Raw genomic sequence first — 57671 nt, forward strand, 5'->3', positions numbered from 1 at the left:
GGCGTATACCTCTTCTAGGTCTTGGCGTGCTTAAGAATCGTTACTTTATGATTGGCACAATTTGCGCATGCTTAACTTTCTTCGCTTTTAGCTCGATTATGGTGCTTATTCCGCTTTATATTCAGTCCGACCGCGGTTTTTCTGCAACGATGAGCGGCCTGATTCTACTTCCAGGCGCTTTTGGAATGGCTATTTCGCAATATTTTGGCGGACGCATGCTGGATCGTTTCGGAGTTAGACCAGTTGCAATGGCAGGCTCTATTATTCTGCTTTTTGGCACTGTAATGATGAGTCTTATTGACATGAATACGTGGATTTGGTGGATTTCTATTTGGCAATTCACTCGCCAAATTGGTATGGGGTTCTTGCTTATGCCAATAACAACCTGGTCGCTTAATTGCTTGCATCCAGAAGAGCTTGGCGATGGTTCTGCAGTAACTAATACTATGCGTCAGCTTTGGGGTGCGATTGGCGCTCCTGTGCTAGTGGTTACTATGACGGTTCTAACAACGTGGCATCATACTATTACTGGCACCGGTCACGCAGCAGATGTTGCTGCCAGCATTTTTGGCGTGCAGTGGACGCTACGTATTAGCGCGATTATTACCGCTGTTATGGCACTACTGGTCATTTTTGGCGTTAAAGGTGAAGGAACAGGATCAGCGCATAATCTTGCGCGCAGGGCAATTAATCGAATGCGCGTTCTGCATATTCCTCACGCAACAGAGCATCACGATGTTATGCACGATCACACGCATCATCAATACTAAATAGCTCGCAAGCGACATAAACTACTCACGACTGAGCAGTTTTGGCCGAATTTTGCCGAAAAAGCGGCATAAACTACTCACCACTGCGCTGTTTAGGTCGACTTTCGTTTTAGACACGTAATTTACTGCACAAATCCAAGATGATGCTGAGTAGCACCAGAGTCTTCGTCGTCAAACTCCCCCGCATCTGCAGCATCAACCAACGCCATAGCAGCATCCGCAAGATCCGGACGCATAGCATCCAACCAGTGAATGCGCGCATCTCGCCCAAACCAACCCATCTGCTTGCGCGCAAGTCGACGAGTCTTCTGCGCAATATCCTCAAAAGCATCGTCCTCGCTCCACACACCATCCAAATAATCCATAATCTGCTGGTATCCGAGCGCACGAGCTGCAGTAACACCCAATCTCCCTCGAATTGTGCGCACTTCGTCCACAAAACCCTGCTCGCGCATCAACTGCGTACGCAAATTCACACGCTTATCCAAATCCTCACGACGCAAATCCAAACCAATTTGCAGGCAATCAACCACATACTTGTACTTTGGAAGCGTTGCAGAATAAGGCTTTCCGGTAAGCTCAATCACTTCAAGCGCGCGAATTGTGCGGCGAGGATTGCGCGCATCCATATTAGCTGCAGCAATGGGATCCTTTTGCTTCAACTCATCAAACAGCGCACCCGCACCCTCTTTTCGCTCGCGCTCCTCCAAAGCCGCACGAATAGTCGCATCCGTACCCGGAAAAGTAATATCATCCACGGCAGCGCGCGCATATAATCCGGAACCGCCAACTAAAATCGGCCGCACTCCGCGCGACTGCAACTCACGAATGCACTTTCTCGCAAGATCTTGAAAACGCGCTACGGTCATAGTCTCCTCTGGATCGATAATATCCAGCAAATGATGCGGCACTTCCGCCTGTTCCTGAGCACTCGCCTTCGCTGTACCAATATCCATATGCCGGTACATTTGATACGCATCTGCATTGATGATTTCCGCGCGCACGCCGCGTTCAGCTAGTTTTTTTGCCAGCGCAATACCAAGACCTGTTTTGCCGGAAGCTGTAGGGCCTACGATTGAGATCACTTTCGGCACGTGATTCTGCTTATTTTCCGCCACGTCACGCTCCTTCAACACGTCACGCTTTCAATGAATATTCATCTAAATATTATAGTTTATATTACAATTTGTTTGCTGTGGCGCGAGTTTATTTTCGATATTCTTGGGTCTCGTCTATGAGTTTTGTAACTGATTTAGTTTTTCGGTTTTGACGAGGCTAGAAAATTTGTGTTTGCGTGCGTCCCGTCCTTCGTCGCCTTAACTGTTAAAGCATTCTATTGTGTTCGCCTATCATTTAACAATGTTGCTTCCTCAGTCCTCTTTTAGCACTGAACACAATTTTTCCAGCCTCTCAACACATTAAACCGCAACACAAAACTCATAAACTCGTTAAGTTTGTTACGCAAAGTGCGTGGTTTACTAAGTGCAACTAAAGTCGCGCAATTAAGCTGCGGGTGGGTGCGACTATCTATTTTTATAGTTTGTTTAGTGCGAAAAATCTCAAATCTCACCACACGAATATCCACACAACTGAATAACACACAATTAAGATGTAATCCCGTGGCTGCTGAAACTATTCTTACGCCCTGCTATTTGGTGCTTCTTCAGCGCGAGGAGCGCCGTTAATATCGCGGTGAATGCCCTGCATCTGCGCCTCAATATTTTGCAAACTGCGTGCGCAATCAAGCAAAGTCTGCGAGTGCTCGGCCAACTTTGCGTCCGGCAAACCGGACTTATATCGCAAAGCATGCTCCAAACTAGCCCAATAATCCATTGCAATTGTGCGGAACTGCACCTCAACCGGCGTATAATGCGCGCCCGACGACAAGAATACAGGCACGGCGTAAATCACGTGCAAACTGCGGTATCCGTTCTGCTTAGGATTTTTAATATAATCCTTGACTCGCAGCACCTGAATATCTGTTTGTTTAGAAAGGTACTGAGCTACGGAGTACACGTCGTCGCAATAATTGCAGATTACGCGAATGCCAGCAACGTCGAAAAGATTGTCGCGTATAGAGCGCGTAGAAATTTCCAGATTACGGCGCTGCAGCTTTTCAAAAATAGAGTGGACCGATTTAAGTCTGCGCTCCATGTGGTGAATTGGGTCATGAGAGAAGCGCACCTGGAATTCGCTGTCGAGAATCTCAAGCTTTGTGCTTATTTCGTACATTGCGCCTTCGTAAACTTGCATCATGTTTACGAATTCGTCGATTTGATCTTCCGGCAGCATTGGGGAGTTGGATTTGCCGCAGTTTGGGCAATTATGCGAAGCGTGCTCGTGTTCGTGTTGCTCGTGCGTATTTGTATTGGTATCTATATAGGTATTGTTTTCTACGCCCTGCTCACTAATTGCTTCGTTGCTGTGAAGGCGGGCGTACAATTCTGCTGCGTTTACGCGATTATGACGATCAAGTATCACGTCTTTCTATAATACTCGAGAAACTGCTAAACTGTAGGTTAATCTATAGTCTATTTGTGCAAACGTACTAAATTACGTTACAATTTTTAGCATTTTTTAAGATGCGTCAGCTAAAATACTATGAGAACGTTGTCTTGACAGCGTTTTATTTCATAGCTGTTAAGGAGAAATAATGACAAACTTTACGCAAGATTATTACGGAACAGGCGCTCCTGAAGTAATCGACACTAATGCTACTTACGCTTTTGAAAAAGCAAAAAGAATTTCTGTAGGTCGCACTTACGGCGAAATGACGATTGGTCTTGCTGTGACTGCACTGGTTGCAATGTTTACGCAAAGCAGTAATTTATTCACGCAATTTATGATCGCAACTCACGGCTGGGGCTGGATTTTGCTAATCGGCGCTCAAATTATCATATCTATTTTTATGGGCACTCGCATCATGAAAATGAGCACTACTACAGCGCGAGTTATGTTTTACGCTTATTCGGCGCTGACTGGTTTTACACTCAGCACGATTTTTATGGTGTTTAGCTTAGGTTCGATTGCGCTCGTATTTGCATTAACAGCAGGATTCTTCCTTTGCTTGACTATGCTCGCGCTGACTACGAAGATGAATCTACTTAAAGCTGGACCAATTCTTATGGTTGCGCTTATTGCGTTAGTTATTACGCAAGTTATTTTGATGTTCGTCGCTCCTGGTGCAGGCGTATTGCGAATTGTTGCAGCTATTGGAGTTCTTATTTTTGCTGGTCTTACTGCTTATGATGCGCAATCAACTCGCGCGCTTCTTGAACAGTACGCAAATCAGCCGGAAATGGTTAAGAAACTGTCGATTTTCTGCGCTTTCCAGCTTTATTTGGACTTCATTAACATGTTCATCTATTTGCTGCAGCTGCTTGGAGATAATAGAGACTAGTAGTTCTGATTTTCTAAACACAAAAACCCTGCTGATTCGTTCGGCAGGGTTTTTATTATGCGCAGTATGCGCTAGCGATATAGGCGCTCGCTTACGAAACTCGCGTTTTTTCGTTACTGACGCAGTCGGCACTCTGCGCGGGTAACAGATAGACTCGCTTTTTCGTTACTGACGCAGTTGACATACTGCGCGAGTAACGCGCTCGCTACTGAGCTCAAGTTGAAAGCACACTGTGCTTTCAACTTGAGCAAGCTCGGCGCTCCGAATTGCCTTCGCGCTGCACGAATGTCTCATGACTGTTACTCCCTCAGTTCGTTGACTGCGTTAGTAACAGTATTTGAGCTGCGGCTTATACCACATAATATTCATCAGCTTAGCTTTACCCACTTTGGGCATATAACCCCAGCATTGTGCGCGCGAATACAACAAAAGACCCCACGAGTTTCCTCGCGGGGTCTTTGTTAAGCCTTAGCTAATACTTTCAGTTAAGAAAATACTAGGCAAGAATCTTGGTCACACGACCGGAACCAACGGTACGGCCACCTTCACGAACTGCGAAGGTCAAGCCCTCTTCCATTGCGATGGCCTGGATCAACTCAACAGTGAATGTTGCGTGATCGCCTGGCTGAACCATCTCAACGCCGTCTGGCAAGGTGATAACGCCGGTGACGTCGGTGGTGCGGAAGTAGAACTGTGGGCGGTAGTTGGAGAAGAACGGCGAGTGACGGCCACCTTCGTCCTTAGTCAAGACGTAAACTTCGCCTTCGAACTTGGTGTGTGGGGTCACAGAACCTGGAGCAGCCACAACCTGGCCACGCTCAACGTCGGTACGGTTGATACCACGGAGAAGAAGACCAGTGTTATCGCCAGCTTCGGCCTCATCCATCTGCTTGTGGAAGGTCTCGATGGAGGTAACGGTGGTGGTCTGGGTTGGACGCAAGCCAACAATCTCCACTGGGGTGTTGATTGGGAGCTTACCACGCTCAACACGACCGGTAACCACGGTACCACGACCGGAGATGGTGAACACATCTTCGATTGGCATCAAGAATGGCTTGTCAAGATCGTGAGTTGGGGTTGGAATGTACTCGTCAACAGCCTTCATGAGTTCCTTGACGGTCTCTACCCACTTGTCGTGATCTGGAGCGTCATCGTGCAAAGCACCGTATGCAGAGGTGCGGATGACTGGGCAGTCGCGATCGAAGCCGTTTTCTTCGAGGAGATCACGAACCTCTTCTTCAACGAGGTCAATAAGCTCTGGGTCATCAACCATATCGCACTTGTTCAAAGCAACGAGGATCTTCGGGACACCGACCTGCTTAGCGAGCAAAACGTGCTCACGGGTCTGAGCCATAGGACCATCGGTAGCAGCAACCACGAGGATTGCGCCATCCATCTGAGCAGCACCGGTGATCATGTTCTTAACGTAATCAGCGTGGCCTGGAGCGTCCACGTGAGCGTAGTGACGCTCAGCGGTCTGGTACTCGATGTGTGCGATGTTGATGGTAATACCGCGTTCCTTCTCTTCTGGAGCGGCATCAATCTGATCGAAGTCATACTGAGGGTTCAAATCAGGATATTCGCTGTGCAGCACCTTGGAGATAGCCGCGGTCAGAGTAGTCTTGCCGTGATCAACGTGACCAATGGTACCAATGTTGACATGCGGCTTAGTACGCTCGTACTTTTCCTTTGCCATGTGTTTGTCCTCCTGGACGTCTCGTAGTTTGCTTCACACGAATGTGTAAAGTCTTTCGCTACATATTTACTGGGTTTCTGGGTTAGGTGCCACTTCGGTGCCAGAACCCAGTCAACGTAGAAATTCTAGCGTTGACCGGGGACAGAAAACACCGAAGTAGCGTGCGCTTTATTCGCCGCGCTGAGCCTTAATAATCTCGTCCGAAACAGCCTTCGGGACCTCTGCGTAAGAGTCCATCTGCATGGTGAACATTGCGCGGCCCTGAGTCTTGGAACGAAGATCGCCGATGTAGCCGAACATTTCGCTCAGCGGCACCTTTGCGTCAATAACCTTAACGCCGGTTGCATCAGTCATAGACTGGATGTTACCGCGGCGAGAGTTCAAATCGCCCATGACATCGCCCATGTACTCTTCTGGAGTACGGACTTCGACTGCCATAATTGGTTCGAGAATTACCGGATTAGCCTTTGGTGCAGCTTCCTTGAAGCACATGGAACCTGCAATCTTGAAGGCCATTTCCGAAGAATCGACATCGTGAGTCTGACCGTCGGTGACGGTTGCTTTTACGCCCACAACTGGGAAGCCAGCCAACACGCCGGATTCCATAGCTTCCTGCACACCTGCGTCGATGGAAGGAATGAATTCCTTGGTGATATGGCCGCCGGTAACTTCGTTGACGAACTGATAAGTTTCGCCAGATTCTGTGTCGAGAGGCTCGAAGTTCATCAAAACCTTTGCGAACTGACCAGAACCACCGGTCTGCTTCTTGTGAGTGTATTCCTGGTTCATAACAGCCTTGCGAATAGTTTCGCGGTAAGCAACCTGTGGCTTACCAACATTCGCTTCGACCTTGAACTCGCGGCGCATACGATCAACGATAATGTCAAGCTGAAGCTCACCCATACCGGAAATCAAAGTCTGACCAGATTCCTCATCGGTCTTAACCTGGAAGGTAGGATCCTCGTCAGAAAGCTTAGCCAAAGCCAAGCTCATCTTTTCCTGATCAGCCTTCGTCTTTGGTTCCACAGCCACCTCGATAACAGGATCTGGGAAGGTCATGGATTCCAAGGAAATTGGGTTCTTCTCGTCGCACAAGGTATCACCAGTGCTGACGTTCTTCAAACCAACGAAGGTGTAGATGTTACCAGCTTCTGCGGAATCTACAGGATTTTCCTTATCAGCATGCATCTGGAAGATCTTGCCAACGCGTTCCTTCTTGGACTTGGTGGAATCGTACACGGAATCGCCTGGCTTAACTTCGCCAGAGTAAACGCGCACGAACACGAGCTTGCCGTAGAACGGATGGGTGGAAATCTTGAATACCAAAGCTGCAAATGGATCGGTGTTCACTGGCTTGCGGTCAATTTCAACGGACTCGTCGCCTGGCTTGAAGCCCTTAATGGATGGAACATCCTCTGGGCTTGGAAGGAAGTCAACAACAGCATCCAGCATTGGCTGAACGCCCTTATCCTTGAATGCAGAACCGCAGGTTACAGGGAAGGCTTTGCGTTCGATTGTAAGCTTACGAATACCAGCGCGCATTTCTTCTTCAGTAAGTTCGCCAGTTTCGAGATACTTCTCAACCAATTCGTCGTCAGCTTCAGCAACCTGATCCATGAGTTCAGCACGATACTCTTCTGCACGATCCTGCAAATCTGCAGGAATGTCAACGGTGTCGTAGTGAGCACCCATATCGTCCTTAACGTCATTCCAGACGTAAGCCTTCATACGAATCAAGTCAACAACGCCAGTGAAGTCGTTTTCAGCACCGATTGGAAGCTGAATAACGAGTGGAGTTGCGCCGAGCTTCTCCTTGATGGTCTTGACGGAGTAGTAGAAGTCTGCGCCAAGCTTATCCATCTTGTTGATGAAGCAAATACGTGGAACGCTGTACTTATCTGCCTGACGCCACACGGTTTCAGACTGAGGCTCCACGCCTTCCTTACCATCGAAGACTGCAACAGCACCGTCGAGAACACGAAGGGAACGTTCCACCTCAGCGGTGAAGTCAACGTGGCCTGGGGTATCGATGATGTTGATCTGATAGCGGTCATCAACGTCGTGAGTCTGACGCTTCCAGAAGCAGGTGGTTGCAGCAGACTGAATAGTAATACCGCGTTCCTGCTCCTGAGCCATGAAGTCCATGGTAGAAGCACCATCATGAGTTTCACCGATCTTGTAATTCTTACCAGTGTAGTAAAGAATACGTTCGGTTGTAGTAGTCTTACCAGCATCGATGTGCGCCATGATGCCGATGTTACGAACCATATTCAGGTCGTTAAGCACATCTTGTGCCATATTCTTATCCTTAGCTCTTTAAGATACCGATTATCTTGTGGATTACCAGCGATAGTGAGCAAAAGCCTTGTTTGCTTCTGCCATCTTGTGGGTATCCTCGCGGCGCTTCACGGAAGCACCCAAGCCATTGGAGGCATCGAGAATTTCGTTGGCCAAACGCTCAGCCATTGTCTTCTCACGACGAACGCGAGAGAAGTCAGTAAGCCAGCGAAGGGACAATGTGTTTGCACGAGCAGGCTTAACTTCGACTGGAACCTGGTAGGTTGCGCCACCAACGCGGCGGGAACGAACCTCGAGGCTTGGACGAATATTATCGAGAGCGCGCTTCAAAACAGAAACTGGCTCCTGCTCGGTCTTAGCCTTCACCTGCTCAAGAGCGGTGTAGACGATGTTTTCTGCGATGGACTTCTTACCATCGAGAAGGATTTTGTTAATCAACTGAGCCACGACGGTCGAGCCGTAGATTGGATCAGGAAGCAACTGATGCTTTTTTGCAGGTCCTTTACGTGACATGTTTTACTTCGCCTTCTTTGCTCCATACAGGGAACGACCCTGCTTGCGGTCCTTGACACCCTGGGTATCGAGCGCGCCACGCACGATGTGGTAACGCACACCTGGGAGATCCTTCACACGGCCACCGCGCACAAGCACAATGGAGTGCTCCTGCAAGTTATGGCCTTCGCCTGGAATATAGGCGGTTACTTCAATACCCGAGCTGAGGCGCACACGAGCAACCTTACGAAGCGCGGAATTTGGCTTCTTAGGAGTGGTGGTGTACACACGGGTGCACACGCCACGACGCAACGGGCTACCTTTCAAGGCCAAAGTCTTTGACTTCTTAGGCTTGGCCTGACGTCCCTTACGGACGAGTTGTTCAATCGTAGGCAACTTAAGTTCTCCGATTCATTGATATGTTCTGTTTGGTGAAACCGCCACACTGCAGCACACCTTAAACCTGAATCGGTTAAAAGAGTAAAAGCCACAGTCCACCGGCCCGATGGCCCTTGCGCCTCCAGCCACGCATTACTGCGCACTATCTTTGGCACTTGGGATATCCCAACCTACACGCCTATCACATAAGGCATGCCGTTGGCACACACGAATTACTATTATACACAAAACCTTGACAATGCTACTAATTAAATCTCAAAAGCAGAATCAAACCAGAATCAAACCAGAATCAAAGCAAAATCTACTTAAGAATTGGTCGTACAGGAGCCGAAACATCAAGCCTATGTTTATCTCCTATTTTGCTTGGATCGTCAATAATTTTAGCAACAATAGCCTTTTTTAATTCAATTTGCGAAGAATTTCCCCAAACAATAGTTCGCTTTACGTCACCAAGTTCCGTTTCAACAGAATCCTGCGTTTTTGCACTAACTTTTGTAACTCTGGCGCGCATTGATTCCGGCAGCGAGCTTACGATTTTTACAGCTTCAAGAACGGCTCTATTGTTTAGACTTCGTTGAATATCCCCTACTTCGATTACTGGAATACCTTTAATAGATGCCTGCGCTACGGCATTTAAAACTCTACCCTTTGCATCCACAGCTGTAAGCTTACTGCTTTCGCGAGTTTTAAGCATTGCTGCAGGACGCTGAGCTCGCACTGTAATTTGTAAACTATGTGGGAAATTTTTAGTGACTTTGGCTTCGGTTACGCCAGGAATATCTTTAAGCTGACCAATTACTTCTTGCGAAGATACCAAAAATAGCGATTTGTCTACTTGAGTAGATGCTATTGATTCTATTTTCTGCTCACTCACCCATTCGTTAGAACCAGAAATAGTAATATCGTTTAGTTGAAGACGAAATGCCGGTGAGAAAAACAGAAGCCATAAAAGCGCAGCAAGAACTGCAATAACAGCCATCACAGTTAAAACACGTTTAAGCGTGAACTTCAAATAAGCGGACTTACGTTCTTTTAAACGCTCTTTGAAATTGATAATTCTAGGACGAGTCATCATTCCAAAAGATCCAGAAGTTTGACTTAACGTTTTCTTTATAAAGTCAAGACCTGGCAAGCGCCTAGCATCAACAAATTTGCCCTGATGCTTTTCTTCGCGATTAGGATTCGTATCTGCTAAATTAAGGCTTTTAACAGTGCGAGGATGCGGCTTATTTTTAGAAGAATCATTTGATTTACTAACAATCACGCGACCCATACCGCTCCTTTCTTCGCAAAGTTTAAGTCTCCTAAAGACTAGCAGATATTTCTTACTACTTCGTAAATTATTTTTACAACGCTTCTAGCATAACAGACGTCATATCAGTAATACTTCCAGCACCAACAGTAAGAAGAACATCTCCGTTTTTTGCGCGCGCAGCCAGTTTCAACGCAGCCTCACGCATATTTTCCACAGCTTCAATTTGTACATTAAGATTCTGTGATTTTGCAGCCTCAACAATAGTTTCTGCGTGAATATTAGGAAAATCTTCCTGCTTTTCGCGAGCTGGAAAAATGCCAGTAACAATCACATCGTCAGCCAAAGCCAAAGCATTAGCAAACTCACTGGCAAAAGCACGAGTCCTAGAGAACAAATGCGGCTGGAACAGAACACGCAATTTCGCTGAAGTATAGCGTCTTCTAGCAGCACGAAGTAAAGCTTCAATTTCCGTTGGATGATGCGCATAATCGTCAACAACAGTAACACCGTTAACGCATCCTCGAATATCGAATCTCCTAGAAGCTCCCCTAAAACTTTGAGCACCACGAGCCGCATCTTCCGGCTTCATTCCAAGCAATACTGCAGCAATAATAGCAGCCGAAGCGTTACGTGCATTGTGCAATCCTGGAATTAACAAACTAACTTCTAAGCTTACTGAATCCTCTATTTTTCCAGCATTTCCGGCAATATTCCCAGCAATATTCCCAGGCAAAACAAGCGTAAATACTTCCCGCCCACTTACAGCCTGCTCGCTTTCATGCTTAATACCAGCAAACTGCGCCAAATTTTGCACGCGAGCGCTAGTTAAAACCCACGAATCGTAAGCACCGTAAGCAATTGTTGCGCGCAAAGTTTCATCCGACATTTTTTCAAGAACTTTTCTAGCACCTTCGTCATCAGCACAAATTATTACGTGATTAATAGCGTGACTTACGTGCTCAACAAAAGCTTCACGGTAACGTTCGCTAGAACCGTAATGATCTAAGTGATCCGCTTCAGCATTTGTTACGATTGCAATACTCGGGCGATATTTTTCAAAGCTTCCGTCTGATTCGTCAGCTTCAGCAACCATAACGCTTCCCTTACCTGCATGACCGCCATCAATAACAGTACCATCTGCAGACTGTATTGATCCGCCAATCGCGTAGCTTGGGTCTGAAAGTTCTCCAGTTCCTGCAACGCTTAGTATGTGAGAAAGAAGCGAGCTTGTGGTTGTTTTACCGTGAGCTCCTGCAACAGTAACACCAGTTTTTGAGGCAAGAAGTAGCGCAAGAATATCGCTTCTATGCACGAGTTTTACACCATTGGCGTAAGCTGCAACAATTTCTGGATTATTCGGCTTAATTGCGCTTGAATACACGAGAACATCTGCACTCTCAACATGAAAAGCGTCTTGCCCAATTTCTACCGAAATACCTAATTCTTCCAGGCGCTTTGTGTGATCGTTTTCTTCGCGATCGCATCCGCTAACACTTACGCCTTCTTCGTGAAGCATTTCCGCAAGAACACTCATTCCTGCTCCACCAATGCCAATAAAATGCACTCTTCCAAGAGTGGATGCGTTTTTAGAATCTTCAAATGCAGCTTTTATGGGATTTAGGGTGATTTTAGAGCATAGCAAATCCTCATTTTCGTGAGCTAAATCCGCATTATTATTAACATTCGACATTATTTTCTGCTTCCTTTTGCGATTTCAAGAATACGCTTTGCCATAACGTCTGCCGCGTTACGAATACCATAATTCCATGATTCTTTTCGCATATTTTGCAAACGCTTACTATCCTCTAATAAAGCTATTCCTTCAAGATTTAACCATTGAGCGCTAAAATCTGAGTCGTTTACCATAACCGCACCGCCAGCTTTTACAACCGGCTCAGCATTAAAACGCTGCTCGCCGTTACCAATAGGAAGCGGCACATAAACTGCAGGCAATCCTAAAGCGGAAATTTCGGCAACAGTTCCAGCTCCAGCCCTGCAAATAACCAAGTCTGCACAAGCAAAAGCCCAGTCAATACGCTCTAAATATTCCGCAATATGATAATCACCTAATCCAGCATGATTTGGATTAATATCGTTTATTTGCGATTCACCTACTTGCTTTGCAACTATGCTTCGCACTTCTTCCGCTTTTGCGCGACCAGTTAAATGTATGACTTGCGCATGCTGCAAAATTTCTTTAGAAGCTTGAGCCACAGCCAGATTGATGCTTTTTGCTCCTAAAGAGCCTCCAGTTACCAAAATAATTGGTCGCTTTGGATCTAATCCAAGCTTGCAAGCTCCTTCGACTGCAGCCGATCCTCTATCTTCTTCTAGTTTTTTGCACAATGTAGAGATAGCAGGGCGAAGCGGCAATCCTACTCTTTTTGCTTCAACACCGTTTTTTGCGCACAAACCAGTGGTATTGTACACAGTTCCTATTTCTTCAGCCCATTTAGCACCTAGTTTATTTGCCATTCCGGCTTTAGCATTCTGCTCGTGAATCACAATAGGAATATGCTTAGAATGAGCTTTAAAATAGACTGGAGCAGAAGCGTAGCCGCCGAATCCAACTACAATATCTGCCTTTCGTTTTAATAAAATATTTTGAACTTTGCACGTTTCTTTAATCCAACGCAAAGGGAATTTTAGTGCGTCAAGATTTGGTTTTCTAGGAAAAGGCACTTTTTCTATAGTGTCAAGTTCGTATCCTGCTTCTGGAACAAGATCTTTTTCCAATCCAACAGCTGTACCAATTACGCTAATATGAGCGTTTGGTTCCATACGTTTTAATGCGTCCGCAACAGAAAGTAGTGGATTAACATGTCCTGCAGTTCCCCCGCCTGCAAGCACAATATGCACTTCTTTCTGATTAGCATTAGTTTGATTCATTATTTCCCCGATTCTTCAATTGTGCTACTATTTTTCCATTTTAAGCTGTGGGTTTGCTCGCATAAGACCATCAGCGACTCCTACTGCGACCAAACACATAACAAGCGAAGATCCGCCTGCAGACACAAACGGCATAGGAACTCCCATAACCGGCAATAGTTGCACTACTACAAGAATATTAACTAAGCCTTGACCTACAATCCACGTTGCTATGCACATTAAAGTTATTGAAATAAACTTAGATTTTGCTTGAAGCGCGGAAGAAAGCATGCACCAGCCGATTATTATGTACAAAATAACTACTGCAGCCGCAACCAAAAATCCCATTTCTTCGCCAATAATTGCAAAAATAAAATCGTTATGAGCGTAAGGTAAATAATTCCATTTTTCGCGCGAGTTACCAATACCAACGCCTAAGAGTCCTCCGGAAGCCATTGCGTATTGTGCGTGAATTGCTTGGAAGCACACGCCTTTAGCTGCTTTAGCGTCGCAACCGTGCAATGTTGCGAGAATTCTTCGCATACGATTTTGACTTGTTAAAACCAAAAGAGCAACCATTATGCAAGCAATAAATATGCTTCCAACAAGCCATTTAGTTGGAAAACCACCTAAATAGAAAGCTATAAGAGCAATAAGAATAATAATTAAAGCAGTACCAAGATCCTTACCGGCAATAACTAGCAGCAAGGATACTCCTAATCCTGACGCAGCAGGAATATAGGCTCGCATTTGAACACGCTTATACGCTTCTTTTGCGGCAAGAAGTGCAATTGGAAGCCAAATACACAAAGATAGTTTTGTGATTTCTGCAGGCTGCAAAGTAATAGGACCAAAAGCAATCCAGCCCGCGTTACCATTAACCTCTCGACGCAAACCCGGAACAAAAGTCAAAAACTGCGCTACAGCCGCAACAGCATAAATAATCGCAACATATTTTCTGTAGTAAGAAACAGGCACGCGAGAAGCAAAAATATAGCCAATCATGCCCAAAATGCAGTAAAGAGTTTGGTTTATACCCTGCCCCCAAGGTGCAACTCCGTAAGTAATCATTGTTACTGAGGAGCTAGAAAACACCATAAATAAGCCAAAAATCGATAAAATAATTACCGATATTCTCATTCCGTATAAGCACCACAGAGGATTTGTTAAACTTTTCCATCCAAGATAATGCTTAAGCACTAAATTTTGCTCCTGCTCTTCACCACTTTTTTTGTGCACTAATGAGCGCAACCACTTAATTGGTTTATTGTTGTTTAATACCATGATTGTGTACCCATCGTTGAGATTCTTCAGCAAAGCGATTTCCACGATCAGCGTACGAAACGAATTGATCCATAGAAGCACATGCAGGAGCAAGAAGTACAACATCACCAGGCTTAGCGTAACGCCCAGCAGCTTCTACAGTTTTTTGCATAACAGCTTCGCCGAATGAAGAATCAGCATTTATAAGCGAATTATGCTCAATTCGCGCGCAAACCGCATCATCAATACCATTATACGATTCAGCACTAGAACCGTCTGGAGCAACAATAGTTACAGGAATATTTGGAGCAGAATTATGAAGAGCTTCAACAATCGGACGCTGGTCTACGCCAATAACAACAACAGCTTTAATCACATGAAGCTGATCAGCTACTAAACTTTCAAAACAACCGCCTTTTGCCAAGCCGCCAGCAATCCAAACTACTGAATTATTAGCAAAACTTGCTAAGGACGCGGCTGCAGCGTGAGCATTAGTTGCTTTAGAATCATCAACGAATCGAATAGAATGCGAAGGATTGCAATCTTGAGCCTGCAAAGTTGCAACAGTTTGAATTCGATGCCCGCCTGGAGCAAACTCACATAAAGCACGAACTGAAGAATCAACGTTTCCAGTTAAGCCAAGAGCTAAAGCCAATGCCGTAAGAGCGTCAGCCAACAAATGCGGGTAAACTGTGCCATCTGGCTCGCATAAATGACGCAAATCACGTAAAGCAACAATACGCTTTAATACTCCAGGATCTCCTCCAGCAACACCGCTGTTATCAACAATCCAACCATCTTTAACACCAAGCTCTCCCAAAGAAGGCTCACTTAAAGTAAATCCAATACGATTGCAGCCCGAAGCTACTTTTGCAGACTGAGCTAATGCTTTAACTCTTTCATCTTGAGCATTGTAAACTAAAGCTTTGCGAACATTATTAAAAACTTTTGACTTGTCGTGAGCATAAGCTTCCATGCCACCATGCCAATCTAAATGATCGGCAGCAATATTTGTAATAGCAGCACAATCAAGAGCTAAAGAATCAGTAAAATGCAACTGGAAAGAGCTTAATTCAACGCATAAAGCGTCGTGATTAGCTTCCAATGCTGCATGAGAAACAGATTTTCCAATATTTCCCACAGCTGGAGCATCTAATCCACAAGCGGTTAGCATTGCTGAAGTCATTTCTGTAGTGGAAGTTTTGCCATTAGTTCCTGTAATACCAATCCAATAAGCAGGTTTATTTGTGCTCTTAGAAGGAACGCGCAAACGCCATGCTAATTCAACTTCGCTCATTACTGGAATATTGTGGGATGCAGCTTCTTGCAAAAATGGTGTGCGAGGATTAAAAACAGGAGAAGTAACTACAGCGTCTATTTTAGACCAGTTAATTTCTTCAAAATTATGAATATCAGCTTCAGGCTTTTTTTCGTCTGCAGTTATAGGATTAGACCCAACAGCTCGCAAAACTTCAGCAGCTCCACGTCCAGAAACACCGAGGCCTGCAACAAGAACATTTTTGAACGTGAACATGCTACTGCACTCGCATGATGATAGTGAAACAGACGAATCAGAACTCTTAAGAGTACTCATATTGCAGCCTTCCAATTTTTATATTAAATAAGCAATCCAGAACGACCTGCCCAATCCGCGTAGAACATCATAAGCGCAGAAAGAACAAACATAAGCTCAATCATCCAAAAACGCACAACAACCTTCGTTTCCGTCCAACCGAGCAATTCAAAATGATGATGAATAGGAGCCATTTTGAAAACGCGTTTATGCGTTGCTTTAAAGAAGCCAACCTGAATAACATCACTTGCAGCTTCCATTACGAACAGTCCGCCCAAAATTACTGCCAAAAACTCTGTGTGCGTAGCAATAGAAATAGCAGCAAACAAGCCACCCAACGCAAGAGAGCCAGTGTCTCCCATAAATACTTGAGCAGGATTGGAATTAAACCACAAGAAACCGAAGCATGCAACAGCTGCACAAACGGAAATAATAGTTAAATCAAGAGGATCAGAAACAGCGTAAGAGAAGCCAAAATGACCGCCGCCGCGCACATGGTAGCTTTCCCAAAAAGCAATCAAAGCGTAACCTGCAAAAGCAATCATAGAAGAGCCAGAAGCTAAACCATCAAGACCATCGGTCAAATTTACAGCATTAGACCATGCAGCAACTAGGAAATTCACCCAAATAATAAACACAACAATTCCAACGCCCTTACCGAGTATTGAAAAATCAAAGAATGGTCGCTCAATAAAACTCATTCCAGGCTGAGCACTAGCAATACCAGATTGCGTTGGAAGAAGCAAAGCAAGAATAGCGTAAATACTTGCAAAAACAATCTGCCCAATGAATTTAGCATGCACAGAAAGACCAAGATTCTGCTTTTTTCTAACCTTAGCAAAATCGTCAATGAAGCCAAGCAAACCCATAGAAAGCATGGCAAAAAGCACTAAAACGGCAGACCAGGAAGGTGCCCTTCCAACAGCCATGTAACGGTAAAGTGCAGAAGCAGCCCAGCCTGCAACAACGGCAAGATTAATAACAACACCGCCCATAGTTGGGGTTCCGCGCTTTACTAAATGAGATTGCGGGCCATCCTGACGAATGTACTGCCCATAATGCAAGCGGTGCACCAAACGAATAAGCAGAGGCGTGCCTATAATCGTCACAACTAGCGACACAACAATTCCGATAATAAGCGCAATCACCGCTTAACCTCCGTTTTATATTCCGTTTGCACTACTTATTAATACTGGCCCAACGTTCAGCCAACACACTTAATCCTGACGCATGCGAACCTTTCAATAACACAACACTACTCGGATGGTCGGCCACAATCTTCCAAACAAGTTCATTAGCCTCATAAGAGCTATGCGCTAAATGCACTGCATCATTGGCTGAAAGCTTTTTATTTTCCCAAGAATTGCGAGCGCCGTCTACAATACACTGGGCTAAATTGTCTAAATCAGAATCCGTCTTTGAGCCAACAGCTATAACAGCATCAACATTTGACTTAGCAGCATATGAGCCAATATTTTCATGCAATTCGCACTCATTTTTGCCGAGTTCAAGCATTGAACCTAAAACAGCAATTCTAAAAACATTAGACTTCTTTGCATTGTCTTTACTTTCGTAAGCGCATAAGCCGTCAAGTCCAGCTTTCATAGAATCAGGGTTAGCGTTAAAAGAATCATCAATAAGCGTAAACTCTTTGCCATCATAAGAAACGGTACTAAGCTGCATGCGATGCGGACTAATATGTGAAACTTTGCCAAGAACATCCGCAATATTTTCTAAAGGCATACCAAAATAGCGAGCAACATTTGCTGCAGCAAGAGCGTTCATAACATTATGCTCGCCTTGTATAGCAAGATGAACTTGCGTTTTATTCGTTATTTTAGAAGAATCTTCAGAAGATTTTTCAGAAGATTTTTCGTATTCGCTAAGCGTAAAAGTTGGCTTCCCAAAAGAATCAAGTTCTACGCAACTCGCACAAAGTTGATACTCGCTTTTAGGAGCCGATTCAAGCAAACCATTTTTAAGATTTCTGCCAAAGTAACGAACATGATCTTTGTCTGCAAGATTACTCATTGCAAAAACCCTAAAATCGTCTGCGTTTAACACTGCAATACCATGCGGCACAAGCCCTTGCACAATCTCACTTTTTGCCTGAGCAATGCGCTCAACTGAACCAAACTCCCCTAAGTGAGCAACACCAACTTTAAGCACGACAGCAATATCTGGCGGAGCAATTTTTGTTAAATTCGCGATTTCACCAACATGGTTAGCACCCATTTCTGCTACTAAGAATCTAGTAGATGGGCCAACTTTTAAAGAGGTTAAAGGCAAGCCGATTTCGTTATTAAAAGATCCAACAGGAGCAACAGTTTCGCCCAAAGTGCTAAGCAATGACTTAAGCATATCTTTAGTTGTTGTTTTTCCAACAGAACCAGTAATCCCAACAATTGTAAACGGCTGCTGTAATTCGCGTCGACGCTGCAAATTATGTTTAGCAAGCAATCCTAAAGCTTCAACGGAATTTTTAACAACAATCTGAGTAATATAAACGTCTTTTACAAAATGCTCAACAATTGCTAATACGGCCCCAGATTTTTCAGCGTTTTCTACATAGTCGTGACCGTCAACATGTTCACCAGCGATTGCAACAAAAACGGATCCTTCACGAATTTCACGAGAATCAGTAAAAACGGATGTAGCAGTAATGTTTTCTTGCTTTGTATTAGAGGAATTATTTTGATTACTAACATGCACAGTGCCATTGACTGCAGAAGCAATTTCAAAAACACTCATAGGCATCATGCTATTTTGAGTCTTCGCTTCACTAATTGCCTCATGGTTTTGATCACAACTCATAAAATCCTCCTAAATGCTCCGCATGCTTAAAACACTCAAAGCCCAAATCCAAAGTCCAAAATCCAAGTCTAAAACATCCGCTCAAATTAGTTTGCACAACTAAAACGCATGCGCAAACTACCTATTTAACGCAATTCGTGAGAAACACGCAATGCGCTTTTAATAGTTCCACGACGCACTCCAGCAGCCAATACCATTGCAATTGCTAGTGAAAGATGACGCTTAATATTTTGTCCGCCAATTTCGTCTGCTAATTGCGCTAATTCGTCAGATTCAGTAGATCTTGTAACGCAATACGAGTGATCTCTGCTACTAAAACCGTAGCGTTGTCGCAAAGAATAAAAACTTATATTGTCAGTTGCAGTTGTAGTGGCATTGTTAGTTGACTTGGTATTTGACTTTGTAGTTGACTTAGAGTCGTCGTCTACTTGAGATTTCTCCGCGCCTAAAACGTCAATATTTACCGACTGCAACGCATTTTTCGACAAAGTCGCGCTATTAAGTGCAATAACTACTGCAGCAGCACCATCTTCTGCACAAACTGACAGAGTATGCTGAACATCAGCAATATTTAACGGATATTCCAACGAAAGTTCACGCTGCAAAGAAGACGAACCGGCGTCACTAATAACACCAACAGGATTACCAAGCATGTGTAGAAAGTCTGCCAGTCGCAAAACATTAGCATGAATTTCATCATCATCGTCACCTGCAACAGCAAAAGTTGCGATGCAAGAAGAAGGATCGAAATTAATATCGCAAGCAAGCTTTCCAAGAGCAACAGGATTAGCAGAAGATACAAGTAGCGGTATTCCTAAATCCACAGCTTCATTACGAAACTCCGGTGGAACTAGCGCAGCATACGCTCCAGCATCTCTAGCAGCCTCAAGTTGACGACGATCAACGTGGCCGAGCGGCACAAACAGGCAACCAGGATGCACTTGACGCACATCATGAGCAATAGAAGTAACAGTTACCTCAGATGCAAACGCTGGAACAACTTCAAAACCATAGTTTTTTGCAGCAAAACCTAAAGTAACTCTTACTCTTGAATATTCATCAACCACATTCATTGCACACCCTACTTAGTATTAAACAACATTGTAATGCGCTCATTACCAATTTACCGCAACAGGGTTCGTGCGTGCAGCAGAAGTTGGAACATCGTACTTTTGCATAAGGAATTCGCCGATTGTTTTGAACAATGGGCCTGCAGTCATACCACCGTAAACGCCTTGCGGATCTTTTAGCACAACGGTTACGATGAATCGAGGATTATCCGCCGGAATAGCACCAGACCAGTCGCTAATTGTGGAGCTAAGACGGCCATCAGGTCCCGCAACTTCTGCAGTACCACTCTTTGCAGCAACACGGTAACCATCAACACCTGCGAAACGGTGATAATGCTCACCTGAGTTTTCAAGAGCGTTCATCATTTGAGCTGCAACATTCTCATCAATAACTCGCGTTCCTTGAGCACGCCCAGCCTTAGTTACATGACCATCAGAATCAATAACAGACTTAATCAAAGTTTGACGCAGTTTCACGCCTTTATTCGCAATAGTTGCCATAGCATTAGTAAGCTGCAAAGCGTTCACAGCATAACCTTGGCCGAAGAGAACAGTATCTTTCTTACGACCATCCCAAGATTGCATGCTAGGAAGCAAGCCGCGGGATTCACCCTGCAAATTCAATCCGGTATACTGGCCAAGACCAAACTTATAAAGATATTCGTAGCGCTTATCTAACGGATACCTTTCGCCAGCCATAACCATACCAATGTTTGAAGATTCAGCAAGAATACCAGCCAAAGTCCAATGTTCAACACCATGATCAACAGCATCATGATATGTTTGACCATTCTTATTAATGCTGTTAGGAACCGCAAACTGATCGCTAAGCTTGTGAGCGCCGGTTTGCAACATACCAGCCATTGCAAAAGCCTTACCAATAGAACCTGGTTCAAAGGTTTGACTTACTGCACGAGACACGTTTACTTTGGATTGTGTGCTACCAGCTTTAATATCGTCAGTATCTTCCAAAGCAAGAATTTCGCCAGTTCGAACATCCTGAACTACTGCAACACCCCATGCTGCACGATATTGTTTCTTTCCGTCAAGAAGAACCTTCTTAACATACCAATCAACATCGCTATCAATCGTAAGCTTAATATCACTGCCGTTTACAGCAGGTTTAGATTCTGTTACAGTTCCTGGAATCTTCTCATTTCCAACATTATTACCTTGATAACGCTGGTAGCCGTCTACACCGTTTAAGGTGGAGTCATGAGTTAGCTCAAGTCCAGAAACACCAACTTCGCCCTTGCGATTCTTTAAGTCTTTACGATTAACTTCATCTGCATTTGAAACTGCGCCAATTACAGAACCAAGAATTGGACCGCTAGAATACACGCGCTCACTACTATTTTCTGCATAAATGCATCCGGAAAGATTAAGATTGTCAATAGCGCGCTTAACTGCAGGAGTTACGTTACGCTTCAACAAAACGTAACGACCAACGCCAGCTAATTTTCCGCCAAGCTCTACAGAACTCATGTGAAGAATCGGAGCTAGCAAACGAGCAACCGCCACAGCGCCCGTGCCCTCTACCGGTTTACCATTTAGCATATGGCAATTATTTTCAGTCTGCTTAGTGCATGGCGTAGGCTTAAAAGCCTGAGCGTTAAGAGGGTCTCCAATAATATTGAATCTCTCAACGCTTTGTGCAAGAACAGCACCATTGGAATCCAAAATTTTGCCACGACGAGCAAGAATTGGGCGCACTCTACTGCGTTCTGCTTGAGCTGCCTGTGCAGTAGAACGTGCGTTAATTAGCTGAATATAGCTAAGCTTTACAACGGCACAAATGCCTATGAAAGCGAAAACTATAGCAATAACAGCGCATTTACGAACAAAGTTTTGTTCTTTGGCGAAACGTTGTTTAAAAATGTGGCGCATCAATGTTTCTCCTGTTTTGTTTGTTGTGACTGTTGTTTTTGTTGCTGTTCTTTAGTTTTGTTTTTAGGTTTATTTTTAGGTTTATTTTTAGGCTTATTTTGCGAATTATTATTGTTTGGAACTTCTTTTTTGTTCTTGTGATTATGTTTTCGTTTAGCCGCGTAATCACTTAAATCAATCGCAATAGAACCTTGCTGCGGAATCATACCCATGCGTTGCGCTTTCGAAGGAAGCTCAGCATCCAAAGTATCGAGCTTTGCTTGCTTAGCTTCAACATCTTGATGCAAGCGTGAAATACGAGATTGCGTAGCAGTCTGCTCAAAAGAAAGCTCAGCCATTTGCGTACGAAGCATAAGCGAAGTAGACAAAGTCACAACCATGAAAATCACAATAATCATGAAATTTATGATTGGAACTTTGCGCGTATTACTCCAGTTCATAACTTTCTGCAAGCGATTAAAAACCACGGAAGTTTGACGCTTAGCAGCACCAAATACTGCTGTGGAAGAATTTCGCGAATAATCTTTACGAGTTGACGAATCCTTAACACGACCTGCAGGAGCGGAAGTAGAAGAGGTCGAACGCAATACGCGATTTTTAGTATTCAATACCATTTTATCTACCTCCTTTACGATGCTCTAAGCCATAAGCTTCATCTTGAAGCCTATTAAGCCAACGATTAGGAATAGGACGGCACAATTCAACAGCGCGCAAACGAACTGAAGAAGAGCGAGTATTATGCTCAATCTCCTCTTTAGATGCTTTCATTGCGCCTCTTGTAAGAGACTTAAAGAAAGGCTGAGCATCTTCAGGAATAACAGGCATATTTGCTGGAACGTCAACAGTTAAGCCTTTATTCATAAAGCGCTTAACAGTTGTGTCTTCCAAAGAATGGTAAGACTCAACTACAAGACGGCCATGTTCACGAAGATGCAAAGCAATCTTTGGAAGCGTACGCTGAAGCTTATCTAACTCACCATTTACTTCAATACGCAAAGCCTGGAACACGCGCTTAGCTGGATTTCCAGTAGCGCGATGAGCCTTAGGAATCACGTCGTCAACTAAACGAACAAGCTGTAAAGAAGTTAAAAGAGGATGGTCTTCGCGAATTTCAACAATTCGACGCGCAATAAGAGACGCAAAACGCTCTTCGCCGTACTCGCGGAAAATTTTAGTTAATGCGCGAGCATCATATGTTGCTAAAATCGTTGCCGCAGTAGTCGATTGCGTAGTATCCATGCGCATATCAAGAGCAGTGTCGTGAGAGTAGGAGAAGCCGCGATCTGCTTCGTCAATTTGCAGGCTAGAAAGACCCAAATCCATAAAAGCTGCGTCAATTGAGTCAATATTATGCGCGTTTAAGACTGAGTCAATTTCGTCAAAAGCTGCGTGAGCCGGAATAAAACGATTTTCCAAACCTTCGTTACGCATGCGTTCTGTAGCTAAAGACAGCGCCTCAGAATCTCGATCAATTCCAATAAGAGTTGCAAAAGGAGCTGCTTTAAGAAATGCTGTAGCGTGGCCGGCAAGACCTAGTGTGCAATCTACTACAATCGCATCTTTATGCTGCAAAGCTGGAGTTACTAAATCGACGCAATCTTTCAATAAAACCGGTGCGTGTATTGCTGTAATATCTTGCATCACATCACCGCCGGAAGTACATCGTCAGCAATATCGGCATAACCTTGCTCACGATCAGCAAGATAAGCTTCCCAAGCCGACTTATTCCAAATTTCAGCACGCGTACCAACACCAATAACAACGATTTCGTTGCCTAAACTGGCGTAATCCCTAAGCATTGGCGGCACAACAATACGACCTTGCTTATCTGGCTCTTCGTCAACAGCACCAGAAAGAAAGACACGCAAATAATCACGAGCAGACTTATTGCTCATAGAAGTGCGCTGAATTTGCGTGGTCATGCGCTGAAACTCAGCCATTGGAAGCACGTAAACGCAACGCTCTTGGCCACGAGCCATAACAAAACCCTTGCCAAGTTGAGTGCGGAATTTTGCAGGAAGAGCCACGCGACCCTTATCGTCGATTTTCGGCGTGTAAGTTCCAAGCAAAATAGGAGCTAATGGCGAAACCGCAGGATTTTGCACATACTGAACAGGCTGTTGAATTGGCTGAACTGGCTGTTGCATATTAGAGAACGGTGCAATTGGCATAGCTGCAGCTTGAGTAGCTGAATTATAAGCACCGGATGGAGTGGAGGTGAATGTCGGCGCTTGAATTTCTTGCTGAACAGCTGGCATAGAAGTTGAAGGCACTCCGTAAGGGACCTGAGCGTGCTGCGAATGCTGAGGTTGAACAGGCTGAACATATGACGTAAGAATCTGCGGAACTTCAGCTTGCAGTGGCATCTGCGTTTGCTGAGACGTATCAGATTCAGTGGAGAAACCAGCCTGTTTTACGGAATATTCAGAGGCAGAATTGGCTTTATTCCGCGGTTGCTTATTAGCAGCACGACGCGCCATACTCCACCTCCTAACTCAACGCACACTATGCCATTTGCACGTTAGTCACCATTTTACCCCATTTCTCCCCAAAAATCCCCACTTTTTTGCAAAATTTTTGATTTTTTTCAAAAAAGCACCACCAGAAATAAAAAAACGTTACTAACTGCAAAGCTACAGAATGTTTGAGTGGATTTCGATCATTCCTTTACAACGCTGTAAAGAAAATGTCGGTTTTGCAGATTTGGGAAACATTTGCCGGAAAATCCTCCGGCAAATGTTCCATAAATTGGCTGATGTGACTACAAACGCCAGAGAATTTACCGGCAAATGTTCCTGAAGCTTTGCAGTAACGCTTCTGCGAACGATGAGTATTTACTGCCTAGAGAACACTAGCGTCATTGCTGCTGCACAAGCCACGCCAGACGCACCTACCACACCAAAAAATAATAGTGGGTGAATTTACTAGTGCGAGATAGGAATTGCTTAGTCGAGCAATATAAAAGCGGAGCGATAGTAACAATCTTTTTGACGAATAACTATTTCCGCAAAAAAGTAAGTAAAAAACTAAACTTAACTATGCAACCGCTAAGTCCAAATAAGGTATAAGAGCGGAGCGCTGCGAGATAAGTAATTCCTATCTCACACAGCCACACAATAAACCGACAGTCAAACACCAGCCGAAACAGCTACAAGCGAGGCAAATACTTCTCCAGCTCAAAAGGCGTAACCTGTCGGCGATATTCTTCCCATTCCTGATGCTTATTGCGCAAGAAGTACTCAAAAGCATGCTCGCCTAATACGCTTGCCACAAAGTCCGAGCGCTCCATAATCTTTAGTGCCTCATCCAGGGATTCCGGCAATGGCTGAATTCCCATTGCCTGACGCTCAGCATCAGTAAGCTCCCACACGTCGTCACTTGTTGGATCGCACAAAATCATTTGCTTTTCTATACCATCCAAACCTGCAGCCAAAAGCACAGAGTAAGCAAGATACGGATTCGCCACAGGATCTAACGCGCGGAATTCCATTCGGCAAGAATTACCCTTACCAGGCTTGTACTGCGGCACGCGAAGAAGCGCGGAACGGTTGCTATGACCCCAGCACACGTAGCTAGGAGCTTCCGCCCCACCCCACAAGCGCTTATAAGAGTTCACATACTGATCAGTTACAGCGCAGATTTCCGAAGCGTGATGCAAAATGCCAGCCGCAAACTGACGCGCAATAAGAGACATATTAAACTCTTGACCAGCCTCATAGAAAGCGTTCGTATCTCCCTCAAACAAGCTCAAATGCGTGTGCATGCCAGATCCAGGCTGATCCGTTAGCGGCTTTGGCATAAAGCTTGCGTATATTCCGCGCTCAAGCGAAATTTCCTTAACTACAGTACGGAAAGTCATAATATTATCCGCGGTAGTAAGCGCATCAGCGTAACGCAAATCGATTTCGTTTTGACCAGGTCCGCCTTCGTGATGCGAGTATTCAACAGAAATACCCATCTGTTCCAGCATGCTTACAGCATTCCTACGAAAGTCCATTGCCGAACTTCTAGGAACGTGGTCAAAGTAGCCGCCTTCGTCAATCGGCACAGGAGCTTTAGACCAATCATCTTGAGCTTCGAACAAATAAAACTCAATTTCCGGATGCACGTAGAAAGTAAAGCCCTTTTCCTTCGCTTTTGCGAGCGCAGTTTTAAGCACGTGACGAGGGTCTCCCAGCGAAGGCTCGCCGTCGGGAGTTAAAACATCGCAGAACATGCGCGCTGTTCCTTCCGGACCTCCGTGCCATGGAAGAATTTGGAAGGTTGATGGATCCGGCTTCACAATCATGTCGTCTTCCAAAACGCGCGTCATGCCTTCTATTGCCGAGCCGTCAAATCCAATGCCTTCTTCAAACGCTGCCTCTAATTCTGCAGGGGCAATAGCAACGGATTTAAGCGTGCCAAGCACATCCGTAAACCAGAGTCGAATAAAACGCACGTCTCGCTCTTCAACAGTACGTAGAGCAAACTCTTGTTGTCTATCCATAAATCAGCCCCTTGGGTAGCATTTTACCGCGCTAATGTTGCACTTAGCGCCAATTTGCGCAGTAATATTTATAAGCTCTATAAAATCGATAAGCTCGTTATGTATATTGTAGTGTATTCTTGCAAAATATTCTGCATGAATCTAAGCTATGCGCAATGAATTTACGTAATCGTAATGAATTGCGAATCATATGCTCATATTTATTATCTAGTTTATTTTGCCGTATTTTTGGAATATTTTGTATGCTTCTAAGTCACTTAAGTCGTCACTGTTGAACATTTCTAATCCACGTTTTTCAAGACTATCGGCGTTTTCCATGCAAATAGCAAGATCTTCAACATCTCTTGACCAAACAGCTAGTGCCATTGGTGCAACGATTTCTTGAGGTTCTTTTACAGCCTGGTAGATTTTTGCAGTTATTTTATCCGCACGATTTGTAATAAGCATTACGTCCATACCGAAGAAGAATTCTACAAATTTTTTCACGTCTTCTTCTGGGCCGTTTCCTTCAAGATTTTTCAGTACTGCAACAGAACCCTGTTCTTCCGAAAAGCATCTGGCACTAACATTTGCCATTTTGCAGAAGGCTGCAAGTAATTTCGCCGGCTCAACGTATGCGATTATCATTGCAACTTTTGCTTTGTTGCCAAGCAAACCTTGTAAATCTTCTTCAAAATTTGCTTCTTCGATTCCGCGCATTGCTTCTTCAATAGAATTATTTTCTTGATTATTGCTATTGGAATCTTCTAATAAATCTTCGTTATTTGTGTTGCTTAGATTTTCTTTTTCTTGGAATTCTTTTTCAAAGCCTGCAAGCGCGTTATCTAATTCAGCATCTGTAAAAGAAGCGCGTACTGAATTGTCATCGTTACGCTCATCGTCATTTTTACGTTCATCACCATTGTTTGACATATTCGTTGTTTCCTCCCCTTTCAATGTAACTTCTTAAAGCATATCTAGTTTTATATTTTACCAAATTAATACTGCATATTTTTTACGCGCTCGGCAGGCAATTGGATCCAAATACGATTTTCATTTCCGCAAACAGCGAAGTGTCACGCTTAACGCGGAAACGGTCGCCAAAAGTAAGAACTTGCGCACGTCCAGAATCGTCAAGTAAAGCCAAACGCACTTGGCAGCACCCAGGGTGACGGCTCAAAATATTGCTCAATTCTTCCACATGACCTTTATCTAAAGCTTTGCGCGGAACCACAATAGTTATTGGTCTTTCGTCAACTGATTCCAACGTTGGCACTTCAAATTCGGTTGCGCGCATAGACACAGTTTCATCACGCACTTCAACTTGTCCGCGAATACGCACAACCTGGTCAATTGCAAGCTCCTGAGCTGAAGCTTCGTAAACTTTGCCAAAGAACATGCATTGTATTGAGCTTTCCATGTCTTCAACTGTGACTATTGCCCAAGCGTTACCTTTTCGAGATACTCGCCTATCTACGCTTGTAACAAGACCAGCGATAGTTACTTGTTGTCCGTCGCTCATAGTTCTTGCGCGGTCAATTAGTTGAGCGATTGACATTTCTCGTAAATCTGCCAAAACTGCGGATAATCCGCTTAGTGGATGATCAGAAACGTACAATCCTAACATTTCTCGCTCAAAATTAAGCTTCGTTTTTTTATCCCACTCTTCAACATCCGGCACAGTGATTTGCATATCCCCCAAACCAGTATCGTAAGATGAGTCAGAAGACGAGTCAATGTCTGCAAATAAATCAAACTGACCTTCTGCCTGCTTGCGTTTAAGCGCAATCACAGAGTCTATTGCAGGATTGCAAATTTGCAGCAACGCACGACGGTTTGGATCAATCGAATCAAAAGCACCAGCTTTAATAAGAGATTCCACTAGGCGACGATTAAGTGCGCTAATTGGCACTCGCTTTACAAAGTCCATAAAGTTTACGAATCTACTTCGTCCAGCTTCACGCTCAGAAATAATATCGTTTACAGCTTTGTCTCCAACGTTACGAATAGCTCCCAAGCCAAAGCGCACAACATCTCCAACTGCAGAATATTCAAGAACGGACTCGTTAACATCCGGTTGCAAAACTTGAATACCCATGCGGCGCGCTTCACCCAAATAAAGCGCTGTTTTATCTTTATTAGTACGCTCGTTTTGCAGCAAAGCAGCCATAAATTCAACAGGATAATGCGTTTTTAAGTATGCCGTCCAGTAAGAAATTAATCCGTAAGCTGCAGAATGAGCTTTGTTAAACGCGTATCCAGAGAACGGAACCAAAACATCCCACACAGCTTGTGCAGCTTCTTCAGAATATCCGTGCGCTTTCATACCCTCAAAGAACGGAACCTGCTCTTTTGCCAGCACTTCCGGCTTCTTCTTACCCATTGCTCGACGCAAAACGTCTGCCTTACCAAGACTGTATCCCGCCAAAATACGCGCAGCAGACTGCACCTGCTCCTGGTAAACAATAAGACCGTAAGTTTCGTCCAAAACTTCCTTAAGAGGCTTTTCAACTTCCGGATGGATTGGAATAATATCTTGCAAACCGTTCTTGCGCTTAGCGTAATTCGTATGCGAATCCATATCCATAGGACCAGGTCTGTAAAGTGCAATCAAAGCCGAAATATCGTTGAAATTATCCGGTTTTAGTGTGCGCAGAAGCGCTCGCATTCCGTCGGAATCAAGCTGGAAAACACCTAAAGTGTCTCCCCTAGAAAGCAGCTGGTATGTTGGCTTATCGTCTAAAGGAATTTTCGTATAATCGATCGGCTCTTTTCCATTATTTTTGATATTTCGCAAAGTATCGCGAATAACTGTCAAATTGGAAAGACCCAAAAAGTCCATTTTTACAAGACCGAGCGTTTCGCAAGTGTGATACTCAAATGTTGTTGTAATCGTTCCGTCAGTGCGCTCAAGAAGCGGCGAAGTGTTTGTGATTGGCTCCGAGCCCATGATTGTTGCACAAGCATGCACACCAGTTTGACGAATCAAACCTTCAATACCTTTTGCTTCTTCCGTAATACGATGCGTATCTGGATCCGTATCGTACATTTCGCGAAACTCGCGCGCTTCAGCGTAACGCTTGCTTTTTTCGTCGAAAATATCGTGCAAGCTCATATCTTTGCCGTTTTTAGCAGGCGGAAGAACTTTCGTAATTTTTTCGCCTACCGAAAACTCGTATCCCATAATACGTGCGGAATCTTTAAGAGCCTGCTTAGTTTTAATCGTTCCGTAAATAACGCACTGAGCAACTTTATCTCTACCGTATTTTTCGCCCACGTATTCAAGAACTTTCGCCCTACCATCCGGATCAAAATCAACGTCAATATCTGGCAAGGATACGCGCTCCGGATTTAAGAAGCGTTCAAAAATAAGGCCATGCTTCATAGGATCAAGCTCAGTAATGCCCATTGCGTACGCAACCATAGCGCCTGCAGCAGAACCACGACCAGGACCAACCATTACTCCATGCGCTTTAGCCCAGTTAATATAGTCTGCAACAACCAAAAAGTAGCCGCAGAACTGCATTTGGCAAATCACACCACACTCGTAGTCAGCCTGCTTTAACACTTCCATTGGAATGTTGTTGTTGTAACGACGCTCCAAACCTTCCTCAACTTTTTTAAGGAATAGCGAAGTCTCATCCCAACCTTCTGGGCAGTCAAATTGCGGCATAAAAGCGCCATCTTCACCGTCGTCGAACATAACATTGCATCGTCGAGCAATTTCAAGCGTGTTATCGCAAGCTTCTGGAAACTCTTTAAAAAGTTCGCGCATTTGTTCAGCGGACTTCAAATAGTATCCGGAACCGTCAAACTTAAAACGGTCAGGATCATCAAGCCTAGAGCCTGAATTAATGCAAAGCATAGCATCTTGAGCTTCGCGATCTTCCTCGTGAACGTAATGCAAATCGTTAGTAGCAAGAAGAGGAGCGTTAAGCTTTTTTGCAATCTCAAGCAAGTCTTTTGTTACGCGCGTTTCGATTGAAAGCCCGTGATTCATGAGTTCAATAAAGAAATTGTCGCGACCAAAAATATCTTGAAACTCTCCGGCTGCGCGCAAAGCCTCATTGAACTGGCCTAATCGAAGACGCGTTTGAATAATTCCAGAAGGGCATCCCGAAGACGCAATTACGCCTTTTGAGTAGGTTGAAAGCACATCTTTATCCATACGTGGGTAACGCATTACACGGCCTTCAAGATTTGCAACAGACGAAGCTTTAAGAAGATTTGTTAAACCGGCATCGTTTTCCGCCCACAAAGTCATGTGTGTAATTAAGCCGCCGCCCGAAACATCGTCTGCACGCTGATCTTCCGTGCCCCAATGCACGCGGCTTTTATCTTGTCTTGCGGTTTCAGGAGTAACATACGCTTCAATACCAATAATCGGCTTAATTCCGACTTTTACAGCGGTGCTCCACATTTCGTACGCGCCGTGCATGTTTCCGTGATCTGTAATAGCCACAGCCGGCATGCCCAATTCTTTCGCACGATTTACCAAATCGGGAATTTTTGACGCACCATCAAGAAGCGAATAGTGCGTGTGATTGTGTAAATGTACGAAGTTGGTTTCCGGCTGAGTCATAAATGATATTCTATAAGCGAAAGCTGACCGAAAAATGCAAAAACGCTACTTTGATAATTCTCGCATGGCTTCTAAAGCGTGTTGCAAATCAGAAGGATAATTCGACTCTACTCTAATAACTTTGCCCGTTCTAGGATGCGTAAAAATAAGCTCCATAGAGTGAAGCCACTGCCTTGTTAAACCAAGCTTTTTAGCCAAAACTGGATTCGCCCCATACATTGAATCCCCTACCAAAGGATGACCAATAGACGTAAAATGCACGCGGATCTGATGAGTGCGCCCAGTTTCCAAGTTAACACTTGCTAAAGTTGCTTGACCGAAGCGTTCAAGAACATCCCAATGCGTAACAGCAGGTTTTCCATTTGGCGTGATTGTGAAACGAAAATCAGATACTTTTGCGCGACCAATAGGAGCTTCAATTGTTGCTTTATTTTGCGTTAAGTCGCCTTGAACAAGCGCATGATATGTTTTTTTAACAGTGTGATTAGCAAACTGCTTTTTCATTTCTTCATACGCTAAATCTGTTCTGCAAACAAGCATTAGGCCGCTTGTGCCAGCATCAAGACGACTTACAATACCACGGCGATTTTCATCTCCAGCAGTATGCGAAATACTAATTCCGCGTTTTTCTAAAGCCTCTCCCACTGTTGGACCACACCAGCCTTGAGCTTGGTGAGCAGCCATTCCAATAGGCTTATCTACAACCACAATATCTTCGTCTTTATAAGCGATTTTCATGCTTTGTTCGATTGCTTGATTTTGTAGCTGTAGCTCTATTTGATTATTTTGTTGATTATCTTGCAGATTATCTATTTGATTATCTATTTGATTATCTATTTGAATATCTATTTGAATATTCTGCAGATTTTTTTGCTGGCTTTCGTCTTGAAGCGCATCATTTTTGCAACTATTTTCAGCAAAATCTTCGCCAACTAAATCATCGAATATTATTTCGTCACTACTAAGCAAAAGTGCGGATTTATTTGCTTTACGATTAGCAATACGCACAGAGCCTTTTGAAATAAAATCGCTTGCTTTTGAACGCGAAATATTGCGCAATTTTGAAACTGCAACGTCAAAACGGCAACCAACTAAATCTTCAGGAACCGGCATACTGCTTTGCATAATTAATTGTTGCTTTCGGAAGTATTTTCGGAAGTATTTTCAAAAGCATTTTCGTCAGTGTTTTCGTCATCACTTTCGCCAGGCTTAAACGGCGTTTCAAACAAAATCAAACCAACAAACCAAATGCCTGCAATAGCAAGAATAATATCCGCAACGTTACCAACTGACCAACCGTAGTTAATAAAGTCAACAACTTTGCCGTCCAAAAAATGCTCGGCATAAATTGCACGATCAATCAAATTGCCAAAAGCGCCAGAAAACGCTAAAGACAGCACAATCGTCCACTGCAAAGATTTTGTGCGACGAACTGCAGCAAGCATAGCTACACAAGCCAAAATCGCCACTATGCTAATAAAACTAGTCAAGCCAGAACCTAGACCAAACGAAGCACCGCCATTTCGCACAAGCGAAAGCATTAAGGAATTAGGAATACAAACAATCTGCTTTCCGTACTGTAAAGCGCTAAGAGCCCACAGTTTGCTAAGGCGATCCACAACAAGCCCAACAATAACAATAAGTGCAAAAACGGCTGCGCGAGTACGCAGCCGTTTCACACGCACATCTCTATGCGTCAATTTTTATCCGATCTGTAAATAAAAATAGCATCTGCTTAAAGCGCGAGAACATTTAAAAGTTACGCGCTTTAAGAAGAAAACTACTCTTGCTTATCCTCATTGGAAGCTTGCTTCTGACCAAGAGAAGCATACGCGTTTTCGTCAGAAACTTGAGCAACCAACTGGCCAAGGAAGTCAGTCAAGCGAGTGCGATACTCAGTCTCAAACTGCTTGAGGCTCTGAATATTGCCTTCAATAACCTGAGTCTGCTTCTCAAGATTCTCGCGCACCTGACGAGCATAAGCGTCAGCAGCTGTGCGTGTTGTAGAATCATAGTCTGCAGCGCGATGCTGTACTTCGGACTCGTACTGGTCAGCCTGATCGTGAGTCTGCTTAGCATAATCGTCAGCAGCCTGACGAACCTTACCAGAGTAAGCATCAGCCTCATTATGAGCACGAGCAGCATAAGAATCAGCATCGCTGCGAGTACGAGTAGAGTAATCATCTGCATCGGCACGAGTTTGCTTATTGTACTCATCTGCCTCAGAACGAGTGCGCTCAGAATACTCATCAGCTTTAGCAACTGTTTCGTTATAGCGAGCCTGGCTCTCTTCAACAATCTGCTGAGCCTTAGCCTTGCCCTTATCAACGTACTGATCGTGCAATTGCATTGCAAGAGTCAACATAGCAGTTGCGCGCTCTGGCTCAGAACCCTGGGCATCAGCACCAGCGCCAGCAATCTTCTGCAAGCTACCAGTTTCAGTATTTGGCTCCATCTTAGAAACTTGTTGACGAAGCTGCTCTTCACGCTGACGAGATTCTTCAAGCTGCTTAGAAAGCTCCTGAACCCTAGCGTTTTCCTGCTGGGTAACAACAAGCTGCTGACGAACAGCTTCGAGCTCACGACCCAAGTTTTCGCTATTTGCACGGAAGTCATCGCGCTGGCGAGTAACAGTTTCAAGCTCCTTCTGAACCTTATCTGCGTTATCTGCCTTAGCGGTTTGAGCAGTAAGCTGATCAACCTGAGCACCCAAGCCATCCAGCTGCTCCTTAAGCTGTTGGTTTTGAGCGGTAAGAGCACGGTTGCTTTCTTCAGCTTCACGCAACTTAGTTTCAGTCGCCTCAAGCTTTTCAGCAGATTCATTAGATTCACCCTGCTGCTTAGCAGCGTTGCGCAACGTTTCATTTTCTTGAGTTAAGGACTCAACTTTAGAAGTCAACTCAGCAATCTTGGTATTCAAGCCCGCAACATCGCGGCCGAGGGATTGTGTGGAAGCACCAAGTCCCTGCACTGCCTGCTGACCAAGCGCTTCTATTGTTTCTGTAACTTGATCGAGAAATTCGTCAACCTCGTCAACGTCATATCCTCCCTTGAAACGTACAATCTGGAAGGTATGCTCTCGAATGTCCTTAGGCGTCAACAGAGTCATATGCTTTACACCTCGCTTTTGGGACGCATCTCATTGATATATATCTATTCGATGCTATCACGTACGCAGAAAATTAGGGCAAATAATGCGAAAATTTATGCGCAAAACGCCGATTTTATAAAAAATTACGTATTAAACAGCAAAAGATGATTGATATATTTCACAGCTCACAAACTATAGTTCAGTTTAGCGGGATATAATTGCAGAGATTACAAAAAGATACAAAATACGAGGAAAGGTCAATAATGACTGTTCTTGTTACAGGCGGATGCGGTTACATTGGAGCACACGTAGTTCACGCCTTACATAAAATAAATCAGAATGTTGTTGTAGTAGACGATTTAAGCTACGGAAAGCCTACTAGAATCGAAGGCGCTCGACTTTATGGCATGGATATTGCCTCTCCAGATGCCGGTGCGCGTCTTGCGCAAATTATGAAGGACGAGAATGTTGATTCCGTAATTCATTTTGCTGCCAGAAAGCAGGTTGGCGAGTCCGTTGAAAAGCCGCTTTGGTATTATCAGCAGAATATTAACGGTATGCTGAATGTTCTTGAGGGCATGAAAGATAGCGGAGTAAAGAAGCTCGTATTCTCGTCTTCCGCAGCAACTTACGGCGTTCCACCTGTTGATGTTGTGCCAGAAGACGTTGTTCCTATGATTCCAATCAACCCTTACGGACAGACTAAGCTTTTTGGCGAGTGGATGGCACGCGCTTGCGAGCACACTTACGGCATTCGCTTCTGCGCACTGCGTTATTTCAATGTTGCAGGCTGCGGTCCGGTTGAATTAGAAGATCCTGCAATTTTGAACCTGATTCCTATGCTTTTTGAACGTTTGCAGCGCGGTAAAGCTCCTGCTATTTTTGGTGACGACTATCCTACTGCAGATGGCACTTGCATTCGTGACTACATTCACGTTTCAGATTTGGCAGACGCTCATCTTGAAGCGCTTAAGTATTTGGATTTGGATAATCGCAAGTACGATTCTTTTAATGTTGGAACTGGTAAAGGCACTTCCGTTCGAGAAATTGTTGAAGAAGTACGAAAAGTTACAGGCCTTCCATTTAAGGAAACTGTGCTGGATCGTCGAGCAGGAGACCCTCCTCAGCTTATTGGCAGCCCAAAGCGCATTAATGAGGAAATGGGCTGGTACGCTCGCTACGATGTAAAAGATATTGTGGAATCTGCTTGGGCAGCTTGGCAGGCAAATCCTGAACATCATATTGATGTTGAATCGTGGAAGCAGATTGACTAGTAGACTGACTAGATAAAGCAAAACGCGCGACAAAATTGCCGCGCGTTTTTTGTTTGTGGCTCCGAGCGGGATCGATCCGCTGACCTAGCGATTTTCAGTCGCTCGCTCTACCAACTGAGCTACAGAGCCATGATGAATAAAAAACCCGGTTAACCGGGCCTTTACTAATCGCGACCCCGGCCGGACTTGAACCGGTGACCTCCGCCGTGACAGGGCGGCGCTCTAACCAACTGAGCTACGGGGCCGTGGCTTATTCTCTCGAACAGCCGAGTCACTATCTTACAGAATCCTCACCAAAAAGCAAGTGCCCAGCTCTTTCGGCGTGTTGCCCACAAATAAAACGCTACTCAAGCTCAATCGCGCCAGTGCAAAGCTGATAATACTCCCCGCGCTTAGCTAACAACTCCTCGTGAGAACCACGCTCAATAATTTGGCCGTGATCCAAAACCATAATCACATCCGCATTACGAACAGTAGAAAGCCTGTGCGCAATTACAAACACAGTGCGCCCTTCCATAAGAGAATCCATGCCGTACTGCACTAAGGCCTCAGTATGAGTATCGATTGAAGAAGTTGCCTCATCCAAAATAAGCACCGGCGGATTTGCAACAGCCGCGCGAGCAATCGCAATAAGCTGCTTTTGACCTTGCGAAAGATCTTCTCCTCCGCCAGTAAGCTTCGTATTATAACCATCTTCAAGTTTAGAAATAAAAGCATCGGCATGAGCTAATTTCGCAGCGTTAACACAATCTTCATCGCTAGCATCTAGGTTTCCGTAACGAATATTATCCATTACTGTGCCTGTAAATAAGTTCACGTCCTGAAGAACTGTGCCAATAGCGTAACGCAAATCCGTTTTTAGAATATCTCTAACGTCAATTCCGTCGTACAAAATCTGACCGTCGTCAATATCGTAAAAACGCGTAAGCAAATTAGCAATAGTAGTTTTTCCAGCACCCGTAGCGCCTACTAAAGCAACTTTTTGACCCGACTTTGCAAACCAAGTAATATCATGCAAAACAGGTTTTTTGGAATCGTAGCCAAACACAACATCTGTAAAGCGCACGTCTCCTCGAAGCAAAGTGTATCTGCCATCTTCAGAAGTTAGAGCGTCTCGTTTTGCATGGCAAACCACCTCTTGAGCCATTTGACTTAATTCCTGCGCGCGCTTAGTTGCTTTAGTGCCGTTATCTTTAGCATCACGCTTCCAAGCCCAATAAATATTCGCGCCTTCTTCTTTTTCGTCAACTTCTTGCAAAACTTTAAATGTTGATTTGCTAGAAAGATGCTCAGAAGATTGACAAATTCTTACTTTTACAAGGCGAACAGTGCCAGAATCTGGTTCAGGATCTTCGTCAAGAAACTCAAAAATGCGTGACACTCCAGCCAAAGCCATCATAAGCGAATTAATTTGCATTGTGATTTCGCCAATAGGGTTAATAAACGCGCGCGAAAGAGTAAGAAGCGATATTAGCGTTCCAAGCGTAAGAGGACCAGAGGCAGCAAGGCCAAAAGTTGGAATTCCTGCAGAAACTGCCCACGCACCTAGTAAAGCAATAAGCACATAAAGAAGGTAGCTTGCGTTACTAATTACCGGCATTACATTATTTGCGTAAGAATTAGCATTTGCCGAAAGTTTTTGCACTTTTTCAGCGTAAATATCTAATTTTTTTGTTGTAGCATCTTCGTGATTGAAAATTTTAATGACTTTTTTACCGGTCGCTGATTCTTCAACAAATTTATTCAACTCGCCCAAAGCGTTTTGAAATTGTTCAAAAAGTTTACCTGAGCGCTTAAGCATAAATCTGACTAAATAAAGCAGCAAAGCCGTAAATACTAGCACAAAAGCGGCAATAGGAAGCGAAAGCCACATAATAGACACAAAGGCTGCTGTAATAGATATAAGTGCAGAAAAAGAGTCCGGAAAAGCCCAAGAAATCGCTTCACGAAGAACTTCAGTATCGTTCGTATAGCGGCTCATAACATCGCCGTAGCCTTGAGAATCAAGATATTTAAGCGAAAGTTTTTGCTGATGCTTAAACATTGTGTTACGCAAATCGCGCATAACGCTTTCAGAAATTTGCGCAACCAACCTGCTCCAAAGCCAGCAGCTGAACACACCAACTGCGTACACGCTTGCCATAAGAATTATCATGCGCGAAAGCGGCGTCCAATCCGGATTATGCTTGCCAATAAGCGGAAGAATATACACGTCCACAAGAGATTGCAGGAACATTGCGCAAGCCGCTTGAACAATAGAACTCACAATAATCGCGACTAAAATTACGAAAATTTTTGCACGATAAACCATTACGCAAGAAACAAGACGTTTTAGAGCCGGCCAATTTATTGCGCGAGTGTTTTTATTTGTAGCCATTATTCAACACCTTCTTCCGCAATATTTTCCTTACTTTGCACACGACTTTTTGCTTGAGATTCCGCCATATTTTTATAAAGCTCGCAAGACTTAATCAATTCCTCATGAGATCCTTTGGCAAGTATGCGGCCGTTTTGTAAAACAACAATAATATCTGCGTGCTCGATTGAGGAGATGCGCTGAGCCACAATAATCTGCGTGGAATCTGGCATAAAATTCTTTAAGCCTTCACGGATTTTACGATCCGTTTTCATATCTACAGCGCTCATAGAGTCGTCGAGAATTAAAATTTTAGGCTTTCTTAAAAGCGCTCGAGCAATACACAAACGCTGACGTTGACCGCCTGAAATATTCTTACCGCCCTGCTCAATATAAGTGTTGTAAGAATCTGGCAAATCGTTAATAAACTCGTCGGCGCAAGCAATTTTGCAAGCCTCGCGCAAATCTTCGTCGCTGGCATCCTTACTTCCCCAACGAAGATTTTCGGAAATTGTGCCACTAAACAGAATATTTTTTTGCAAAACAACGCCAACTTCTTCGCGCAAACTTTGTGGATTATAATCTAAAATATTCGCGCCACCAACAAAAATCGCGCCGGAAGTTGCGTCGTAAAGCCTTGCAATAAGTTGCACAAGGCTTGATTTTCCAGAACCAGTTGCGCCCACAATTCCAACAGTTGATCCGGAAGGAATACTCAAGTTTATATCCTGTAAAATTTCCCGTTCCGCAGGAGCGTTTTCATATGGATTATCTGAATTATTTTGATTATTTGAATTATCTGAATTATCTGAATTCGAATACTTCAACGAAACATGCTCAAAACGCACAGAAGCGTCGGAAAGCTCGGTAAGTGGCTTAGAAGAAACAGTCTCAGTGTTTTTAGATTGCAGAACAGCAGCAATTCGATGCATAGAAGCGCGCGCCGTTACAGTCATAACAAAAACTGCAACCAAATTCGCAAGCGCAAATAAAATTTGCAGCGCATACACCACTAATGCCGCAAGATTTCCTGTAGTTAAGCCAAAAGCAGGATTATTTCCAGAAGCCACAATTTCGCGCGAAGCCATCCACGCAACAAGCAACATTCCTGTATAAAAACACAGATTAAACAGCGGAATACTGTAATTAAGCACATACTCTGCCTTAAGAAAATGCTCGTAAAGCTTAAGAGAAATCCGCATAAAACGGCTATTTTCATAATCTTCGCGCACATAAGACTTCACAACACGAATATTGTGTAAATTCTCACCAACCTGATTGTTCAGCTCGTCAACAATGCGGTAAATTCGCATAAATTTAGGCGCAACAATTGCAGCACCAACCGCCCCAATCAAACCAACAATTGGCACAAAGCTAAGAAAAACCCAAGAAATAGCAGGACTAATTGAAAAAGTAAACCACCAGGCGGCCACAATAATCACAACACTACGAACGCCTGAACGAATAATCAGCTGGTAAGCAAACTGCACATTCGACACGTCACTAGTCATGCGGGTTACAATCGTGCCGGTAGAAAACTTATCTAAATCAGAAAAACTTAAAAGTTGCAGTTGCGAAAAAATATTGTGCCGCAAATTTCTACCAAAACCGGCGCTAGAATGCGCGCAACAAACGCCTGAAATAGCGCCTGCAATCACAGAAAATGCAGCAAAAATAAGCAACTGAAAACCGTAATACAATGCTGCGGAATTGGAGCGCGTTACAATGCCAAAATCAATAAGACTTGACATTACAGACGGAATCATAATTTGCATTGCCGCTTCAAAAATGATTGTTACGGAAGTAAGAATTCCAAGCAGACGATACTTTTTTAAAGAATGAAGAACGGTGCGTAAGGCGTGAGGAGCACGATTAGCGCGGTTTTTTGATTTCTTCGACGATTTTCGCGTTACTTCCTCCGCCATTGCGCCCCTTCCCTAAGTGATTCTTAAGTTCAATAGTATCACCTTTGAATATAAGGCAGTAAGGATTTATGAAGCATCGCCTTCGCCTTGTACGCGATCTTTGCCGTAAATCGACGGAATAAAACGCTCCTGATCGTGAAGCTTTTCCCAAATTACAGGAGGATCGTGCGGATTTTCCAAAGACTTTGGCACGTCAATAATTCGCTGATTGCTAGAGCCGCGAAATTGCAGAAGCGAATCATGCAAATTCTTCATATAGCGGCCGTCAACAAGAATATCAATATATTGCAGCAGCTCAAGCTTATCCGGAGTCTCCCCCGGGCGCATAAGCTCTTCCCACGTGTAGCCGGTCCAACTCCAAATATCTTTTGTATTGCCAAACTCTTTTCTAATACGCTTGCAAAGAGGCAGCAAAATACCAGTATTAAGCAGCGGCTCACCGCCAAGCAAAGTCAAACCTTGCACATAAGGCTGCGCCAAATCTTCCATAATCTGGTCTTCAAGCTTTTGAGTATAAGGGTGGCCTGCGCGAAAATCCCAAATCGACTCGTTATAGCATTCAACGCAATGGAACGGGCAGCCGGAAACGTAAAGCGAGCAGCGAATACCCTCACCGTCGGTCATCAAAAAACGCTTGTAATCGGCAATCATGCCCTGGCTCATGCGCTCGCTAGACCATTGGCCAGCGCGAGGATTATTAGAAAGAGAGGTTGGAATCCAAGGCCCGCGGTTAACGTCTGCAGGTGAAAAATCGTGCAAACTTATGCGAGCCATGGTTCCAACCTTTAATTTAGCCTAGCTTTTACTTTATTTTATGATATTTTATTATATTTTACGCGACTTGACGCGACTTGACGCGTTACTTAGTCTCCTCGTACCATTCGCGAGATTCGCCATTATCCAGCGTCACGTGACCAGTTTCGCCAGACATGTGCTTTACGCGGTGCGCAATCTCCTCGTGGCGGCCGTGAACCATTGGGCGTTGAACAGGATTGCCCAAGTAGCCGCAAGTACGCTTAGTAACATTGCACTTATCTGGGTCGCTGTTGCCGCACTCTGGGCAGCGGAAGCCTTCTTTAGTTGGCTCAAAATCGCCCTGGAATCCGCAAACGAAGCAGTGATCAATAGGCGTATTCGTACCCAAGTAGCCAATGCCAATCTTATAAGCGTAATCCCAAACAGCTTCCAAAGCCTTAGGATTTGCTTGCAAGCATGGGAACTCGCAGTAGTTAATAAAGCCGCCGGAAGCAAGATACGGGAAGTCAACCTCGTAGCTAAGCTTCTCCATAGGAGTTGGCTGCAACCAAACTGGGTAATGGAAGGAATTAGTGTAGAAGTCGTGATCGGTAACGCCTTCAATGCGGCCGAACTTCTGACGATCCATGCGGTTAAAGCGGTCAGTCAAAGACTCTGCAGGAGTTGAGTAAACGGAATAGTGGTAGCCTTCCGCCTTCGACCACTGCTGGCAAAGCTTATTCATGCGGCGAACCAAAGAAAGCGCAAACTGCTTGCCATCCTCATTCCAGCTGTGATCCTTCATCCAATCCTTGCCAAAGAACACTGCCGTAGTTTCGTACAAACCAATGTAACCAAGCGAAACTGTAGCGCGTTCGTTACGGAACAGCTGATCAACACTCTCGTTAGCTTCCAAACGGCCAAAAGCACCATAACGGAACAGAGTTGGAGCGTTCACTGGAGTTGCCTGCTTGCAACGCATAATGCGGAATCGCAAAGCCTGGTGAGCAACTTCCATACGTTCGTCAAAAAGCTTCCAGAAGCGAGTCACATCGCCGTGAGATTCAAGAGCAATACGCGGCATGTTAACCGTCACAACGCCAAGATTCATGCGGCCATCTTCAACATCCTTACCAGTCTTTGGATCAACCCAGCCCTGAAGGAAGGAGCGGCAGCCCATAGGAGCTTTAAACGAGCCAGTAATCTTAACAATGTTCTCGTAAAACACAACATCCGGATACATGCGCTTAGTAGAGCACTCAAGAGCCAGCTGCTTCAAATCATAGTTCGGGTCGCCAGCATCTGCGTTTACACCGTGCTTAATAGTAAACACAAGCTTAGGGAAGATTGCGGTATGACGATCCTTGCCGAGGCCGCGAATACGATTAAGCAAAATAGCACGCTGAATTTCGCGAGCAAACCAAGAAGTACCCAAGCCAAAACCAACAGTTACAAACGGAGTCTGGCCGTTAGAAACACGGTTGGAATTAATCTGATACTCCATCGTTTGCATAGCATCGTAAATAGCTTTACGCGTCATAATCTTTGCATAAACTTCACGAAGCTGATCAAGCTCACTCAAGTTCTCATCAAAAGGAGTGTCAGCAGGAAGCGGATCCCTGTCTGAGCAGTGAAGATTCTTAGGCTCCTGAGCCTTCAAACCGTCAATCATATCCTTCGCAACTTCAATCGGCGTAGAATCCGGAATCATAGCGTGGGCCATTGCCAAGTTCTTCTCATAATCGCACTTAGCGTAAGGCTCAAGCATTTCGTCAGCACGATTAACAGTCTGACCACCGTATTGCGCGCCAGCAATATCCTTAATAATCTGCGTAACCTGAGTTGCAGCAGTACCAATAGACTTCGGACTATCCATCATTGCATTTCCAAGCGCAAAGCCCTTAGCGAGCATGTCTCCAAAATCAGGAAGCGAGCAGTTGCTCATGCAAGTAAATGGCGAATAATCAGCGTCATGGAAGTGAATATCACCCTTCATATGCGCGTTAGAAACCGCGTGAGGAAGCATAGAGAACGCAGAAGCCTTAGAAACAGCGCCCGCAAGAAGATCACGCTGAGTAGCGTAAACGTTAGAATCCTTATTTGCGTTTTCGCGCACAAGCGTTTCGTCACGATTCACAAGGCGATTAACAGCTTCGTTAATATCGGTAGCCTTTGCACGATCAATATCTCGGTTCAAACGGTAGCTTGTGTAGCAGCGGGCAACCTCGTAAAGATGATTTTCAATAAGGCCGTGCTCAACCAGGGTCTGAATATCCTCGATTTTTGCTGGACCATTGTAACGATCTTGAATTTCAGCCTCAATACGATCCGAAATACCGCGAATCATCTGCTCTTCCTGAGGACCAACTTCCTTACCTAAGTCCTTAAAAGCAGCCTTAATAGCCATAATGATATTCATCGAATCGAAATCAACTACGCGACCATCGCGCTTTTCGACCTGCACGCGGGAAACTGGAGCTGCAACTAAGTCATCATCCATGCGAATTGCTGCGCTCTTGGCGTCAGTTTCTTCCAAAACCTGCATCGGTACAGACCTTTCTCATAACACTGTTCTTCTAACCGTTCTCTCGCTGCAAAAGCATTATATTCGCAACGACTTGCTCTACTATAACTCAACTCATGCCCAATATCTAGGGAGAAACGCAAAGATAACAAACTATATATAGTGATTTATTTCACATTCGCGATTTTTGAGGCGTGTCGAGGAGGAGGTAGGCTTGATTGCTGGCGTGTTTACTGTGTGGCGTTTTGCTGGCGGGTTTCTGGAGTGGCTGCGTGAGATAGGAATTACTTATCTCGCAGCGCTACGCTCTTGCTTGCCGTGGCGCGAGTTTTGGTGGATTTCTCTCCTCGCACGTCCCGTCCTTCGGGCGCTCTGGCTGTTAAAAGAGTTTAGCGTGTTCGCCTTTCTTAAAGAATGTAGCTTCTCAGTCCTCTTTTAGTGCTCGTAAAGAAATCCCCCAAACTCTGCATGCTAATTCGTTAATAACCGTGCACATCGCAGAGATTTTTCGATTTTTCTTCTTCGCTTGGCGAATCAGCAGCCTTCGGCTCTGACGTTCGCCTCGCTCAGTGCGAAAAATCTCAAATCTCACCACACGAATATTCATACACTAAAGTATCGCAATTAAGCTGCGGGTGGGTGCGTAGGTATGAGTGCCTGGTGTGGTGTGTGCGGCAGCATGAATGCTAGTGTTCTCTAATTAACAAAAATAGGCACAAATATAATACACGCCGTTGCAGGCGCGCACTTCGTGACGCTTTGATATATTGAGTCACGTGGAACAGATAGCTTTTCAGCATGCACAGGAATTCGGATTCCAACCAGGAGACATTGTGCAACAATGGCTCTGGGACGACGATGTTGACGAAACAATTTGCGAAAGTATCGAACAGCTTACCGGCGAAGAATTGGTAGACGAAGATTACGATGCTGCTGTTGATGGCGTAATTATTTGGTGGCGTGACGGCGACGATGAAGACGAGCTTGCAGACACCATTATGGATGCCACAAATATGCTTGACGACGACGCTCCTATGTGGGTTCTAACACCTAAGCCTGGACGCGAAGGTTCCCCAAGTTCTAGCACCGTACAATCTGCTGCAAAGACGGCCGGAATGAACGCCGCAACACCTTTAACTGTAAGCGCAGATTGGAACGGTATTCAGTTGCGCGCCTTCGGTAAAGGTCAGTCTAAGTAAAACTGAGTAGTTTTGGTCGAAATCTTATACAAAAACGACCTAAACTACTCAGTCTTGCGCTGTTTTTGTCGGAATCTTACGAAAAAACGGCATAAACTACACACGATTGCGCAGTTTTGGTCACTTCACGCTCTTCGACATGTTGTTGTGACCACGCCCGCGGCTACTTACGCGTTCGCGGATAGATTTACGCTCGGTTTTACGCTCAGATTTACGATCTACTTTGCTCTCAGCTTTACGCTCGGATTTGCGCGCACCACTGTGACCATGCCCACCGTGTCCGCGCCCGCGCCCTCGACCGCGACCTTTGCGCTTCTGCTGCTCAGGCTCCGGCATGCTCCAGCCTTCCTGAAGCTCAGCCGCATCTCCCACAATCTCATCTAAAACAGGCGATGCAGGATTTACGTCTTCCGCTTTAGCGTTAATTCCGGCTCGACGAAGCATAGTGTGCGCCGCGCGCTTCTGATTAGGCAGCACAAGAGTAACAACATCGCCTTCCTCGCCTGCACGAGCGGTACGGCCCGAACGATGCAAGAACGACTTCGGGTCTTCCGGCGGCTCAGTTTGCACAACCAACGCAACGTCACTAATATCAATGCCTCGCGCCGCAACATCCGTTGCAACCAGCACTCGCACCAAGCCTTCCGAAAACACAGCTAAATGACGATCTCGCTGATTTTGCGACAAATTACCCTGCAAATCAACAGCAGGAATACCCTGTTGCACAAACTTTTTCGCCATATTCTTCGCCTGATATTTCGTGCGCGTAAAGAATATGGAACGCTTGCAACCGGAAGCAAGCTTTCGCAAAACCTCGTACTTATCTCCCGCAGACACGGCAAAAATATGATGCGTCATAGTGTCAACCTGCGAATCAGCATCGTCAACCGCATGAATCACAGCGTCAGGAAGGAATCGATTCACAAGAGTAGAGACTTGCTTGTCTAGCGTGGCAGAAAACAGCATGCGCTGACCGTTAGGATCTACCTGTTCAAGAAGTCGCGTAACAGCCGGCAAAAAGCCCATATCAGCCATTTCATCTGCCTCGTCAAGCACGCTAACCATCACTTTTTCAAGAGTCAACGCGCCCTGTCGAATCAAATCTTCCAAGCGACCAGGGCAAGCGAGCACGATTTGCGCACCCTGCTTAAGCTGCGATACCTGGCGCTGGTATCTAACTCCGCCATACACTGTCACTGTGCGCATTCCGTAAGCCGCTGCAAGAGGGGCAATAACATCATCAATTTGATGCACAAGCTCTCGCGTTGGAGCCAATATCATTGCGCGAGGAGCTGGAATATCGCCACTTTCGTTTTGGTTGCGCTTTTTGCCTGTTTTAATTAGATCGACAAAATTTTCTGCCAAGCGAGCAACAAGTGGAATAGAAAACGCTAAGGTTTTGCCGCTTCCTGTGCGGCCACGTCCTAGAATATTCGCGCCTTGCAAAGAATCCGGAAGCGTGGCCTGCTGGATTGGAAACGCTGTGGTTTTGCCATCCTCACGCAAGACTTCTACAAGAGGATCTGGCACGCCAAGCTGCGTAAAAGTTACGTCGTCGCTATAGTTTTCGCGCGATTCTATTGCAGAATCTGGGATAATTACTGAATTTTTAGAAGATTTATTGTTTTTAGTGAAATCTTTCTTACTATTTTCTTTTTTAGTGAAATCCTTTTTAGCGAAATCCTGCTCAGCATCGCGAATTGCAGTCTCCTCGTAGCGCAAAGCTTTCTGACGCGCCTTTTCACGCACCTTTTCCGCCTTACGATTGCGCTCTCTGCGCGCATTAAATTCGTGATTATTCTTCGCGCCTCGCTTTTGATGAGACGCAGCATTATGAGTATGCGGCACAATAGCCTTTCGTAAAATATGTGTATTCAAAACTTAAATTTCAAACCGTGAACTAACTGAGCCTAGCACACGCGCCGCACAATCACAGCATTTGTGGTCAAACTCAGCCAAAACAACAACAAAAGCCGGAAAATTTCCGGCAAATTTTTACCGCAAGTCAAGAAAGATACAGTTTATAGGCAAAAAACCAGACGAAAAAGCCCCACCGTGAAGAATCACAGGTGAGGCTTTTTTTGTACCTACTTATGCGATTAAGTAAGCTGGCGAAACGCACGCTATTACTTAAATTCGCACTTAAATTCGCGCAATTTTCGCAGCTTGACTAAAAGCTTTGCAGGCTTTGCAGGTTTGGCAAGCTTTGTAGGCTTTTCAGCAGCTCGCCTAGTTGTTGCTATTGCGAGAAGTACCGCGGCGCTTAGTCACGAAGAACGCAGCACCAGCCGCAGCAACAGCAGCAAACAAGCCGAACACAGACACGTCACTACCAGTCTTGCTAAGCTGAGACACACCACCACTCTTCAACACCTGAGCGCGCACAGAAGCACGAACCTGAGCCGCATGAGCCTTAGCCTCAGCCAAAGCCTTACGAGCAGCAGAAAGGTTATGAGCCGCAGCATCAACCTGAGCCTGAGTTGCATTAGGATCAGCAGCAACCTTCTTAGCCTCAGCCAAAGCAGCATCCAAAGCCGCCTGAGCTTGAGCCACTTGAGCATCAGCCTGCTTCACAGCCGGCGAACTTTCAACAGCAGCATCCACAGCAGCAGAATTTGCGCCATTACCAGCATTATTGTTGGCATTACCAGCGTTACCTGAGTTTGCGCCAGCACCAGCATTATTAGAGCCAGTGTTACTGTTGCCAGCGTTACCGTTACCAGCATTACCAGGCTGAGAATCAGCTTCAGCACTATCAATCTGAACGTTCAACTCGCCCTTATCCACAGTAGTAGGCGCATTATCGTTCACACCAAAACCAGCTTCAGAACCAGAGCCAGCATTACCAGAGCCAGCATCACCAGTTCCAGCACCAGGCGTTGGCAATGGGCTTGGAATTGGCGAAACAGTGCCATCATCAAGCCACGCATAACCACGCAAAGCCGCAGCAGCACGACGCAAAGCCGCAGCAGCAGCATTCACCTCATCCTGCGTTGCATTAGGATCACCGTAAACGCGACGAGCTTCAGCCAAAGCCGCATCATAAGCATCCTGCTTATCCGAAGACGAAATCAAATAAGAAAGATAACGCCCGAAAGTATTCGCCTTAGAAAGCTCAGCAGCCAAATCCGTCTTATCAACAGCAGAAGGAATTGGGGTCGGCGTTGGTGCCGTAGCAGAGCCGTCAAGCTCGTTATAAGCCTTCTGCAAAGCCTTAAAAGCATCATCCAAAGCCTTCTGCTTATTCTCCTTGGTGTCAAGATGATCGTCTTGAGAAGGAGTCTTCTTACCAGTCAGCTTATCGATAAGATCCTTAGCAGCTTGAAGAGCATTATCAAACGCAGTCTTCTTATCTGGAGAAGCCTTTGTGTACTTTGCTTCACCTTTAACAGCGCCATCCTTATCAATCTCCTCTTGCAACGGCTTAGTGTTTACGCCGTCCAAAGCAAGGCGAGCCTTAACAAGCTTGTCAAGCGCTTCGTCAACAACCTTTTGCGCGTCCGCTTCCTGTTCTGGAGTGCGCGGAGTAGTGTCTGGCTTCGCTTGATTTGCGTTATCTTCTTTAGCAGTCTTCAAAGCATCTTTCGCATCCTTCAAAGCCTTGTCAAAAGCGTTTTTATTATCTTGAGAAGATGTGTTGTAGATAGGATCACCAGGTGTAGCTGGCTTAGCGGGATCGGTTGGATCGGCCTGCGTTGGCTTAAACTTAGAGTCATTATCTACTTCAGCCTGAAGCGCATCGGTACTAACGCCTGCGCCTTTAACTTTGTCATCGATTGCCTGCATGGCCTTAAGAAGATCCTTATACAAATCATTAACCTGATCCGCGCCCTTGGCGTCGCCAGTTTTCTTAGCTAGAACGGCACCAGCTGCGTTGAGCGCATGATCAAACGCATCCTTCTTAGCATGATCAGTAGAATTCTTATACTTCTCGCCCTTAGCGAACTCATCAGCTGTCTTCTTCAGGGTTTCAAGGCGAGCCATTGCGGCGTCGGCTGCAGTAGCATTGGCAAGCGCATCATCGATGTCGTCCTTGCCAGTGTCGGGATTAGTTTTTGCATCTGTATAGTTAATGATATCTTTATACGCTTGCTTTTGAGCATCGTTCAGATGAGTGAGCTTGTCAATCGCCGCAAGCGCATCTTTAATCTTCTTGGCCTTCAGAGCGCGATCAGCAATACCCGTTGGGTCGCCGAGCTTAGTGGCCTTATCAATGGCCTCAATAGCCTTCTTCTTATCAGCTTCTGGAAGATCACTATCTTGAATGCGCTTCGTCTGAGCTTTCTTCTCCTCGTCAAGAGCGTTATTATCATCGTTGGTGTTGCCAGACGTATCGCGCGTGCCCTTAGCGTCTTTGATTGCTTTGTTTGCCTCATCAAACGAGGTGTTCACGCCGTCAACAGCAGTTTTGATCTCAGAAGGCTTGGTTGCCTTACCAACGTTTTCCTTAGCAGTGTTGATTGCAGCAACAGCAGCATCATACTTTGCTTTAGCTGAGTTCTTTTGCTCGTCAGTCAAAGCGTTATAGGCATTATCAAGCGCATCTTTCTTAGCATCGAGTTGCCTGTTAGCGGCATCTTTTGCTTTTTGCTCATTGAGTGCATTGGCTTGCTTTGCTGCAGCTACTTCATTGTTGAGTTCCTCAGTTGTGGCTGCAGGATCCTTCTTTGCAAGAGCAGTTTCCAAAGCGGTAAGAGTTTGATCCTTACCAGGAGTTCCGCCAAGCAACTCGTTAAGAGCAGCGTCGTCGGCGTGAGTAGCCGCGGTATTGTTCTTATCACCTGTACCATGGTCGAGGAATGGAAGCGCACCCTTGGCAATGTCACCTTGCAACGCACCCTTGGCGGCATTAATCGCCTCGGCTTTTTCCAGAATCTTCTGAACTTCTTCAGGTGTTGTTGCACCATCAGAATTTTGTGGCGTATTGTCACCGTTGATCTGCTTTTTTAGTTTGTCCTTTTCTTCAGGAGTTAGATTACCGAGGTTGCCAATCTTTTCGGAAGCTTTCTTTTTCTTATCGTTCAGCTGATCGCTATTATGCTTATCCTCTTCTTTTTGCTTCTTGTCTTCGGCTTCCTTCTTGGCAGCACCACCGCCCTTGTTTTCGGTTATGGTTTGCGCCTTTGACGGATCATTTTGGTTATTTTTGCCCTGCTGAGCAGCAGTTTTCAAAATCTCTTTGATCTTGTCGGCAGTGGTCGCGTCGCCAATTTCTTTTTTGTATTGTTCTTTCTGCTCTTTCGTCAAGTTAGGATTACGATCGATTTGCTGCTTAGCATCATCTTTCAGCTTCTTCAACTCATCGCCCGACGGTGCTGGCGCAGGAGCTGCCTTCTTCTTGAAGGTGACGCTAACAGTAAATGTAGTGTTGTCTTTGCATGTAACAGTTAACGTATTTCCAGTACCCTTTGAGATGGTAGTGATGCCAACAGGATTCTTAGTAGCATCATATGGCTCCATGTCAGCAGTACTAGACTTTGGCTTAAGAGCAGAAGTCATTGAGTATGTAGTACTATTTACATCACCAGCGCCAGTGTAGTTGGCATCAAGGAATGCCTTAATAGCCTTCTTAAAGTCTTCATCAGTTGGATTAGAAGCGTTTTCAACCTCAACATCTGCAGGATTGTTATACTTGCGAGTAACCTTTGTGGCTTCGGTAAGCTGTTGAATAAGCTTACGAAGAGCAGTCTTGTTCTCAGGAGTATCAGTCATGCTATTTATATCAGCAGGATACTTACTTGGATCAGTAATACCAACCCTCTTAAAGTCCCTATCTGTAAGCTGTTCAGTACCATTCTTCTGATTCCAAAGCGCAAGAGCCTGTTTCTTCAACTGATCAAAGGTGTTGTCTGTAGGAGTTTGAGTCTTTGCTACATAAAGATCTTTCAGAGGAACATCAAACAGTTTCTTCGAACTATTCTCACCAGTTTCAAAACCTTGAACAGCTATACTTCCATCTGTATTAAGGCTAAACGATACTACACCAGCGCCATTATTTTGGTTTTTAACATAACGCTGCATATTCGTAACACCCGATACAGGCTTATCATTTTCTTTAAGAGTATAAGCAGACGTAGCCTCTTGATCGGTTATATCCACATTATAGTTCTTCTTCATGAACTTCTTAAACGCCGCAATCTGATCTAGTGGCGAAGGAGAATTCACGTTATCTACTTGTACTGGGTCCACATAATACTGATAAGCAGTCATATTACCTGGATGATGCAAAGTGGTATCCGGAGCCGGCTTCTGACTAGCAATCTTCTGCTGGAAGAACATGCTCATCGGATAAGTCTTATCGTTGTATCCGCCTGCTTTAAAAGTGACTGTGCCAGCGCCAGTGGAATCGACACCATATACAACAGTTACACCGCTAACTGCACTACCACTTTCAGCATCCTTAGCATAACCAGCCAATACATTCCTAACATTTGTAAGCTGTGTATTATTAGCTCCAGCAGTAGTTATTTCCTGCTGCGAAGTTTTGAACGGATTGAAGTTTACCTCAAAAATTCTAGTAGGAGTTACTTTAAACTCCTTCTTAGCTTCAGCAGGAGCAGGTGGTTCTGTAGTTTGCTTCGCTTTTTCTTTCAGGTACTGCCAGGCTTCGATAGTGGTTGTTGAGCCGTCTTTCCAGGTGATTGTTGCGGCTCCTGTGCTGGCATCTACCGTAACAGGCACGTTATTGCCATTTTGAGCCTTTGCCTCGTCATATGGCGTAATGCCCTGATTTGCCGTATCAAAAGCAGATACTATCTTATTTATTTCGTCTTGATTAAGCGACTTCAGATTCTCAACCTCAATCGCATCAGGCACAACGTACGGCGCCCAATCGGCGATGGTTGCTCCCTGGCACACCAGATTAGATGCGGGAATTTCAAGCGTTGAACCATCCTGATACGTCACAACAAGCTTCGTGCCGTCGTCATTGAACTTGATTCCGTCGTTGCCCTCTTTAAGATGTGCGATGAAATCTGTATTGTGCATGTTCTTTTTCTGGAACGCCTCAATAACAGCCTTTTTATCATCAGCGGTCAACTGAGACGGCTTCACCACAGGCGTGCGCGCGGGCATGTTTGGCTTGTACTTATCTCTATCGGATTCATTCTTAGCAACAAGCAAGTTCGCAGGAATTGTGCGCGTGGTCTTGTCTTTAAAGGTGATAGTTGCTACACCTTTATCTGACACTTCCACTTTATCCACTAATTCCGAATAGTGTTTCGTATCTTTATTGACGTCTGCAATTTTCTCTTTAATCTTATTTTGCTCGTCGGTACTAACACTGTTGAGATTTTTCACAAGTGTCACATCAGGATACTTAAGCGTCAAATGATCCGCAATCTTTGGCGTATTATGCTTTTGTCCAGCCGCATAATGCCAGTTACCTGCAAAACGGTAAACGCCAGCCACGAAACGAAGCGGATTAGTATCGCGCTTCTCCCAAGCCTCCTTGGTCATCTCGGCAACGTAGGTCATATCGTAAAAACGCTGCCCCGCAGACTCCCAGTCTACGAAAATGCCTTGCAAGCCAGCGGTTTCGTTCTTGTAACTGTTCCACTGACTCTCCGTATTTCCAGCGTTATCGTACTTTCCACCATTAAGACCAAGCAGCTGCTTCCAACCCTTGCTGGCAAGTACATTATCGCCTTCAAAATAGAAATTTGAAATACCATTCCAGTCTTTAGGCGTTGGGTATGTTTTCTGCGAAACTTGGCCGTAGCCTTGAGCATTCGTGAAGGTAAATTGCGAGGAACCTGCAGGCTTAAATGGATTATTACCGCCCTTAGTCAGCTTTTCAACGCGTGTATATGTGATATTTTGTACGTTTGTGAGACCCTTAGGAACGCCGTACCACCACATAGGACGGAATCGCCAGTCGTCCGCTGTGCCATCTTTTTGGTTGCAATTAGAAAGATAATGAACGCGAACAAACTTGCCAAGCGGATCTTTGCCTGTCGCACCGCCCGCCTTAGCATTCTTAAGCGTATCGTAATAATCCACCTCAATGTGGAAACGAGCTTCGCTATAGCTTGCGTCTGTTTTATAACCGTAATAAATATTGTTTCCAGTGCCGTCTACATAACCGTCAGCGTATGCAGGAGTAGAAACGAATACCCCCCCCCGAGCACCATAGCACCTGCAAGCATAGCTGCGCACACGCTCTTAGAAATCGGTGCATACTTAGCATTTTGAGCAGACTTTACTAAAGCAGCAAAATTATTCGCTTCATTAATCTTCTTCATTTTTTCTTCACTCCGTTTATTCGACTACCGCTGCTTAATGCGTATTTCGGCAGCAGTAGAAAAATTAGCGTTTATAATAATAGTCTTCAACCGCAGTATAAATGCTTTGGTTATGCCTTGTTTATAACAGCTATAACATTGGTTATAACTTTGACTATAAGCCAAACGTCTTAATACTGCGGTTGAAAATAGTACAGTGAGTATAATACTCAAAATTTTATAAATTTCAAGTATTACAATCTTGTGATTTTCGTCACTTTACACGCAAATCAGCAAATCAGAAAGTAAGCAATCCGACGAGTACATAACCCGACGAATAAGCAAAATCAGCAAATCAGCGCGTAAGCTTTCTGTGCAAACGATGCGGGCGAGCAGCTTCCTCGCCAAGGCGAGCAATCTTATTCTCTTCGTAAGCCTGGAAGTTACCTTCGAACCAGTACCATTTTGCAGGATTCTCGTCGTCGCCTTCCCACGCAAGAATATGCGTAGCAACTCGGTCAAGGAACCAGCGATCGTGCGAAACCACAACAGCGCAGCCTGGGAACTCAATCAGAGCATTTTCCAAACTTTCCAAAGTTTCAACGTCCAAATCGTTCGTAGGCTCATCGAGAAGAAGCAAGTTTCCACCCTGCTTAAGGGTCAAAGCTAAGTTCAAACGGTTACGCTCGCCGCCGGAAAGCACTCCCGTAAGCTTCTGCTGATCCGAACCCTTAAAACCAAAGCTTGCAACGTATGCGCGAGTAGGAATTTCAACGCCTGCAACTTCAATAAAATCAAGTCCGCCGGAAACAGCTTCCCACAAGTTCTTATTAGGATCCAATCCTGCACGATTCTGGTCAACGTAAGAGATCTTCACAGTGTCGCCAACAATAAGCTCGCCGCCGGAAAGCGGCTCCAAGCCAACAATCGTCTTAAACAGCGTAGACTTACCAACACCGTTCGGACCAATCACGCCAACAATACCGTTACGCGGCAAAGTAAACGACAAGTCGTCGATTAGCACACGGTCGCCAAAAGCCTTGTGAATATGCTTCGCTTCCAAAACTTGCGAACCCAAGCGTGGACCTGCTGGAATCTGGATTTCGGAAAAATCAAGCTTCTTGGAATTGCGTGCTTCCTGCTCCATTTGATCGTAGCGTTCCAAACGAGCCTTGTTCTTTGCTTGGCGAGCCTTCGGCGAACTACGCACCCAGTCAAGTTCGTTCTTCAAACGCTTAGCAAGCTTGGCATCCTTAGCGCCCTGAATTTCCATACGCTTGGCCTTGGTTTCCAAATACGTGGAATAGTTGCCCTTGTATGGGTAAAGCTGGCCGCGGTCAACTTCGCAAATCCACTCTGCAACGTTGTCCATAAAGTAACGGTCGTGAGTAACAGCAATAACAGCGCCTTCATACTTGTGTAAGAACTGTTCCAGCCAAAGAATTGACTCCGCATCCAAGTGGTTCGTAGGCTCGTCCAAAAGCAGCAAGTCTGGAGCTTCAAGCAGAAGCTTGCACAATGCCACTCGCCTGCGCTCACCACCAGAGCACACAGAAACAGGAGAATCCGGGTCTGGGCATTGCAAAGCATCCATTGCCTGCTCAAGTTGCGAATCCAAATCCCAGCCGTTTGCAGCATCAATTTCAGTCTGCAACTTGCCCATTTCTTCCATTAACGCATCAAAATCAGCGTCAGGATTGGCCATTTCTTCGCCGATTTGGTTAAAGCGCGCTACTTTTTGCGCAATCTCACCAAACGCCATCTTAATATTTTCGCCAACTGTTTTAGTTTCATCCAGCGGCGGCTCCTGCTGCAAAATACCTACCGTGTAGCCCGGAGTCAAAGAAGCTTCACCGTTTGTAACATTTTCCAATCCGGCCATAATTTTCAGCAGCGTAGACTTACCCATGCCGTTCGGGCCAACAACACCAATTTTTGCGCCCGGAAGGAAGCTTAAAGTAACGTCGTCGAGAATTACGCGATCTCCATAAGACTTACGCGCTTTAATCATCTGATAGATAAATTCAGCCAAAGTAATATACCATCCTTATAAACGTTGAAATTCCAGCGTTTACTGCTTTATGCAAAGCAATAAGTTATTGAGCGAAACTAAATAGCATCACGTAAAACTAAATAGCTTTACGTAAAACTAGCATGTTGCCGGAGTACGGTCAGACTTTTTTGTAGATTCTGCACCATCTTCCGGCGGCAACTGACAAAGAAATTCGCCCAAAATGCCAACAAGCATATCTACAAAGCAAACGAATCCTGCAATAGAACACTCGCGCACAACAACAGAATTATAAAATACCATTTCGCTGTTCGGCAAACTCATTAGCAACTGGCCTATATACCAGCCAGCCAAAATAGATCCAGCCATTCCCAATGACTTCGACAACATCAAAGCGGCAACAGCAAACTGCGGGCTTGTATGCTTATTGTTTTTCTTAGCTTTTTCACTAACACTTAAGTGAGTTTGCAAAGCCATAACAAATGTTGCAACACCGGCAACTACCATAATTGATATAACAACCCACGGAGCTCCGGCAAGAGACATAGCACTAGACTCTGTTGACGACACAAGAAATGCGCCTAGTACAAAGCCAAACAGCAGACCTAATACCAGATACCACCAAGGTGTGCGATACGCTTTCATTAATAATCATCCCCTAAAAGCCATTGATCTGAGTATATACCAACAGTTTGAGTATCTAAAGCAAGAGCTAAAGAATACGAAAGCGGGTTGTGATCCAAAGCAGCGTCCGACTCAATTTGCATCCATGGCATAAGTTCAGGTGATTTAGGATCCACTGTTACCATTTGCGCAATTTCTTGCGGCAGCCCTTCCGGATTTATTGATTCAGTTTCCGTAGCAGGTGCTCCGTATGAACGAGAGCCTAGAACGCGAAGAGTTATTTTGTCTTTATCTGAACAAGAAACAATACGAACTAAGCGCAACATTTCATACTCGTCTCTAGTTGAGGAAAGAAGGAAAACGCAGGTGTAGTAGTCAGCATCAAGCGCATTCGCAACATATAATGCGGATATGCCGTCTACGCGAGTTTCTCCATCTTGCTCAAGAAGTGCAACTATTTTCAGCATAGCAGAACGCGTAGCATGATTGGCGACACCCCTCATTGAGATTACCAAAGTTGTGCGCATTTGAAGCGGGTCTACGTCGAAAAATCGGTGTCTTTCTTCAATCGCAGCCATTTCGTTTCCTGGATTATTTAATTGGTTTTCGCAAAGATTTTCGCCAGTATTGTCACAAGTATTTTCACAAGAGTTGTCAGCGTTTACAGCCTCGCCTTCAGCGTTGCAAGACTTACTTGCAGCGTCATCTTCTGCAGAATTACCCATATAATCTTCAGCTGCAGCATTCGCAATATCTATAGCTGCTTGAGCCGCTGCAGCAGCTTCTGCATCTTCAATACGCTTATTTTCTTCTTCGTTCTGTTCTATAAGCGTACGGAAGTAGTCTGCATTCGGACTATCTTCTAAATCATCAATATCAACTTTTCCGCTTCTAACAGCAACATGCGCAATACTTTCGGGAACTGCTCTGTTAGACATGTCGTACTTTCTTTTAGCAACACGATGCACAGTAACAGAAACGTCGTCAACTTCGCTTTGCAAACCGTAGTAGTTGCTGCGAACAGAAGCGCGAACAGTAACATCTGCTTCAACAACCTGCCATGTGCGCATAACAGAATCCGCAACCTTATTAGTCATAAGCTCCAAGGCGATCGACGGATGATCTTCAATTTCATCATCGTGCTCGCACTGCCTTAACGAAAAAGCAAGACGATCTGTCAATTGAGGAATATCAATTGCATGAGTATCGTTACCAGCCAACGCCCTGCTCAAATCAACTTTTAGAACAGCATCAATGCGAATGTTCGTATACAAGCCAATAACAATGTCGTTAACATTAGGCCTCACGCCGTTAAGCCGTATAAGGCTATAACTATTTTCTTCCACTGCTTTTCTCCCCGCCTATACGAGAAAGCGCACAATAGCAATATTTACGCTTGCTGTTGTGCTGCTTTCTCAGTTTTAATATTCGATTTTTACTTTTTGGTTTTACTTTTGATTTGCGCTTTTGTTTTCGACTTTGTTTTCAACTTTGTTTGCGCAAACCAGCGTTTTGTTACATTCTACTAGATGCAAAAAGAAAATACCTAATTTTACTCAGATTTTCCTTCTACATTTCGTCTTAAACTTTCCGGAATTTCCACAGGCGGAATATCTGAATCCGGACGCTGATCGTTAGAAAGCCAAAGAGTACGCTCCGGAGCCTTGCGAATCTTACTAAAGATTTCCTTAAGCTCCTTCTCGTTAAGCGTTTCTTTTTCAAGAAGCTGACGAACCAGCTCGTCTAAAACGTCGCGATTATTGTTAATAATCTCCCACGCTTCAGTATGAGCAGTTTCAATAAGCTTATGAACTTCCTCATCAATAACTTCAGCCGTGCGGTTCGAGAACTTGCGTGGCTGCAAAGAGTCAAGGGATCCGGAAGCGTCATCGTCCGCGTCCATCCACTTAACTGCTCCAAGCTTTGCAGAGAAACCAAACTCCACAACCATCTTGCGAGCAATAGCCGTAGCTTTTTCAATATCGTTAGAAGCTCCGGTTGTTGGATCGTGGAACACAACTTCCTCAGCCGTACGACCGCCCATAGCATAAGCCATTTGATCAAGAAGCTCGTTTCGCGACTGGGAATAACGATCCGTAGTTGGCATAACAGCCGTGTAGCCAAGCGCGTGGCCTCGTGGCAAAATAGTCACCTTTGTAACAGGATCCGTATTATGCAAAGCCGCAGCAACCAAAGCGTGACCACCCTCATGGTAAGCGGTATTACGCAACTCGTCCAAAGCCATGCCCTTAGACTTCCTTCGAGGGCCAGCCTGAACGCGGTCAATTGCCTCATCAATAGCGCGATTATCAATGTATTGCGCGCCAGAGCGAGCACAAAGCAAAGCAGCCTCGTTAAGAACGTTAGCTAAATCTGCACCTGTAAAACCAGGAGTGCGCACAGCAACCATATGAAGATCAACGTCTGGAACGAAAGGCTTACCCTTTGCGTGAACCTTCAAAATTGCTTCGCGGCCTTCCAAATCAGGAGCTTCAACAGCAACCTGACGGTCAAAGCGGCCAGGGCGAAGAAGTGCAGAATCGAGCACATCCGGACGGTTAGTTGCGGCAATAATAATCAAATTAGTGTCGTTGTCAAAGCCATCCATTTCCACAAGCAGCTGATTAAGTGTCTGCTCACGCTCATCGTGGCCGCCAGTCATGCCGCTTCCGCGACGACGACCAACAGCATCAATCTCATCAATAAAGATGATTGCAGGAGCGTTCTTCTTAGCTTCGTCAAAAAGTTCACGAACACGAGACGCACCCAAGCCTACGAACATTTCCACGAAGTCAGAACCTGCCATTGCGTAGAACGGCACTCCAGCTTCGCCTGCAATAGCGCGCGCAAGCAATGTTTTACCAGTTCCTGGAGGGCC

General features: G+C 44.9%; 38 protein-coding genes and 2 tRNA genes (2 of these 40 cut by a window edge). 4 read left to right on the forward strand and 36 right to left on the reverse strand.

All coding sequences use genetic code 11. The features are described from left to right. On the forward strand, positions 1-770 hold the final stretch of the coding sequence (locus HXT35_RS02185; protein WP_004127557.1) for an MDR family MFS transporter. 835 nt of this gene lie to the left of the window's left edge; the window shows 770 of its 1605 coding nt (coding positions 836-1605); the start codon falls outside the window, past its left edge; its stop codon occupies positions 768-770. Positions 771-892: 122 nt separating this feature from the next. Here HXT35_RS02185 and miaA read toward each other — a convergent pair whose 3' ends face one another. Together miaA and HXT35_RS02195 are read right to left on the reverse strand one after the other, a co-directional pair. After that, a complete protein-coding gene (gene miaA / locus HXT35_RS02190; RefSeq protein WP_004127560.1) occupies positions 893-1888 on the reverse strand; it encodes a tRNA (adenosine(37)-N6)-dimethylallyltransferase MiaA in 996 nt (331 codons plus the stop codon). Positions 1889-2408: 520 nt separating this feature from the next. Continuing rightward, positions 2409-3251: a GTP pyrophosphokinase gene (locus HXT35_RS02195; protein WP_004127562.1), complete on the reverse strand. Its 843-nt coding sequence runs from the start codon at positions 3249-3251 to the stop codon at positions 2409-2411. A gap of 172 nt (positions 3252-3423) precedes the next feature. Between HXT35_RS02195 and HXT35_RS02200 the strand changes: the two genes are divergently transcribed. Further along, positions 3424-4170 (forward strand): Bax inhibitor-1/YccA family protein, encoded by a 747-nt coding sequence (locus HXT35_RS02200; RefSeq protein ID WP_004127567.1) that lies wholly within the window; start codon positions 3424-3426, stop codon positions 4168-4170. 496 nt (positions 4171-4666) lie between these two features. Here the strand turns inward: HXT35_RS02200 and tuf are convergent, their stop codons facing one another. The 22 genes from tuf to HXT35_RS02310 form a co-directional block, all read right to left on the reverse strand. Next, positions 4667-5866 (reverse strand): elongation factor Tu, encoded by a 1200-nt coding sequence (tuf, locus tag HXT35_RS02205; RefSeq protein ID WP_004127573.1) that lies wholly within the window; start codon positions 5864-5866, stop codon positions 4667-4669. Between the two features lie 168 nt (positions 5867-6034). Beyond that, positions 6035-8164, reverse strand: coding sequence for an elongation factor G (gene fusA / locus HXT35_RS02210; RefSeq protein WP_004135467.1), 2130 nt, complete (start codon positions 8162-8164; stop codon positions 6035-6037). Between the two features lie 42 nt (positions 8165-8206). Continuing rightward, positions 8207-8677: a 30S ribosomal protein S7 gene (gene rpsG / locus HXT35_RS02215; protein WP_004127577.1), complete on the reverse strand. Its 471-nt coding sequence runs from the start codon at positions 8675-8677 to the stop codon at positions 8207-8209. A 3-nt stretch (positions 8678-8680) separates the two neighbouring features. Beyond that, a complete protein-coding gene (gene rpsL, locus HXT35_RS02220; RefSeq protein WP_003813881.1) occupies positions 8681-9052 on the reverse strand; it encodes a 30S ribosomal protein S12 in 372 nt (123 codons plus the stop codon). Between the two features lie 304 nt (positions 9053-9356). Then, positions 9357-10328 (reverse strand): cell division protein FtsQ/DivIB, encoded by a 972-nt coding sequence (locus tag HXT35_RS02225; protein ID WP_421777492.1) that lies wholly within the window; start codon positions 10326-10328, stop codon positions 9357-9359. 73 nt (positions 10329-10401) lie between these two features. Continuing rightward, positions 10402-12000, reverse strand: coding sequence for a UDP-N-acetylmuramate--L-alanine ligase (gene murC, locus HXT35_RS02230; RefSeq protein ID WP_421788309.1), 1599 nt, complete (start codon positions 11998-12000; stop codon positions 10402-10404). After that, positions 12000-13199: a UDP-N-acetylglucosamine--N-acetylmuramyl-(pentapeptide) pyrophosphoryl-undecaprenol N-acetylglucosamine transferase gene (locus HXT35_RS02235; RefSeq protein ID WP_421788311.1), complete on the reverse strand. Its 1200-nt coding sequence runs from the start codon at positions 13197-13199 to the stop codon at positions 12000-12002. The genes murC and HXT35_RS02235 overlap by 1 nt, the downstream gene beginning before the upstream one ends. Positions 13200-13226: 27 nt before the next feature. Beyond that, a complete protein-coding gene (locus tag HXT35_RS02240) occupies positions 13227-14462 on the reverse strand; it encodes a peptidoglycan glycosyltransferase FtsW (protein WP_421788313.1) in 1236 nt (411 codons plus the stop codon). Next, entirely contained in the window at positions 14443-16035 is a 1593-nt protein-coding gene (gene murD, locus HXT35_RS02245; protein WP_421777496.1) for a UDP-N-acetylmuramoyl-L-alanine--D-glutamate ligase, read from the reverse strand. The genes HXT35_RS02240 and murD overlap by 20 nt, the downstream gene beginning before the upstream one ends. Positions 16036-16058: 23 nt before the next feature. Next, positions 16059-17162: a phospho-N-acetylmuramoyl-pentapeptide-transferase gene (gene mraY, locus HXT35_RS02250; protein ID WP_004127598.1), complete on the reverse strand. Its 1104-nt coding sequence runs from the start codon at positions 17160-17162 to the stop codon at positions 16059-16061. Between the two features lie 31 nt (positions 17163-17193). Continuing rightward, a complete protein-coding gene (locus tag HXT35_RS02255) occupies positions 17194-18828 on the reverse strand; it encodes a UDP-N-acetylmuramoyl-tripeptide--D-alanyl-D-alanine ligase (RefSeq protein WP_119520800.1) in 1635 nt (544 codons plus the stop codon). 125 nt (positions 18829-18953) lie between these two features. Then, positions 18954-19901, reverse strand: coding sequence for a hypothetical protein (locus tag HXT35_RS02260; protein ID WP_004127604.1), 948 nt, complete (start codon positions 19899-19901; stop codon positions 18954-18956). A gap of 42 nt (positions 19902-19943) precedes the next feature. Continuing rightward, positions 19944-21785 carry a peptidoglycan D,D-transpeptidase FtsI family protein gene (locus HXT35_RS02265; RefSeq protein ID WP_375169327.1) on the reverse strand — a complete coding sequence of 614 codons (1842 nt, stop codon included), beginning with the start codon at positions 21783-21785 and terminating at the stop codon, positions 19944-19946. Continuing rightward, positions 21785-22399: a hypothetical protein gene (locus HXT35_RS02270; protein ID WP_116794213.1), complete on the reverse strand. Its 615-nt coding sequence runs from the start codon at positions 22397-22399 to the stop codon at positions 21785-21787. Before HXT35_RS02270 ends, HXT35_RS02265 begins: the two co-directional genes overlap by 1 nt. 1 nt (position 22400) lies before the next feature. After that, positions 22401-23426, reverse strand: coding sequence for a 16S rRNA (cytosine(1402)-N(4))-methyltransferase RsmH (gene rsmH / locus HXT35_RS02275; RefSeq protein WP_421788315.1), 1026 nt, complete (start codon positions 23424-23426; stop codon positions 22401-22403). Next, on the reverse strand, positions 23426-24265 hold the full coding sequence (gene mraZ, locus HXT35_RS02280; protein WP_308582346.1) for a division/cell wall cluster transcriptional repressor MraZ: 840 nt from the start codon (positions 24263-24265) through the stop codon (positions 23426-23428). The genes rsmH and mraZ overlap by 1 nt, the downstream gene beginning before the upstream one ends. 668 nt (positions 24266-24933) lie before the next feature. After that, complete coding sequence (gene glnA / locus HXT35_RS02285) at positions 24934-26271, reverse strand: type I glutamate--ammonia ligase (protein ID WP_116794216.1); 1338 nt, start codon at positions 26269-26271, stop codon at positions 24934-24936. Positions 26272-26478: 207 nt separating this feature from the next. After that, on the reverse strand, positions 26479-27183 hold the full coding sequence (locus tag HXT35_RS02290; protein WP_004127626.1) for a hypothetical protein: 705 nt from the start codon (positions 27181-27183) through the stop codon (positions 26479-26481). Positions 27184-27265: 82 nt separating this feature from the next. Next, entirely contained in the window at positions 27266-30832 is a 3567-nt protein-coding gene (gene dnaE, locus HXT35_RS02295; protein WP_421788318.1) for a DNA polymerase III subunit alpha, read from the reverse strand. A 45-nt stretch (positions 30833-30877) separates the two neighbouring features. Further along, positions 30878-31957, reverse strand: coding sequence for an RluA family pseudouridine synthase (locus HXT35_RS02300; RefSeq protein ID WP_421788320.1), 1080 nt, complete (start codon positions 31955-31957; stop codon positions 30878-30880). Positions 31958-31959: 2 nt separating this feature from the next. After that, positions 31960-32517 (reverse strand): signal peptidase II, encoded by a 558-nt coding sequence (locus HXT35_RS02305; protein WP_080572224.1) that lies wholly within the window; start codon positions 32515-32517, stop codon positions 31960-31962. 95 nt (positions 32518-32612) lie between these two features. After that, positions 32613-33941 carry a DivIVA domain-containing protein gene (locus HXT35_RS02310; RefSeq protein ID WP_421788322.1) on the reverse strand — a complete coding sequence of 443 codons (1329 nt, stop codon included), beginning with the start codon at positions 33939-33941 and terminating at the stop codon, positions 32613-32615. Between the two features lie 245 nt (positions 33942-34186). Between HXT35_RS02310 and galE the strand changes: the two genes are divergently transcribed. Further along, positions 34187-35197, forward strand: a complete 1011-nt coding sequence (gene galE / locus HXT35_RS02315; RefSeq protein WP_004127639.1) for a UDP-glucose 4-epimerase GalE — start codon at positions 34187-34189, stop codon at positions 35195-35197. 56 nt (positions 35198-35253) lie between these two features. Here the strand turns inward: galE and HXT35_RS02320 are convergent. The 6 genes from HXT35_RS02320 to nrdD form a co-directional block, all read right to left on the reverse strand. Continuing rightward, positions 35254-35326: transfer RNA gene (locus tag HXT35_RS02320), tRNA-Phe, on the reverse strand. Between the two features lie 42 nt (positions 35327-35368). Next, positions 35369-35442, reverse strand: a tRNA-Asp gene (locus HXT35_RS02325). 98 nt (positions 35443-35540) lie between these two features. Further along, the gene (locus tag HXT35_RS02330; protein WP_421788324.1) at positions 35541-37574 is read right to left on the reverse strand and encodes an ABC transporter ATP-binding protein; all 2034 of its coding nucleotides are present in this window, start codon (positions 37572-37574) and stop codon (positions 35541-35543) included. Then, a complete protein-coding gene (locus HXT35_RS02335) occupies positions 37574-39478 on the reverse strand; it encodes an ABC transporter ATP-binding protein (RefSeq protein ID WP_421788326.1) in 1905 nt (634 codons plus the stop codon). The genes HXT35_RS02330 and HXT35_RS02335 overlap by 1 nt, the downstream gene beginning before the upstream one ends. 66 nt (positions 39479-39544) lie before the next feature. Further along, the gene (gene nrdG, locus HXT35_RS02340; protein ID WP_004127646.1) at positions 39545-40252 is read right to left on the reverse strand and encodes an anaerobic ribonucleoside-triphosphate reductase activating protein; all 708 of its coding nucleotides are present in this window, start codon (positions 40250-40252) and stop codon (positions 39545-39547) included. A gap of 85 nt (positions 40253-40337) precedes the next feature. Next, positions 40338-42713, reverse strand: coding sequence for an anaerobic ribonucleoside-triphosphate reductase (nrdD, locus tag HXT35_RS02345; RefSeq protein WP_419185104.1), 2376 nt, complete (start codon positions 42711-42713; stop codon positions 40338-40340). 800 nt (positions 42714-43513) lie between these two features. Between nrdD and HXT35_RS02350 the strand changes: the two genes are divergently transcribed. Further along, positions 43514-43936 (forward strand): DUF3052 domain-containing protein, encoded by a 423-nt coding sequence (locus HXT35_RS02350; RefSeq protein ID WP_004127651.1) that lies wholly within the window; start codon positions 43514-43516, stop codon positions 43934-43936. 120 nt (positions 43937-44056) lie between these two features. Here the strand turns inward: HXT35_RS02350 and HXT35_RS02355 are convergent, their stop codons facing one another. The 6 genes from HXT35_RS02355 to ftsH all read right to left on the reverse strand — a co-directional run. Beyond that, the gene (locus HXT35_RS02355; protein WP_421788376.1) at positions 44057-45784 is read right to left on the reverse strand and encodes a DEAD/DEAH box helicase; all 1728 of its coding nucleotides are present in this window, start codon (positions 45782-45784) and stop codon (positions 44057-44059) included. Between the two features lie 381 nt (positions 45785-46165). Then, positions 46166-52093: a GA module gene (locus HXT35_RS02360; RefSeq protein ID WP_421788329.1), complete on the reverse strand. Its 5928-nt coding sequence runs from the start codon at positions 52091-52093 to the stop codon at positions 46166-46168. 420 nt (positions 52094-52513) lie between these two features. Continuing rightward, positions 52514-54190 (reverse strand): energy-dependent translational throttle protein EttA, encoded by a 1677-nt coding sequence (gene ettA / locus HXT35_RS02365; protein WP_004127657.1) that lies wholly within the window; start codon positions 54188-54190, stop codon positions 52514-52516. A gap of 117 nt (positions 54191-54307) precedes the next feature. Then, positions 54308-54814, reverse strand: coding sequence for a DUF3180 domain-containing protein (locus HXT35_RS02370; RefSeq protein ID WP_004127658.1), 507 nt, complete (start codon positions 54812-54814; stop codon positions 54308-54310). Next, complete coding sequence (locus tag HXT35_RS02375; RefSeq protein ID WP_421788331.1) at positions 54814-56139, reverse strand: dihydroneopterin aldolase; 1326 nt, start codon at positions 56137-56139, stop codon at positions 54814-54816. The genes HXT35_RS02370 and HXT35_RS02375 overlap by 1 nt, the downstream gene beginning before the upstream one ends. A gap of 206 nt (positions 56140-56345) precedes the next feature. Continuing rightward, on the reverse strand, positions 56346-57671 hold the 3' portion of the coding sequence (gene ftsH, locus HXT35_RS02380) for an ATP-dependent zinc metalloprotease FtsH (protein WP_410313559.1). Its footprint extends 816 nt past the window's final position; the window shows 1326 of its 2142 coding nt (coding positions 817-2142); its start codon lies off the right edge, out of view — the gene reads right to left on this strand; it ends in the stop codon at positions 56346-56348.

Source organism: Gardnerella sp. DNF01141 (assembly GCF_049244255.1).
Classification (GTDB): Bacteria; Actinomycetota; Actinomycetes; order Actinomycetales; family Bifidobacteriaceae; genus Bifidobacterium; species Bifidobacterium vaginale_E.

What these genes read in the sequence shown, in the direction of transcription:
- HXT35_RS02200 (WP_004127567.1), top strand. Translation starts at nt 3,424, where the DNA reads ATGACAAACTTTACGCAAGATTATTACGGAACAGGCGCTCCTGAAGTA.
- tuf (WP_004127573.1), bottom strand. Translation starts at nt 5,866, where the DNA reads ATGGCAAAGGAAAAGTACGAGCGTACTAAGCCGCATGTCAACATTGGT.
- fusA (WP_004135467.1), bottom strand. Translation starts at nt 8,164, where the DNA reads ATGGCACAAGATGTGCTTAACGACCTGAATATGGTTCGTAACATCGGC.
- rpsG (WP_004127577.1), bottom strand. Translation starts at nt 8,677, where the DNA reads ATGTCACGTAAAGGACCTGCAAAAAAGCATCAGTTGCTTCCTGATCCA.
- HXT35_RS02225 (WP_421777492.1), bottom strand. Translation starts at nt 10,328, where the DNA reads ATGGGTCGCGTGATTGTTAGTAAATCAAATGATTCTTCTAAAAATAAG.
- murC (WP_421788309.1), bottom strand. Translation starts at nt 12,000, where the DNA reads ATGTCGAATGTTAATAATAATGCGGATTTAGCTCACGAAAATGAGGAT.
- HXT35_RS02235 (WP_421788311.1), bottom strand. Translation starts at nt 13,199, where the DNA reads ATGAATCAAACTAATGCTAATCAGAAAGAAGTGCATATTGTGCTTGCA.
- HXT35_RS02240 (WP_421788313.1), bottom strand. Translation starts at nt 14,462, where the DNA reads ATGGTATTAAACAACAATAAACCAATTAAGTGGTTGCGCTCATTAGTG.
- murD (WP_421777496.1), bottom strand. Translation starts at nt 16,035, where the DNA reads ATGAGTACTCTTAAGAGTTCTGATTCGTCTGTTTCACTATCATCATGC.
- HXT35_RS02255 (WP_119520800.1), bottom strand. Translation starts at nt 18,828, where the DNA reads ATGAGTTGTGATCAAAACCATGAGGCAATTAGTGAAGCGAAGACTCAA.
- HXT35_RS02260 (WP_004127604.1), bottom strand. Translation starts at nt 19,901, where the DNA reads ATGAATGTGGTTGATGAATATTCAAGAGTAAGAGTTACTTTAGGTTTT.
- HXT35_RS02265 (WP_375169327.1), bottom strand. Translation starts at nt 21,785, where the DNA reads ATGCGCCACATTTTTAAACAACGTTTCGCCAAAGAACAAAACTTTGTT.
- HXT35_RS02270 (WP_116794213.1), bottom strand. Translation starts at nt 22,399, where the DNA reads ATGGTATTGAATACTAAAAATCGCGTATTGCGTTCGACCTCTTCTACT.
- rsmH (WP_421788315.1), bottom strand. Translation starts at nt 23,426, where the DNA reads ATGCAAGATATTACAGCAATACACGCACCGGTTTTATTGAAAGATTGC.
- mraZ (WP_308582346.1), bottom strand. Translation starts at nt 24,265, where the DNA reads ATGGCGCGTCGTGCTGCTAATAAGCAACCGCGGAATAAAGCCAATTCT.
- glnA (WP_116794216.1), bottom strand. Translation starts at nt 26,271, where the DNA reads ATGGATAGACAACAAGAGTTTGCTCTACGTACTGTTGAAGAGCGAGAC.
- HXT35_RS02290 (WP_004127626.1), bottom strand. Translation starts at nt 27,183, where the DNA reads ATGTCAAACAATGGTGATGAACGTAAAAATGACGATGAGCGTAACGAT.
- dnaE (WP_421788318.1), bottom strand. Translation starts at nt 30,832, where the DNA reads ATGACTCAGCCGGAAACCAACTTCGTACATTTACACAATCACACGCAC.
- HXT35_RS02300 (WP_421788320.1), bottom strand. Translation starts at nt 31,957, where the DNA reads ATGCAAAGCAGTATGCCGGTTCCTGAAGATTTAGTTGGTTGCCGTTTT.
- HXT35_RS02310 (WP_421788322.1), bottom strand. Translation starts at nt 33,941, where the DNA reads ATGACTCTGTTGACGCCTAAGGACATTCGAGAGCATACCTTCCAGATT.
- galE (WP_004127639.1), top strand. Translation starts at nt 34,187, where the DNA reads ATGACTGTTCTTGTTACAGGCGGATGCGGTTACATTGGAGCACACGTA.
- HXT35_RS02330 (WP_421788324.1), bottom strand. Translation starts at nt 37,574, where the DNA reads ATGGCTACAAATAAAAACACTCGCGCAATAAATTGGCCGGCTCTAAAA.
- HXT35_RS02335 (WP_421788326.1), bottom strand. Translation starts at nt 39,478, where the DNA reads ATGGCGGAGGAAGTAACGCGAAAATCGTCGAAGAAATCAAAAAACCGC.
- nrdG (WP_004127646.1), bottom strand. Translation starts at nt 40,252, where the DNA reads ATGGCTCGCATAAGTTTGCACGATTTTTCACCTGCAGACGTTAACCGC.
- nrdD (WP_419185104.1), bottom strand. Translation starts at nt 42,713, where the DNA reads ATGGATGATGACTTAGTTGCAGCTCCAGTTTCCCGCGTGCAGGTCGAA.
- HXT35_RS02370 (WP_004127658.1), bottom strand. Translation starts at nt 54,814, where the DNA reads ATGAAAGCGTATCGCACACCTTGGTGGTATCTGGTATTAGGTCTGCTG.